Annotated in this window: 43 protein-coding genes, 2 pseudogenes and 1 riboswitch (2 of these 46 only partly in view); of the genes and pseudogenes, 21 read left to right on the top strand and 24 right to left on the bottom strand. The window is 51.0% G+C overall.

Annotated elements, in window-relative coordinates; translation table 11 throughout:
* Positions 1 to 129, bottom strand: partial view of a PepSY domain-containing protein gene (locus BWI97_RS28505; protein ID WP_233207986.1) — the 5' portion only. Its footprint begins 96 nt before the window's first position; only the first 129 of its 225 coding nucleotides appear in the window; it begins with the start codon at positions 127 to 129; its stop codon lies off the left edge, out of view.
* A complete protein-coding gene (locus BWI97_RS23695) occupies positions 126 to 1,130 on the bottom strand; it encodes a PepSY domain-containing protein (protein ID WP_233207985.1) in 1,005 nt (334 codons plus the stop codon). The genes BWI97_RS28505 and BWI97_RS23695 overlap by 4 nt, the downstream gene beginning before the upstream one ends.
* Positions 1,131 to 1,409: 279 nt before the next feature.
* Here BWI97_RS23695 and BWI97_RS23690 point away from each other — a divergent pair, with 279 nt between their 5' ends.
* From BWI97_RS23690 to BWI97_RS23660, 7 genes are all read left to right on the top strand, one after another.
* On the top strand, positions 1,410 to 1,979 hold the full coding sequence (locus BWI97_RS23690) for an RNA polymerase sigma factor (RefSeq protein ID WP_102203074.1): 570 nt from the start codon (positions 1,410 to 1,412) through the stop codon (positions 1,977 to 1,979).
* 140 nt (positions 1,980 to 2,119) lie between these two features.
* Positions 2,120 to 3,115, top strand: a complete 996-nt coding sequence (locus tag BWI97_RS23685) for a FecR family protein (RefSeq protein WP_102203073.1) — start codon at positions 2,120 to 2,122, stop codon at positions 3,113 to 3,115.
* Complete coding sequence (locus BWI97_RS23680; RefSeq protein ID WP_102203072.1) at positions 3,112 to 6,363, top strand: SusC/RagA family TonB-linked outer membrane protein; 3,252 nt, start codon at positions 3,112 to 3,114, stop codon at positions 6,361 to 6,363. The genes BWI97_RS23685 and BWI97_RS23680 overlap by 4 nt, the downstream gene beginning before the upstream one ends.
* A gap of 7 nt (positions 6,364 to 6,370) precedes the next feature.
* On the top strand, positions 6,371 to 7,831 hold the full coding sequence (locus tag BWI97_RS23675) for a RagB/SusD family nutrient uptake outer membrane protein (protein WP_102203071.1): 1,461 nt from the start codon (positions 6,371 to 6,373) through the stop codon (positions 7,829 to 7,831).
* 41 nt (positions 7,832 to 7,872) lie between these two features.
* The gene (locus BWI97_RS23670) at positions 7,873 to 8,487 is read left to right on the top strand and encodes a hypothetical protein (RefSeq protein WP_102203070.1); all 615 of its coding nucleotides are present in this window, start codon (positions 7,873 to 7,875) and stop codon (positions 8,485 to 8,487) included.
* An 88-nt stretch (positions 8,488 to 8,575) separates the two neighbouring features.
* Positions 8,576 to 9,697 carry a cytochrome-c peroxidase gene (locus BWI97_RS23665; RefSeq protein ID WP_094815871.1) on the top strand — a complete coding sequence of 374 codons (1,122 nt, stop codon included), beginning with the start codon at positions 8,576 to 8,578 and terminating at the stop codon, positions 9,695 to 9,697.
* Positions 9,698 to 9,781: 84 nt separating this feature from the next.
* A complete protein-coding gene (locus BWI97_RS23660; protein ID WP_146011007.1) occupies positions 9,782 to 10,204 on the top strand; it encodes a hypothetical protein in 423 nt (140 codons plus the stop codon).
* A 125-nt stretch (positions 10,205 to 10,329) separates the two neighbouring features.
* Here the strand turns inward: BWI97_RS23660 and BWI97_RS23655 are convergent, their stop codons facing one another.
* A complete protein-coding gene (locus BWI97_RS23655) occupies positions 10,330 to 11,667 on the bottom strand; it encodes a Gfo/Idh/MocA family oxidoreductase (protein WP_102203068.1) in 1,338 nt (445 codons plus the stop codon).
* A 255-nt stretch (positions 11,668 to 11,922) separates the two neighbouring features.
* Here BWI97_RS23655 and BWI97_RS23650 point away from each other — a divergent pair, with 255 nt between their 5' ends.
* Positions 11,923 to 13,263 (top strand): MATE family efflux transporter, encoded by a 1,341-nt coding sequence (locus BWI97_RS23650; RefSeq protein WP_102203067.1) that lies wholly within the window; start codon positions 11,923 to 11,925, stop codon positions 13,261 to 13,263.
* Between the two features lie 195 nt (positions 13,264 to 13,458).
* A complete protein-coding gene (locus BWI97_RS23645) occupies positions 13,459 to 14,403 on the top strand; it encodes a glycerophosphodiester phosphodiesterase family protein (RefSeq protein ID WP_233207984.1) in 945 nt (314 codons plus the stop codon).
* A 378-nt stretch (positions 14,404 to 14,781) separates the two neighbouring features.
* Here BWI97_RS23645 and BWI97_RS23640 read toward each other — a convergent pair whose 3' ends face one another.
* The gene (locus tag BWI97_RS23640; protein WP_102203066.1) at positions 14,782 to 15,954 is read right to left on the bottom strand and encodes a low temperature requirement protein A; all 1,173 of its coding nucleotides are present in this window, start codon (positions 15,952 to 15,954) and stop codon (positions 14,782 to 14,784) included.
* A gap of 19 nt (positions 15,955 to 15,973) precedes the next feature.
* On the bottom strand, positions 15,974 to 16,924 hold the full coding sequence (locus BWI97_RS23635) for an LEA type 2 family protein (RefSeq protein ID WP_102203065.1): 951 nt from the start codon (positions 16,922 to 16,924) through the stop codon (positions 15,974 to 15,976).
* A gap of 329 nt (positions 16,925 to 17,253) precedes the next feature.
* Here BWI97_RS23635 and BWI97_RS23630 point away from each other — a divergent pair, with 329 nt between their 5' ends.
* Positions 17,254 to 18,015 (top strand): LuxR C-terminal-related transcriptional regulator, encoded by a 762-nt coding sequence (locus BWI97_RS23630; protein ID WP_094815862.1) that lies wholly within the window; start codon positions 17,254 to 17,256, stop codon positions 18,013 to 18,015.
* A gap of 66 nt (positions 18,016 to 18,081) precedes the next feature.
* Here the strand turns inward: BWI97_RS23630 and pgl are convergent, their stop codons facing one another.
* The 5 genes from pgl to tkt form a co-directional block, all read right to left on the bottom strand.
* Positions 18,082 to 18,810 carry a 6-phosphogluconolactonase gene (gene pgl, locus BWI97_RS23625; RefSeq protein ID WP_102203064.1) on the bottom strand — a complete coding sequence of 243 codons (729 nt, stop codon included), beginning with the start codon at positions 18,808 to 18,810 and terminating at the stop codon, positions 18,082 to 18,084.
* 62 nt (positions 18,811 to 18,872) lie between these two features.
* Positions 18,873 to 20,387: a glucose-6-phosphate dehydrogenase gene (gene zwf / locus BWI97_RS23620; protein ID WP_094815858.1), complete on the bottom strand. Its 1,515-nt coding sequence runs from the start codon at positions 20,385 to 20,387 to the stop codon at positions 18,873 to 18,875.
* A 69-nt stretch (positions 20,388 to 20,456) separates the two neighbouring features.
* Positions 20,457 to 21,890 carry an NADP-dependent phosphogluconate dehydrogenase gene (gndA, locus tag BWI97_RS23615; protein ID WP_102203063.1) on the bottom strand — a complete coding sequence of 478 codons (1,434 nt, stop codon included), beginning with the start codon at positions 21,888 to 21,890 and terminating at the stop codon, positions 20,457 to 20,459.
* Between the two features lie 104 nt (positions 21,891 to 21,994).
* Entirely contained in the window at positions 21,995 to 23,086 is a 1,092-nt protein-coding gene (gene tal, locus BWI97_RS23610) for a transaldolase (RefSeq protein WP_094815854.1), read from the bottom strand.
* 197 nt (positions 23,087 to 23,283) lie between these two features.
* Entirely contained in the window at positions 23,284 to 25,296 is a 2,013-nt protein-coding gene (tkt, locus tag BWI97_RS23605; protein WP_102203062.1) for a transketolase, read from the bottom strand.
* A 251-nt stretch (positions 25,297 to 25,547) separates the two neighbouring features.
* On the opposite strand from tkt, the gene BWI97_RS23600 reads away from it, so the two are divergent.
* Both BWI97_RS23600 and BWI97_RS23595 read left to right on the top strand, forming a co-directional pair.
* Positions 25,548 to 26,495: a cation diffusion facilitator family transporter gene (locus tag BWI97_RS23600; protein WP_102203061.1), complete on the top strand. Its 948-nt coding sequence runs from the start codon at positions 25,548 to 25,550 to the stop codon at positions 26,493 to 26,495.
* Positions 26,496 to 26,610: 115 nt separating this feature from the next.
* Positions 26,611 to 27,480 carry a serine hydrolase gene (locus BWI97_RS23595; RefSeq protein ID WP_094815848.1) on the top strand — a complete coding sequence of 290 codons (870 nt, stop codon included), beginning with the start codon at positions 26,611 to 26,613 and terminating at the stop codon, positions 27,478 to 27,480.
* 56 nt (positions 27,481 to 27,536) lie between these two features.
* Here BWI97_RS23595 and BWI97_RS23590 read toward each other — a convergent pair whose 3' ends face one another.
* Together BWI97_RS23590 and BWI97_RS23585 are read right to left on the bottom strand one after the other, a co-directional pair.
* A complete protein-coding gene (locus tag BWI97_RS23590; RefSeq protein WP_102203060.1) occupies positions 27,537 to 28,145 on the bottom strand; it encodes an HD family hydrolase in 609 nt (202 codons plus the stop codon).
* A 75-nt stretch (positions 28,146 to 28,220) separates the two neighbouring features.
* Positions 28,221 to 28,613: an NUDIX domain-containing protein gene (locus tag BWI97_RS23585; RefSeq protein ID WP_102203143.1), complete on the bottom strand. Its 393-nt coding sequence runs from the start codon at positions 28,611 to 28,613 to the stop codon at positions 28,221 to 28,223.
* Positions 28,614 to 28,810: 197 nt separating this feature from the next.
* On the opposite strand from BWI97_RS23585, the pseudogene BWI97_RS23580 reads away from it, so the two are divergent.
* A pseudogene (locus tag BWI97_RS23580) lies at positions 28,811 to 29,659 on the top strand (ATP-binding protein); the annotation flags it as partial.
* A gap of 23 nt (positions 29,660 to 29,682) precedes the next feature.
* Entirely contained in the window at positions 29,683 to 29,997 is a 315-nt protein-coding gene (locus tag BWI97_RS29315) for a DUF4143 domain-containing protein (RefSeq protein WP_369826656.1), read from the top strand.
* A 131-nt stretch (positions 29,998 to 30,128) separates the two neighbouring features.
* Here the strand turns inward: BWI97_RS29315 and BWI97_RS23575 are convergent, their stop codons facing one another.
* The 3 genes from BWI97_RS23575 to BWI97_RS23565 all read right to left on the bottom strand — a co-directional run bounded on the left by BWI97_RS23575 (position 30,129) and on the right by BWI97_RS23565 (position 32,210).
* On the bottom strand, positions 30,129 to 30,386 hold the full coding sequence (locus tag BWI97_RS23575) for a hypothetical protein (protein WP_094815842.1): 258 nt from the start codon (positions 30,384 to 30,386) through the stop codon (positions 30,129 to 30,131).
* A gap of 57 nt (positions 30,387 to 30,443) precedes the next feature.
* Positions 30,444 to 30,737 carry a hypothetical protein gene (locus tag BWI97_RS23570; RefSeq protein ID WP_094815840.1) on the bottom strand — a complete coding sequence of 98 codons (294 nt, stop codon included), beginning with the start codon at positions 30,735 to 30,737 and terminating at the stop codon, positions 30,444 to 30,446.
* Between the two features lie 342 nt (positions 30,738 to 31,079).
* On the bottom strand, positions 31,080 to 32,210 hold the full coding sequence (locus tag BWI97_RS23565) for a PQQ-binding-like beta-propeller repeat protein (RefSeq protein WP_102203059.1): 1,131 nt from the start codon (positions 32,208 to 32,210) through the stop codon (positions 31,080 to 31,082).
* A 209-nt stretch (positions 32,211 to 32,419) separates the two neighbouring features.
* On the opposite strand from BWI97_RS23565, the gene BWI97_RS28110 reads away from it, so the two are divergent.
* Together BWI97_RS28110 and BWI97_RS23560 are read left to right on the top strand one after the other, a co-directional pair.
* Entirely contained in the window at positions 32,420 to 32,629 is a 210-nt protein-coding gene (locus BWI97_RS28110) for a hypothetical protein (RefSeq protein WP_199182077.1), read from the top strand.
* Positions 32,580 to 34,826: an alpha-L-rhamnosidase C-terminal domain-containing protein gene (locus BWI97_RS23560; RefSeq protein ID WP_199182076.1), complete on the top strand. Its 2,247-nt coding sequence runs from the start codon at positions 32,580 to 32,582 to the stop codon at positions 34,824 to 34,826. The genes BWI97_RS28110 and BWI97_RS23560 overlap by 50 nt, the downstream gene beginning before the upstream one ends.
* A gap of 70 nt (positions 34,827 to 34,896) precedes the next feature.
* Here BWI97_RS23560 and BWI97_RS29310 read toward each other — a convergent pair whose 3' ends face one another.
* The 3 genes from BWI97_RS29310 to BWI97_RS23550 all read right to left on the bottom strand — a co-directional run bounded on the left by BWI97_RS29310 (position 34,897) and on the right by BWI97_RS23550 (position 36,469).
* Positions 34,897 to 35,406: a sugar phosphate isomerase/epimerase family protein gene (locus tag BWI97_RS29310; RefSeq protein ID WP_369826650.1), complete on the bottom strand. Its 510-nt coding sequence runs from the start codon at positions 35,404 to 35,406 to the stop codon at positions 34,897 to 34,899.
* Positions 35,316 to 35,750: a hypothetical protein gene (locus BWI97_RS29305; RefSeq protein ID WP_369826649.1), complete on the bottom strand. Its 435-nt coding sequence runs from the start codon at positions 35,748 to 35,750 to the stop codon at positions 35,316 to 35,318. Before BWI97_RS29305 ends, BWI97_RS29310 begins: the two co-directional genes overlap by 91 nt.
* Positions 35,751 to 36,025: 275 nt before the next feature.
* Positions 36,026 to 36,469 carry an Hsp20/alpha crystallin family protein gene (locus tag BWI97_RS23550; protein WP_233207982.1) on the bottom strand — a complete coding sequence of 148 codons (444 nt, stop codon included), beginning with the start codon at positions 36,467 to 36,469 and terminating at the stop codon, positions 36,026 to 36,028.
* Positions 36,470 to 36,718: 249 nt separating this feature from the next.
* Positions 36,719 to 36,987, top strand: a riboswitch (cobalamin riboswitch).
* A 105-nt stretch (positions 36,988 to 37,092) separates the two neighbouring features.
* Between BWI97_RS23550 and BWI97_RS23545 the strand changes: the two genes are divergently transcribed.
* Together BWI97_RS23545 and cobN are read left to right on the top strand one after the other, a co-directional pair.
* Positions 37,093 to 38,427: a cobyrinate a,c-diamide synthase gene (locus BWI97_RS23545; RefSeq protein WP_102203057.1), complete on the top strand. Its 1,335-nt coding sequence runs from the start codon at positions 37,093 to 37,095 to the stop codon at positions 38,425 to 38,427.
* Positions 38,420 to 42,675, top strand: a pseudogene (cobN, locus tag BWI97_RS23540) (cobaltochelatase subunit CobN). The gene BWI97_RS23545 and the pseudogene cobN overlap by 8 nt, the downstream one beginning before the upstream one ends.
* A gap of 496 nt (positions 42,676 to 43,171) precedes the next feature.
* Here the strand turns inward: cobN and BWI97_RS23535 are convergent.
* The 6 genes from BWI97_RS23535 to BWI97_RS23510 form a co-directional block, all read right to left on the bottom strand.
* Entirely contained in the window at positions 43,172 to 44,821 is a 1,650-nt protein-coding gene (locus tag BWI97_RS23535) for an FAD-dependent oxidoreductase (protein ID WP_102203056.1), read from the bottom strand.
* A 36-nt stretch (positions 44,822 to 44,857) separates the two neighbouring features.
* On the bottom strand, positions 44,858 to 46,840 hold the full coding sequence (locus tag BWI97_RS23530; protein WP_199182087.1) for an FAD-dependent oxidoreductase: 1,983 nt from the start codon (positions 46,838 to 46,840) through the stop codon (positions 44,858 to 44,860).
* 56 nt (positions 46,841 to 46,896) lie between these two features.
* Complete coding sequence (locus BWI97_RS23525) at positions 46,897 to 48,360, bottom strand: RagB/SusD family nutrient uptake outer membrane protein (protein ID WP_102203054.1); 1,464 nt, start codon at positions 48,358 to 48,360, stop codon at positions 46,897 to 46,899.
* 17 nt (positions 48,361 to 48,377) lie between these two features.
* Complete coding sequence (locus BWI97_RS23520) at positions 48,378 to 51,686, bottom strand: TonB-dependent receptor (protein WP_102203053.1); 3,309 nt, start codon at positions 51,684 to 51,686, stop codon at positions 48,378 to 48,380.
* Positions 51,687 to 51,854: 168 nt separating this feature from the next.
* The gene (locus tag BWI97_RS23515; RefSeq protein WP_102203052.1) at positions 51,855 to 52,826 is read right to left on the bottom strand and encodes a FecR family protein; all 972 of its coding nucleotides are present in this window, start codon (positions 52,824 to 52,826) and stop codon (positions 51,855 to 51,857) included.
* A gap of 139 nt (positions 52,827 to 52,965) precedes the next feature.
* Positions 52,966 to 53,550 carry an RNA polymerase sigma factor gene (locus BWI97_RS23510; protein WP_102203051.1) on the bottom strand — a complete coding sequence of 195 codons (585 nt, stop codon included), beginning with the start codon at positions 53,548 to 53,550 and terminating at the stop codon, positions 52,966 to 52,968.
* 254 nt (positions 53,551 to 53,804) lie between these two features.
* Here BWI97_RS23510 and BWI97_RS23505 point away from each other — a divergent pair, with 254 nt between their 5' ends.
* The 3 genes from BWI97_RS23505 to BWI97_RS23495 all read left to right on the top strand — a co-directional run.
* Entirely contained in the window at positions 53,805 to 55,373 is a 1,569-nt protein-coding gene (locus BWI97_RS23505; protein WP_102203050.1) for a serine hydrolase, read from the top strand.
* Positions 55,374 to 55,437: 64 nt separating this feature from the next.
* A complete protein-coding gene (locus BWI97_RS23500) occupies positions 55,438 to 56,526 on the top strand; it encodes a Gfo/Idh/MocA family protein (RefSeq protein ID WP_102203049.1) in 1,089 nt (362 codons plus the stop codon).
* 136 nt (positions 56,527 to 56,662) lie between these two features.
* Positions 56,663 to 57,671, top strand: partial view of a peptide MFS transporter gene (locus tag BWI97_RS23495; protein WP_102203048.1) — the 5' portion only. 338 nt of this gene lie beyond the right edge of the window; the window shows 1,009 of its 1,347 coding nt (coding positions 1–1,009); it begins with the start codon at positions 56,663 to 56,665; its stop codon lies off the right edge, out of view.

The following is a 57,671-nucleotide window of genomic DNA, read 5'->3' as shown; positions in this document are numbered from 1 at the left end:
AAAACCTTTGCGGTTCCACCAGACCAGAAAACCCGTAACCGGCAGGGAAGCTCCAATTAAACTGGCCAGGAAGGCTAGTACTTTTCCCGGAAAGCCCAGTACACTTCCCACGTGAATATCATAGTTCATACGGCGGATTTGAGCCCGGTGGAAGCTTCAGCAAAGGGCTTGCCATAGATTTTATCTTTCGGAAATTCCTTGAGTGTATGTTGATCGAAGGCGTACCCCTGATTATCGTAGAAATGCGTACGGCTCGGGTAAATGGTGATGGAAATCGGAGCTTTGGCGTCTTTAGGACTTGGATAGCTGTAGAAAAATCCTTCCGCTTCGGGATGACGGCTGATGACCGTATTCCAGGCCTTGTCCATCGCCTGATCCACGGTGTAGAATTTTTGGGCTTGTAACGTATCTGAGCTATTCCGGGCAAAAGGCGGCAGATGATCGCCTCCCGAAGTAACCCAGTACAAGCCTTTACTGTACCATTCAATGCCGTATACCATACCCGTCATGGCAATGGCCAGTAAAAATAGTAACGAGTAAAAGCCGAGTACGTTGTGCAGATCAAGGTTAAGGCGTTTGAATGAAGCTCCCCACTTTATTTTGAAGCTCTTATCTATCGTACTTTTATTCCATTTCTTGGGATACCACCAGATCAGTCCCGTAATCAGCAACACCACAAACACGAGGGTACCGTAATTAACAATGGGCCGACCAATGGGATACGGCAGCCACAACGCCCGGTGACCGTTGAGAATGAAGCGGAAGAAGTCCGTTCCATCTTTTTCGAGCACCTTCTTGCCCAGTACTTCACCCGTATAGGGATTCAAACTGACGGTGTGATCACCCCGACGTCCTTCGCCCAGCGAAACCTCGGCAGCCCGACCCATGCGGTAAATGGCGTACACGACGCGTTTACCCGGAAACACGTTTGAGGCGATTTGCTTGAGTTCCGAGGGTTTGAGAACGGGTTTGTTCTGTTTTTCAATGCGACTGTTGGGCTCCAGCAGGGCGGTAATTTCATCGTTAAACACCCAGATACATCCGGTGATACAGACAATGAAGACAATGACACCGGAAATGAGTCCTAACCACAAATGGAGCCAGTTGTTAACTTTTCGAAACAGGGACATTGGTTGTACAAAGAAATTTAAGATGGGTATAAACCGGGCCTTAGAGAATGGGATCGTGCGTCGGGAAACGTGCGTCTGTTTTCTCAACAGCTACAAAACTAGAACGCTATTTGTATTTAGTCCAAATTAAATAACCTTTATTTTACTAATCCTGCCTATATTTAGCCCGGCGGCCACGTAAAAGAGCCGCTTCTCACCAGAAAATCTGCCCGGATCCGGGCAGATCTGTTTTCTATTTATAATGATTATAAATAATTTCACTACTTTTGCGGCCATTCAATGGCTGACACGACTGAACATACCTACTGGAATCAACTCCGAAAAGGCAACCGAGCCGCTTTTCTAAGCCTCTACGAGTCTTATTACCAGGCCTTGTATACGTTCGGTTGCCGGGTTAGTACGGACCGCGAACTCGTGAAAGATGCCATTCACGAATTATTTTGTGAATTGTGGGACCGCCGATTTCACTTGCCGGAAGTAACACAGATCAAGTCCTATCTATTTACCTACCTCAAACGGAAATTGCTGAAAGAGCAATCGTTTTCCTTCGATTCGCTTCAGGTGACGACGCCTCAGCCCAGCGAACGCTCCTACGAAGAGGTGCTCATGGACCAGCAAACCGACGAGGGCAACCGCCTTCGCATGCAGCAGCTGCTAACCAAACTTACCCCCGGCCAGCGGGAAATGATCCGCCTTCGGTTCTACGAACAACTCAGCTACGAGTCGATTGCCGAGCAGCTACAGGTGCAGCCCCGCACCGTATACAATCAGATATCCGAAGCCCTGAAAACGCTTCGCAAACACGTACAGGTTCTGATGAGCCTACTCCTTTTCTTTCTGGTACGGTAAGGCTTGTACTTTTCTTTTCTAAAAATTTACCTATCCAATAGCCTGTTATACAGCACTTTGTCTTGATATTTTAAAAATAATTCAATATCCACCGGTAAAAATGACTGCTTTCCTGCACTGGTTTTCAAACGCAGTCAACCATGGATCATTACCAGGCCGAAGACTTTGCCGCCGACGAATCCTTTCTGGCTTACTATCTGAAAAGCGACCCGGAGGCCGTTGCCTTCTGGGAGCATTGGATACGCACGCACCCGGAGAAGCTCGATGAAGTCGTAGCGGCCGAAAGCCTGCTTGATCTGCTGACCGGACGATTGCCCGCCCTGGAGTTTGAACAGGAAAAAGACCGTTTACAGGCCTACATCGACGAAACCCCGACGGTACAGTTGCCCCAACGAAAACCCTGGCTCATTGCCGCTTCGATTTTGCTGGTAGTAAGTCTGGGAGTGGGTTTTTGGTACGTAAACCGCGAAACCCGTACGAAAACACCGCCTACGGAATGGGTACATTATTCGAACCCGAATGGCAAAAAAACCAAACTGACCTTATCGGACGGCAGTACGGTGATTCTGAACGCCGCCAGTACCATTCATTACCCTAAGGCTTTTGTTTCAAACACCCGCGAAATTCGACTTGAGGGAGAAGCCTACTTTTCCATCCACCATGATGCCCAGAAACCGTTTCTGGTGCGTACCGGCGGGTTAACAACCCGGGTACTCGGAACTGAATTTAACGTGTCAGCTTACCCACAAAAGTCGGAGATTTCGGTGGCTTTACTCAAAGGAAAAGTACAACTGGAAGATACGCTTCATCAACAGCTTCAATTGCTGCCGGGCCAGCAGGCCGTGTACCAGCTAGCCCGGCAGCAGCTCAGGCAAACCAGCTTCGATTCGCTGGCCGTCAGCGGCTGGAAGGACGACTATCTGGTTTTCAGAAATGCTGATTTTAAAACCATTGCGGAAGCCATGGAGCGAACCTACGGCTACCAACTGATTCTCCAACATCCAACCCAACCCTGGCAGTATACGGGCACCTTCCACCGGGAGGACGTTCGCCAGGTCCTTGAAACTATTTGCTTCTCTAAACACCTGACTTATAGCATCCATCAGCGTACGATTTATTTAAGAGCGGAGCAATGATTACACGGGTACCTGGGCTGCTTGTAGCCCTTTGGATTAGTTTTGGCATATGGAATCAGGCGGGAGCCCAGCAGCTTACCCTACGACTCCAGCAAGCCAGCCTGACTACTATTTTTTCAGAAATCGAAAAACAGGCGGGCGTTCAGTTTCACTACGACGCCCAGGATATTCCCCTTAAACGCCGGTTTGATTTCAACAGTACGGGGCCGTTCCCGGTCATTTTACGGGACCTGTCCAGCCTCAGCAATCTGGCTTTTCTGCAAAAAGGCAATCGCATTCTGGTACGGACGCAGGCCCAGCGACGCGTGAGCGGCCGGGTCATGGATCGGTCCGAGAAAATACCCTTACCGGGGGTATCGGTGCGTTCGTCAACGGGACGCGTGCTGGCCGTTACCAATGCGGAAGGCTACTACACGGGTACGATTTCGGCCGTGGACCTGAACCAGGCCCGGCTGGAGTTCCGGATGGTGGGCATGAAGCCGATCCTTTCCCAGCCCCTGGGTTCATCGTCCACGCTGGATATCGAAATGGAACCCGAATCCCGGCAAATGAATGAACTGGTCATCACCAATGCCTATACCAACGGCACACCCAAAGAGGAGGTAATCGGTAGCATTTCGCAGATCAACGCGAAAGAATTACAACCGTATCGACCCATTGAGAGCTTCGACAAAATGCTGGAAGGACTCGCCGCTGGCGTATACGTGGAACCGACGACGCAACTGGGTACACCCGTGAAAATCAACATTCGTGGTCAGGGTACGCTTACACCCGTTGGTGGTACGCGAACGACCTCGACGCAACCGCTGTTTGTCATCGATGGTATCCCCATCATGGAGCAGGAACGCGGCGATGCCGCTCAAATCTTCTCCGGTGAAACGCTGATTAACCCCATCGCGGGTATCAATCCGCAGGATATTGCCTCTATTTCCATTCTTAAGGATGCCTCGGCGACTACCATTTACGGAGCCAATGCGGCCAACGGAGTCATCATCATTACCACCAAAGCAGGCTCAGCGGGCCGGACGGCGGCTCACGTCTCCGTCTCCCGGGGCGTGTCAACGTTCATCAACCGCATGAAGCTGTTGAGTGGTCCGGAGTATTTTACACTCAAACGGGAAGCCTTGCTCAACAGTGGTTTCACGGAATCGCAGGCCGCCGCCCAGGCCGGTAGCTCTACAATTGATACCGACTGGCTGGGCCTTACCACCCGGAATGCTTCCTACACGGCGATCAATGCGGATGTCTCGGGGGGTAAGGAAGGCACGACCTACCGCTTTTCAACGGGCTATCGTTACCAGCAGGCCAGTGCACTGAAGAATGATTTGCAGCAGATCAATCTGAGCTTGAAGGTAAATAGTATCCTGAATCGGAAACTTAAACTAGGCGTAACACTATCACCGACCATTATTAAAAAAAGCGGACTCGATAACTTCAAAAACAACGCGTACCTCCCCCCTAACCTGTCGCCTTACGATGCGGAAGGGAACTTTACGACCTTACTGGGTGTGCCCAACCCCTTAGCCGTGCTGGCTCAAAATGAGGCCGTTACCGATGCACTGGCTTTTAATGGCAACGCCAATCTGCACTACGCGGTTGCCCCGAACTTTACGATTTCGGGAACCATCGGAACTAATTTTTCGCAGAGTAAGGATGTAAGCTACGATTCAGCCAAAAACGCGACGGGTAGTACCAAAGGCGGACAGTTACAGATTTTTGATCGGCAGACCCTGGGCTGGCTGGGCTATCTGCAGGGTACGTATACCCAAACCTTCCAACAGAAGCATTCCGTGCAGGTGATTGCAGGACTGGAAGCCCAGGACCAGCGAACCGTGTTACTGGCCGGATCAGGCACGAACTTTACCTACGATCGCATTCGGGAGATCAGCCAGGCTACCCGCCAGTCCGCTTCTTCTTCCAGACAGGAAAATGCAACTGTTTCGTATTACACTCAGGCTACGTACGATTTTAAGAAAAAGTACCTGTTTACCAGCAGCATCCGGGCGGATCAGTCGTCCATGTTTGGCAGTGATTTCAACCTGGCCCTTAATTCCGCCGTCGGTCTGAGCTGGATTATCAGCAAGGAGCCGTTTTTGCAAAATCATCCGGCATTTACTTTTCTGAAACTTCGAACCAGCTACGGCTCAACGGGCAATTCCCGCATTGGCTCGTATGCCGCCCGGGGTCTGTACAATTTTAGTTATGGCAATTATAACGGCTACGTAGCTGCCGTACCGGAAACTTCTTCCGCTCCCAACCCCAATTTAAGCTGGGAAAAAAACCTGAAACTCAACCTGGGACTGGATCTTACGCTGTTTGACCGGCTTTCAATTACGGCGGAATATTATCAGAATACGATCCACGACCTGATTTCCAACGTAGAAGTTCCGCTGGAAACGGGTTATGGTAGCATTTCCTACAATACCGCTAATATGCGTAATCAGGGTTTTGATATCACGCTGCAAACGCACTTCATTCAGAGCAAGCACTTTAAATGGCGTTCGACGCTGACGACGGGTTTTAACCGCAACCGGATTTTGCAGTACAATCAGGGTTTTACTTCCGTGTACAGCGACCCGGCCTCTACTGCGAGCGAGGCCAACGCCGCCATTCGGGAAGGCTACAGTACCACGGCGATCTGGGGGATTCGCTGGGCGGGCGTGAATCCGGAGACGGGTAATGAGCAATTCTACGCTCCCGATGGCTCTGTCGTGGACCGAACCACCATTCGCACCTATCCCCGTTCGAGTTACGTCGTGCTGGGCGATCGCCTGCCCAAAGCTCAGGGGGGCTGGGTGAACGAACTGAGCTACAAGCAATTCTCTCTGACGCTCAATATTCTATATAACCTGGGCGAAAATCGGATGGAACCCACCCAATTTATGGGCGATGGAAGGAACATACAGCATTCCAACATGAGTGTCAATCTGCTGGATCGCTGGCAGAAACCCGGGGATGTAGCACCCGTCTCGAAGTTGTTAATTGAAAAAGGACTGGTAACCAACTCTTCCCGGTACCTACAGGATCTGACGCACCTGAAGCTTTCCAACGTTACGCTCCATTACAGTCTGACTTCCGCCTTGAGCAGACGGCTTCGGATGCAGGGTGTTTCCGCCTTCCTCAATGTTACCAACGTTGCGTACTGCTACAAGGACAAAAGTCCCACGGGACGTAATGGCGTACGAGAAACCCGCTTTGCCTTTCCCGAAGCCCGTACGCTCAGTGTAGGTTTAAATCTTAGTTTGTAAACGCATCATGTTTTCTTTCATACCATCGTACAAACGCCTCGTGCGAAAACTGGGAGTCCTGGGCTTGCTGGCGGTATTGGGCAGTTGTCAGGCTTTGCTTGATAAAGAGCCTCAAAATAAAATTTCACTGGAAGAAACCTTTCAGGACATTGAGTCGGCTACGGTGGCCCTGAGCGGAGCCTATCGTTCGCTGTTTGAAAGTAATTACCTGAACGGAAACCGGACGTTTTATCCCGACCTCGCAGGGGGCAATCTCAAGTATTCGGCGACCAACCGGCAGATCCTAGGCGACGTGTACAACTTTACGGCCGATCCCGACGCCGGGAGCATGAACAGTACCTACGCCCAGTTGTACGCAATTCTCAACAACTTGAATAACATTATTACCCGGACTCCGCAGATTCCTAATGGCTCCGAACGTACACGAACGCGGCTCGTAGCCGAAGCAATGGCACTGCGGGCAATGATTCATTTCGATCTGGTCCAGTTGTACGCCCAGCCCTATACGTATACAGCAGATGCGTCGCATCCGGGTATCATCCTGAATTTGAAACCCATTTTAGTGACGGAATCGCAGCGTCCCCGAGCCAGTGTGGCGGAATGTTACGCAGCAATCCTTGCGGATTTGGAACAATCGCTGGTACTTTTCGAAAACAGTACGGCGATCTGGAGTTCGGGCAGTACCAAAAACTACATGAACCCCTCCGTAGTACGGGCCCTGCTGGCCCGGGTGTACCTCCACAAAGCCGATTACCAGCAGGCGTATAAGCAGGCCAACGCCGTCATTACCAGTGCGTCCTATCGCCTGTATACAAATCAGAATTACGTGGAATCCTGGTCACAGAAGAATACGTCGGAAGCCATTTTCGAAGTCTCTGTTCCGGCCAATTATACGGGTACGAGCCTGGGCAGTTACTTCGATGCGACCACGGCGGGTGTTTCTACTACCTATTTGCAAATGGCCGCCACCAACGACTTATTGCAACTGTACTCGCCCACCGACGTGCGGGGCAAAGCCCACTTGTACAACACCCTTACCATGGCGGGTAGCGAATATTCTTTCAGTAAAAAGTACGCCCGGGGAGAGGCCAATGCAACGGGTGTAAAAGTCATCCGCTTGTCCGAACTCTACCTGATCCGGGCCGAAGCAGCCGCCCGCCTGGGCCAGTTGAGCCAGGCCTACCAGGATCTGAATACCATCCGGACGCGGGCCGATACGGCTGCGGTACCCTTGCAGGGCACTGATGCCGAGGTGGCTCTAAAGCTGATCTGGCTCGAACGCCGGAAAGAGTTGTGTTTTGAAGGCTTCCTACTGCTAGACCTTTCACGTACGCACCAGCCGCTGCTTCGACAGGATTGCCAGGGTTTGCGGTGTAGTTTGCCGTATCCCTCGCACTTTTACATCCTTCCCCTGCCCGCCCGAACGGTGCTGGTCAACCCGCTCATTTCCCAGAATCCGGGGTATTAATTCGTTCATTTCAATTCCTTACTACAAATCCTACATTCACCATGAAGTTGTTTCGCTTCCTTTCCCTCCTGATGGCCGGCCTTTTATTGTTGAACAGTTGCTCGAAGGATAATTCCATCGAACCCGAAAAACCAGCTGAAGAGCAGGCTTCGAAAGATGTCGTTTCGGTCTTCCATAAAACCGATCAGTATTACCAGCCCTACGTGTATCGCTACGATTCGACCGCAAGAAAATGGACCAACCGGATTGCTTCCCACTTTTCAACGGTTCCGGCTAGTGATCCTACCTACATTGGTTTCACGAACCCCAACGTGGTAGACAGCGGCGTTAATCTTTTTGGAATGGTTACCCTGTACGCGACTCAGATTGGTACCAACAACATCAAGGAAGCAAAAATTAACGCTGAAAAAGTCCTGCAATTTTTTCCGGATGCCGTTGGTGCCACGAAGGGTAAAGTCAAAGTACTAACTCAGGACGTGACCATTTCGCGTAAAGACGGTGCTCCGTTCAAAATTGGTATTAGCGGAGAGGGTACGTATGATACCCAAACCAAAGTGATGGATCTGGTGGTGCATTTCAACGAAACGACCATTGGCGGTGCGGCGAAAGTCTCGCGTACCTACAAAATCAGCGTGGACGCATTAAGTCTCAATTAAGTAGCCTCGTACTGCATTTAACCGTAGCGATTCTTTATTACTTCCCGAAGGCTTTTCATGGGTTTTCGGGAAGTTCAGTAGACTGCCTATGCGATTTTTCTTTTTGCTTTCCGTAGCCTTTTTCATCGGACTTACGGCCTTCCAGCACGAGTATTCGGTGGATGAACTTCGGCACTTGTACAGCAGTGGAGATGTTTCCCGCTGGCCTAAACCGGAGATTGATTCTTCCGTCGTAGGTACGTTTCAGGAAATCGGGGTGCTGGGCAAGGTTAGCCATCCGGCTTCCAACCCGTATTCGGAAGCGAAAGCGAAGTTGGGAAAATTGCTCTTTTTTGATCCGCGACTTTCGCAATCCAAACAAATTGCCTGTGCCTCCTGCCACGATCCGGAGCTGGGCTGGGGCGATGGCCGGCATTTATCGTTCGGTCACAATCGCCAGAACGGCAAACGAAACGCCATGACCATTCTCAATACGGGCCATTACCAGCGGCTATTCTGGGATGGGCGGGCGGCGAGTCTGGAAGAACAGGTGAACTTCCCGGTGCAGGATCCGCTGGAAATGGCTCAGAATCTGAAAACCATGCAGCGAAATATTCGCAAGGTAAAAGGGTACCGGCCGCATTTCGCCGCCGCCTTTGGTACGGAAGAAGTGACGGTCAAACGCATTCAGCAGGCCATTGCCACGTTTGAACGAACGGTTGTCAGTCCGCCGAGCCGTTTTGATCGTTTTGTTCAGGGAAATGCCCGGCTGCTGAACGACGATGAAGTGATGGGCTTGCATTTATTTCGCACGAAAGCCCGCTGTATCAACTGCCACAACTCACCTTTATTTTCAGACAATCAGTTTCACAACGACGGGCAAACCCTGTACGGCTCTTCACAGCAGGACTTTGGAAAGTATCTCCAGACGGGTGATCCTCAGGACGTCGGCAAATTTCGTACGCCTTCGCTGCGGGAAGTGGCTCGTACCGGCCCCTGGATGCACCACGGCAATTTCCCGACGCTCCGGGATGTTATTGAATACTACAACCTGGGCAACCCCTCGCCCATTCAGCGAAGGGTAGTCGTAGACGAACGACTGCGGCCTGTCACCTCACCCCTGCTCCGGAAACTCCATCTCACCCAAACGGAGCAGCTTCAACTGGAAGCGTTTCTGAAAACGATTTCCGTTCCTTCCCAGAAAATCAATCCGTTTGAGTTGCCTCAGTAGCGAACAGGTGGTTCGACTGCCCATTTTTTTTTGCTCTTCCAACGCTTAGGCCGGACAAAGGGTCTTAGAGCAAACGTATCTGCAATGAGACTCCTTTGTATTCCGCTTCTTGTTTTGAGTGCCTTTCTCCTGGGCATGCTCGGCTGCAAAAAAGAGAATGAAGTGACGTGCAAGACCGTCAGCGAAGAGGTGGACAACCAGAAGGCCTCCGAGCCTTTTCACCGCGATTCCTCACGGGTTTTGACGTTCGAGATGTTTTTTAATGACTCCGTATCGATTACCGTGGGAAACCGGGTAGCCATTACCGGACATTTGATTAGTGACCTGACCACCGGAATGGCCCAAAGCTTTTCTATTAAAGCACAACCCGGTGAGCTCATTAGGATTCAAATGACTAATGACTGTGCTTACTTTCCACTAAAAGACGGCTACAAATACCTGTATTTTAACCGTAACAAGGGGAAATGGAAAGTAACCTACTCGAATGTGGGGCGGGGATATTTTTAACCAGAGTTACGGAAGCATGCGTACCGAATGATGCTACGCTCAAAGCCATAAATAGTGCGTAATTTCCAGCATCAAAAAAAGCAGCCCTTCGGAGGCTGCTTTTTTCGTACTTAGCTCGTAAAAAATTAAACGGGTGGTTCCCAGCCTTTTTCGTAGGTGCGGCTCCAGAGCTTCATGGCTTCTTTATCCCGGATGTGACCGTTTTTGGTATCGACTTCGAAGGATTTATTAATGCGGGAAGAAATGTTCGCTAGATGGCAGAGCAGTACACTTTTAGCTCCTTCATCAATGGGTGAATTTTGTTTGGCTTTTCCGCGAATGGCTTCGAAAAAATTAACCATGTGGCCAGTCGTCATGTCACCGCCACCGCCCAGTGCCGTGCCCGCTTCGGAACCTTTGGCCTTGCTGTCTTTCACCAGCTTGCCTTCCCGGCTGAAGAGCTTGTACCCATCCCGATCAACGTATACCGTACCCGTCGAGCCGTAGATTACGGTACCGCGGTCGGTGCCGTAGGTTTTGTAACCCGATCGGCTTTTCCCGTCCCATTGGATGATTTTGTTGCCCGGAAAACGGAACGACGCTTCCATGGTATCGTACATCTCCCAGCCATCGTTGGGAAAATGGCGTTTCGCTGCTTCCACATTCACGTATTCAGGATAATCTACCTGTAAGGCCCAACGGGCGACGTCCAGCTCGTGCGTGGCGTTGTTGCCGCTTTCAGCCGTGCCGTAAGTCCAGCCGTACCAGTGCCAGTTGTAATCCCAGGTATCGTGCGTGTATTCGCGACGGGGAGCAGGACCCTGAAACAAATCCCAGTCCAGCCCCGTGGGTACAGGAGCTTTTTTCGGTACCGGTACTTCGCCTCGGGTAGCCACGTAAAAAGCCACGGCTTTATAAGGCGTGCCGATGGCTCCATTATGAATTTGATGGATAATATCGATGGTTTCCGGCGATGAACGCTGTTGATTTCCCATCTGAATCACCTTGCCGTATTTCTTCTGAATCGCCACCAGAATTTCGCCTTCCCGGGGGTTATGGCTACAGGGTTTCTCCACATACACGTGCTTGCCCGCCTGTACTGCCAGCCAGGTACCCGGAGCATGCCAGTGGTCGGGGGTAGCATTGATGAGTACATCGACATCCTTATCGGCAATGACCTTCCGAATGTCATTTTCAAGCTTAGGCTGGTAATCGATATGTTTCGAGAACTGCTTGAGAGCCGACTCCCGCTGCTTCTGCATTACGTCGCAGAGGTATACCAACTCGACGTTACTGTCTTTCTTCCCAATGGGTTCAAAATAGGCTCCCAACCGCCGACCTAATCCGGCAATGGCTACCTGGAGCCGTTCGTTGGAGCCGATGATTTTAGCGTAACTTTTGGCGGACATCCCGACCCCGCCGAGGGTCAGTCCGGCCGTCGTAAGAGCCGTTTTTTTAAGAAACGATCGTCTGGATTTTTCCATAAGGAATTAGAGGCTTTGATACGCCCGTGCCTCGTCCGAAGCGGACCTGAGCAGACGGGTGGTTGAATCGCTGAAATTACAGGAATTTGTTAAAAATGATATAGTCTTGCGACAAATCCGGCGATTCTGAAGGTTCAAGTGGCCTAAAATGGTCCTTCTGCGGGAAGTGCGTCCGCTAGTTTCGGATTTTTTGCCGACCTGCTCGGGAAGCTTTCGTACCTTTGCGGCTTTCTTAAGTTGCGATACGATTGAGTCATGAAAACGGAAGCCTTCAAAACTATTCGATTAGCTTTACCCATTATTATTGGTGAACTTGCTCAAATGGCCCTGCACATCATTGATACAGCCATGGTGGGGTCCATTAATTACAAACAACTGGCCGCCGTTTCGCTGGTATTCAATGCCATGAATATTCCCTTTGTGATCGGCATCGGCATGACCATTTCCGTTTCCCAGATGGTATCCATGGCCCACGGTCAGAACGACGCCCGTCAGGTTTCCCATTACCTGTACAATGGCTTTTGCATCTGTGCCCTAACGGCCCTGCTGATTTCATTTACCCTGTTTTTCGGGAAAGACCTCCTCTTTCACTTGGGTCAGGACCCGGAAGTTGCTACCCTGGCCGTGCCATTCATGCAGTTGATGGGGATTTCCATTATTCCCATGCTGCTGTTCATGACACTCAAGCAATTCACGGATGGCCTCGAACAAACCCGCACGGCCATGCTGTTTTCGCTGGCGGCCATGCCCATTAACATTTTCATTAACTGGCTGTTGATTTATGGCAACTGGGGCTTCCCGCGACTCGAACTACTGGGAGCCGCCTGGGGTACGCTCATCACCCGTACGCTGATTACCATAGCGTTGGCGGCGGTTATTCTGACCCACCATTCGTATAAAAAGTACATTCAGCTTCGGAAAGAGGAATGGTACCTGCGTCGCTCGACGATTCAGGAATTGCTGCACATCGGGGTACCCAGTAGCCTGCAGGTCGGTATGGAGGCGGGAGCCTTCGCCGTTTCGGGCATCATCATCGGTACGATTGGTGCCGTCGCTCAGGCGTCCCACCAGATTGCCCTGAGTTGTGCGTCGGCTACGTTTATGGTCTCGATGGGACTGGCTCAGGCGGGTTCCATCCGGGTCAGCAATGCCTTTGGTCGTTCGGACTGGCCGTTGATTGCTACCATTGGCAAGAGTACCTTACTTACGGCTCTGGCTTACGGCGTTTGCTGTGCCCTGGGTTTTGTACTACTCAAAGACCATTTACCCCATTTCTTCAACAGCAATGCGGAAGTCGTTTCGCTGGCCAGTATGCTGCTGCTGTTTGCGGCCATTTTCCAGATTTCTGACGCGACGCAAGCCATCGGAGCGGGCCTCTTACGTGGGATCAAGGACGTCCGAACGCCTACCCTGCTCATTGCCGTGGCGTACTGGGTAGTGGGTATTCCAATGGGCTACTGGTTTGCCTTTCACGGCGGCATGGGAGCTTCGGGTATGTGGCTGGGCTTCATCAGTGGTCTGACGTTTGCCTCCATTTTCCTGATTGCTCGTTTTCTGCGAATGTCCAAACGAAACGCCCCGGTACTGGTCAGCTAGTTTTTTAGGGACACCTCTCTGCACCGTTTGTTTTTTCTGTCTGGAAAAGCAAACGGTGCTTTTTTTAACGACGCTTGGTACATGAAGCGATCGTTACGGAAAGCCTTTTTGATTTAATCTAGCCGTAACAGGCTCCCTTGGGAAAGTCTTTACTTTTGGACCCAATTTTATCCGCAGACGGACCTTCCCGTTCGTATGCTCTTTCTTCTCCATTCACTCTATTATTTCCTGACGATGAAACGTCTTTGGTACGCTTTACTTTTCAGTGGACTTGTACTTCCGCGTGTACAAGCCCAACAAACCCTCGATGTACAGGCCCACCGGGGCGGTATGGGCCTGGTCCCGGAAAACACGGTTACATCCATGATCCATGCGGTACGGCTGGGTTGCCGGACGCTGGAGCTGGATTGCGTTATTTCGGCAGACCAGAAGGTGGTGGTTTCCCACGACCCGTATATGTCGTCCGTTTTCATGCGGAAACCTGATGGTAACGACATCACGAAAGAGGAAGAAAAGTCCTACGCTCTCTATCAAATGAAGTACGACAGCATCCGGACCTTCGATGCCGGGAGCAAACCGCACCCGAATTTTCCGCAGCAAAAGAAAATGAAAACGTATAAACCTCTGCTTTCGGAAGTCATCGACAGCGTGGAAACTTACGTTCGCAAGCATCATTTGAAGCCGGTTGCTTACAACATCGAAACCAAGTGTTCCCCGCAGGGTGACGGAAAGTACAATCCTTCACCGGATGTATTCGTACAACTGCTCATGCAGGTCATCCAGAAAAAAGGCATCGCCAACCGCGTAACTATTCAGTCTTTCGACGTGCGTACCCTTCAGGAACTCCACAAAAAGTACCCCAAACAAAGCCTTTCGCTGCTGCTTTATAACAAAGACAGCGTAGCCGATAACCTGGCCAAACTGGGATTCACGCCACAGTACTACAGTCCGCATTACACCCTGGTCACTTCCGAAACTGTGAAAGAAGTACACGAAAAGAAGATGCGAATGTTACCCTGGACAGTAGATGAAGAAAAAGATATGCAACGTATGGCTTCCTACGGCGTCGACGGGATTATCTCAAATTATCCCGAACGGCTGATTGGGTTGTATGGGAGTTATCAGAAGAAACAAGATTGATTTTTTGGTCCGTTTTATTACTCTAGACAGGTCTGCTCAGTAGGACGTACTCTTTCCATCGCGAATAATATCCGTAACCGAAGCTTTACTTTTTTTAGTATTTCGTCATTTACCTAGACTGAGTTTGGTGCTCAGATAGGGCTGTTCGGTAACCCGTAAGCCTCTCCTAGACTAAAAGACCAGCCGTGCCTACGGGAAGAAATACTGCCACTGTGATACTATTTGTTGCTAGAAACTTTTTATAAACATTGTATACCAACTAAAAGCCAACCTTGTCTGCGGAATAAAAAGCCGCCTTGTTACTCTATAATAAACAATCCTATTTCTTCAACACAAAAGCCGGCTCTGATCGCTGGCTTTTGTGTTATACACTGCTTATTACCCAATCTGTAAGGGCTGCTTCGAATCGTCTTCCGTATCACTCAGCTCATCGGGTACTGGTTCGCCCTGATCTTTAATGATCCGATACGCTAATAACAGATACAGGCCATAAATCCCGGTTATCGCTACCAACGTTTCCCAACCCAGCTGAATCAGGTAGGCTGCACTCCACATGAGGGCCAGCGTGATCCCGGTCAGCCCTACGTAGGGGCGGCGACGGGCGGCGTTTATCTTTTTCAGGCTCATCCAGGTCATAGCAGCCAGGTACAGTGTCATTCCCCAAACCAGCATCCACCAGGACGTATCATTGTCATCAATAGCGGCCGTTACGCCGATTGCCATCGTACCCGTACCCAGATAGAGCGGCAAATGCCCAAAGGAATACCGTAACCCATTGCCTTTGAGACGACCATTAAGAAATTCTTCCTGATGAAAGAAATACCACCACCAGAGCAGAATCACCAGTATCAAACCACAGCCGGCCGCAATGAGTCGATACGAATGCCAAAGTCCCTCGCTTAGTGAGGTGGATATACCCATGATGTTCTGCTCGACGACAATGAGCGTAAACATACCCAGTCGTTGGGGGAAATGTTGTTCCGTAGGTCCAATCTTCTCCAGCGATTTTCGGGCCAGCCAGGGGGTTGTCAATTCAATGACCAAACTGACCACCTGCCACACGTGATTCTGGGTAATTCCGCCGACAATCCAGAAAACAAGACCTACACTATAACCTATCAACAAATGGCGGGCGGGCTTTCGGGCCTCTTCGTCTACCCAGATAGTATATACGTACAACCCCACCAAGAGGATACGGGCTGCCGCGTAAAACCAGGTAAATCCTGCCACGTCTCCCTCCAGCGTATCGGGAGCCTTCACAGAAAGTAAAATGATAGGAACCAGACTCAGTAAAAGGAGAGCCTGCTGGAAGCGAGCATTTCGATCAAACCGATCAAAGTACAACGAAAAACCCGTCCATAGCCACCAGGCCGGAATGAAGAGACTGCAAAAATGCAGGTACTCCTTTGCGTAAACGGCTCCCGTAAACACATCGGCTAGCTGACCAATGACGGTACCAATCACTAAGTCATAAAAAGGTTCAATCCAGCGGTCAGCAATGGTTTGCCCCCGTTCGTCATTTCCTCGGGCTAAGTCGTTTTTCTGATTCAAACGTGTGGGTTATGAGAGGTTAATCTTTTTTTGATTTCACTTCGACCGTTTTTTTAAGGCCTTTGATATCTTCCAGATTGCCACGAATAACGGTTTTCATCTGACTATTCTTCAGTATATCGTTACTGGATGCCATTTTACAGTCCATGTGCAGGGCATATGGAAAATCCTTACCTTGAAACAGCATCTGTACGCTGGCTTTCAACATCTTTCCTATCGTTAGCTGTACCGGAATGGTATATACTTTATCACTGCGGGCGGGTACTTTAGTAATCCCCGGCGATTGACCCCGAATCGTATTGCCTTCCTTACCGAGATCAACGGAATAAGTCATGTCTTTGAAGCTGATATCGAAGTCATTTTTATTGATGAAGCGAATCTGAAGATCAAGGTCCGTGTTTTTCAACCGAAATTTTTCCACATCATAACCCACCAGCTGAATTTCCGGCAGATGAAACAAGGGTAGGCGTTTATCGGCTTCCAGTCGCAGCGTATCCTTACCCAGAAAAGGTTTGGCCAAGTGAAGGAGAGCGGCGATGTGATAGGTAGCACTATCCTGCCCGCGGGCCTCACCCTCTTTGGCGATGGACGAAAATGCATCGAGCTTGATTTGGGTAGGCACTGTCACCACACTACTGTCCCGGGCTTTGATTTCAATGGGCTTGGCATAATCACTTTCCGCAATTTTAACTCCGTCCACCCGCACTGTATAGGCAAAATCCTGAATATTCATGCCAACCGGAAGTGGATTGTCAATCAATACGCTCAGGTTTACGTCCATTTTTGAATCCGTAATGGAATGAATTTCTGCAATACTGACTCCCACCCGGGGTTTGAGACCCGATACTGGATTCGCGTTTTTACCTACATACCGCTGGTACAAAAACCAGCCGGCCAGTCCTATGACGACCAGTAACACAACCCAAAGGATCGATTTCTTTTTCATGGCGGAGTTAGCAAGTACGCTCATTATAGAAGGCTATATGCTGAATAAAACTGTGCCCGCCTTCGACTGGTCAATTCTGGCTCCCAACTTTATGTCATGCGTAACCCTACCTAACCCAATCGGTATAAAAAATTTTTAAAAATTTAATTTTTATTCAGACGTCATTTATTTAATCACTTACACCTAAAAAGCACGTAGTTCTTCGTAAGAATAAGTTCTCAAAAAAGGTCTTTTTAAGAAAACTGGATTTTAAAATGGTTCTAAAGTGAACGGTCAGATAACCGATAAGTAAAAGTTAATGCATTGATATTAATATATTTACCTAGCCTTCTCAGCCAATAACCTACACCCCTATGCAAACGCCAATCTACCGTGAAGCCCGGAAAATCTGGGATCGCATTAACCGGGATTTACCCACTGACCGCCTGGAGGTAATGGACTCCATTGAAAACTTTAAGTCGATTCTCGACTTATTTCATTTAGGTCCTTATTACTACTACCTTTTCAATTGTCGTACGGGTCAAATTGAGCATACCAGTAATTCAGTGGCGGAAGTACTCGGCTGCTCACCCGAAGAATTTACTCTGCCCTACGTGCTTGAGCACCTGCATCCCGATGATGTTCCCGTTTTTCTGAATCACGAAAACAGTGTTGTGGAGTTCTTTAACCAGATTCCCCCCGAAAAAGTCTACAAGTACAAAGTGAGCTACGATTACCGCCTACGTAGGAAAAATGGACAATACGCCCGGATTTTACAGCAAATCGTTGTGATTCAATATGGCGAAAATGTACGCACGTTAGGCGTACATACCGACATTTCACATTTGAAAGCAACGGGCCCGTCGATCCTTTCGTTTGTAGGAATCGATGGAGAGCCTTCTTACCTGAATATGCCTATTGAGAAGGTGTTCATTCCCCGCAAAGAAGTACTGAGCCAACGGGAAAAAGAAGTATTACGAGCCATCGTATCCGGCTATGCCAGCAAGCAAATCGCTGATTTACTGTGCATTACTAAAGAAACCGTGGACAGACACCGGAAAAACATGCTCGGCAAAGCGGAAGTACGCAGCTCGGCTGAGCTGGTCGCCAAAGCCGTCCGCGAAGGCTGGATTTAACAAAAAACGTTCGACCCAAGGGGCCGAACGCTTGCAGAAAACCGGAGAAAGCTCCGCCAGGCTTTCTTAGTAATGCATCGACAACTCCGCCGCCGCCGCCCGATCCAGAAACCAGTCCAGATAGCCGTTAACGGGAATAATGAGTTGAGCAGGGAATTGCTCAATATCGATTGGATCTTCAATTACGTGGCGAACCGCCTCCGCCTTTCCAGCTCCATAAACCAGAAAAGCCGTACGATCTGCCTGATTGATCAGCGGAGCCGTGAACGAAATCCGGTATATGCCCTGATCATTCAGAAACACTTCTTTTACGGATTGTGAATCGTCCGCCAGAATGCTGGTGTAAGGAAACAGGGAAGCCGTATGCGAATTATCACCCAATCCGAGCAGGATCAGATCAAAACTTAGCTTCTCGCCGTGAAAGAACTTTAGAATGGTCTCCGTATACGCCTCAGCCGCCTGCCTGGGTTCCAGGCTGGTATCGACCGCATATACCTGCAGAGGATTAATAAAAAGCGGATCGAACAGCGTCTGCTTCGCCATCAGGTAGTTACTGTCCGGATCCGTATGGGGTACGTACCGCTCATCACCGAAAAAGAAATGTACTTTTTTCCAGTCCAGATCATGGGCGTGCTGGGCTACCAGTAACTCATACAACTTCTTGGGCGAACTTCCCCCCGACAGAGCTATTGAAAAGCGGCCTTTTTCCTGAATATTCCGCTGGGCCGTTTCTACAAAAAATACCGCCAGATTTTGCAGCGTTTCATCGACAGTATCCGCAATTGTAATTTTCATAATCGTTTCATAATCAAGTGAGCAAAGGGAGGCGATAATCCGCCCCCCTTTTTTTGAATAGCCTAATGCTTCACATTACTCTTTAGCGGTAATGAAAACCAGTGGAAGCCATCGCGGGCAATCAGGGCCTCTGCCGACTCCGGTCCCCAGGAATCTGCGGCGTAGTTGGGGAAGCTCAGACTGGGTTTCGCCGCCCAGGTATCCAGTACGGGCATGAGTAAATCCCAGGCTGCTTCGACCTGATCACCCCGCATAAACAGGGTCTGATCGCCCAGCATCGTATCCAGTAATAGCGTCTCGTATGCTTCGGGAGCCTGATTGGTATACGTACCTTTGTAATCGAAAACCATATCGACCGTGTTGAGAATCATATCCAGTCCCGGACGTTTCGCCTGTACTTGCAGGCGAATGCTCATTTCGGGCTGAATACTGATAATCAGACGATTTTGGGGCAGACTGTCTTTCGTACCAGAGGGGAAAATATCGTGAGGAACCTCCCGGAACTGAATGGAGATCACCGAAGCCGACTGGTGCATCCGCTTACCCGTCCGTACGTAGAAGGGTACGCCCTGCCAACGCCAGTTGTCCACGAAAAACTTCACGGCTGCAAAGGTTTCCGTATTGGATTGTGGGTCTACTTTGGCCTCTTCGCGGTAGCCAGGTACCTGTTTGCCTTCCATCCAGCCACTGCCGTACTGACCGCGTACGGCCGACAGACGTACATCTTCGGCCGTAAAACGACGCATGGCTTTGAGGACGTCCACCTTGCGGTTGCGTACTTCGTCGGCACTGAAGCTAACGGGGGGTTCCATCGCCACCAGACACAGTAATTGCAGCAGGTGGTTCTGAATCATATCCCGCAGGGCACCGGCTCCGTCGTAGTAGTCGCCGCGTTCGCCCATGCCCAGCTGTTCGGTTACTGAAATCTGTACATGTTCAATGTAGTTGCGATTCCATAGAGGTTCCAGAATGGCATTGGCAAAACGGAACGCCATGATATTCTGTACCGTTTCTTTGCCCAGGTAGTGGTCAATGCGGTAAATCTGGCGTTCGTCGAAGATATGAGCCAGCAGCGAGTTCAGCTTCTTGGCCGATTCCAGGTCGTGACCGATCGGTTTTTCAATCACGATCCGTACGCGTTCGGTATCCGAAGCCAGTCCTGCTTTAGAAATATTTTCGGCAATAATGGGGAAGAAATTGGGGGAAACCGCCAGGTAATACACAACGTTGGCTTTCTCACCCCACTCCTGCGTATATTGATCGATACGGTTACCAAACTCTTTGTAGGTTTCCGCATCTTTCAAATCCGAAGGTTGGTACGCAACGTGCTTGGCAAACGTTTCCCATTTGTCGGATTCTGCCTTCCCGCGACGGGAAAACGAGTTGATCCCTTCGAGTAAACGTTCGGCAAAAACCTCGTCCGTCAGCTCCGTACGTCCCGTGCCAATGATGGCAAATTTTTCGGGCAGGTAGCCGTCCAGAAACAAATTATATAAGGCGGGTGCCAGTTTACGGGAATTCAAATCGCCCGTACCGCCGAAAATGATAAATATAGTTGGCGTTGTTGTTGAATTCATGGGGAATGTTGTTGAAGTTGATTAGTAACAAGTCCCTGTTTCTTCAGGTAAGGGAGCCGCTAAGCGGTCTTACTCTAAATCAACTTCTTCTTTGGGTACCCATTCGGTATGGAAAACGCCTTCTTTACCAATAACTTCGTACAAGTGGGCTCCGAAATAATCCCGCTGAGCCTGGATCAGGTTCAGGGCAGAACGACCCGTACGGAAGGCATCAAAATAACTCAGGGAAGTGGCATAGGCCGGAGCCGCAATACCCGACTGAACGGCACTCGTAACCACCGTACGCAGGCCCGGTAAGGCCGCAGTCAACTGCGTTTTTACTCCTTCATCCAGCAACAGGTGCTCGAGTTGAGGATTCTTCTCGTAAGCCTGGTAAATACTGTTGAGGAACTTCGAACGAATGATACAGCCACCCCGCCAGATTTTAGCGATTTCGGTGAGCTGAAGTTCGTAGCCAAATTCCCGGGAAGCCTTCAGCAACATGTGCATACCCTGAGCATAGGTAATAATCATGCTGGCGAAGAACGCTTCTTCCAATGCCTTTAAATACTCCTGTTTTACGGCATCAATTCCCCGGCCTTCACCGCTGTATAATTCAGCGGCCTGTTCGCGAAGCTTTTTGTACTTGGACAAATCCCGCTGCGAAACGGCAACATCAATCGTTGGAATGGGCGTTTCCAGATCCATGGCGGCCTGTGAGGTCCACTTGCCCGTACCTTTGGCCTTCGCTTCATCTTTGATGTCGTCGAGCAGCTCGTGGTCGGCTCCGGGTTCACGGTAGTGGAAAATATCCTTGGTAATGTTAATCAGGAAGGATTGCAGACGGCCCTGGTCCCACTGGTCAAATACATCACCAATGGCGGTATTGTCCATTTTCAAACCATTTTTCAGCAAAGAATACGTCTCGGCAATCAATTGCATCAGACCGTATTCAATGCCATTGTGTACCATTTTCACAAAGTGTCCCGATGCTCCGGGACCGATGTAGGTTACACAGGGATCCCCATCTACTTTCGCCGCAATGGCTTCAAAGACGGGTTTCATTACTTCGTAGGCGTGTTTGTCACCGCCGGGCATCATACTCGGTCCGCGACGAGCCCCCGCTTCACCACCCGAAATCCCCATTCCGAAGAAGTGGATGCCTTTGCTTTGCAGTTCAGCTACGCGGCGATTGGTATCCGTAAAGTGTGAATTTCCGGAATCAATCAGAATATCGCCCTCACTTAAAAGTGGTTCCAGATTGGCAATGACGCTATCTACCACTTTGCCCGCCGGTACCAGCATGATGATGGTACGAGGACTGGTCAGGCTTTCAATGAAATCGGGTAAAGAGACAAAACCCTTTACGCGTTTACCTTGCCCTTCCGTTTCGAGTAATTCAGCTTTGGAGGCGTCCGTATCGTAGCCGGCTACGGCCACGTCGTGATCGGCCATATTCAGCAGGAGGTTTCGGCCCATGGTTCCCAGGCCGATCATTCCTATGGTGTACTGTTGAGCACTCATTAGGGATAGGATGGTTTATTTGAAGGTGGGGCGGTTGAAGCCCGTAGACCCCAACCGCCGAACCGAAGAATACAAGTAGCTAGACGTAACGTCTGCTAAAAAGATTAAAGACCTGCCGTTTTTTCGTGAATGGCTTTCAGCAGTTTCTGGTAGGGCTGGATGAATTTCTCGATGCCTTCTTCTTCAAGTTTCGTCGTTACTTCATCCAGATTAATGCCTAATTCCTTGAGTGTTTCCAGCGTTTGAGTGGCTTCGTCCATCCCTTCTTCCAGACGGTTGGCGGCATTCCCGTGATCACGGAACGCGACCAACGTTTCCATCGGAACGGTATCTACCGTATCCGGACCGATGAGTGCTTCCACGTAGTACGTATCCGCAATGGCGGGATCTTTACTACTCGTACTGGCCCACAACAAACGTTGGGGCTTGGCACCTTCCGCTTCCAGCTTTTTGAAACGTTCGCTGCTGAATACCCGCTTGTAGATTTCGTACGCTTTCTTCGCTGAAGCAACGGCCACTTTAGCCTTCAGGTCCGTGTTACCGGCTTTTTCCAGCAAGGGATCCACGGCCACGTCGATACGGCTCAGGAAGAAACTGGCTACGGAAGAAATCCGGTTGATGGGCTGACCAGCGGCCAGACGATCTTCCAAACCTGAAATGTATGCGTCCGTTACGGCTTCGTAGCGATCCAGGCTAAACAGCAGGGTTACGTTGATGTTCAGGCCTTCGCTGATGGCTTTACGAATCGCGGGCAGACCTTCTGCCGTACCCGGAATTTTGATCATTACGTTTTTGCGATCTACTCGCTCCCACAAATCCAGGGCCTGATCAATCGTTCCCTGCGTATCACGGGCCAGTTCAGGAGACACTTCCAGACTTACATAGCCATCGGCTCCTTCTACTTCTTCGTCGTATACTTTTTTAAATAAATCGGCGGCATCCTGGATGTCGGTGATGGCCAGATTATAAAATACGTCCTCGTCAGACTGGCTGACCAGGTCTTTCAATTGCTCGTCGTATTCAGTACTGCCACTGATCGCTTTTTCGAAAATAGCTGGATTGGAAGTAATCCCCCGAACGCCATCTTCATCGATCAGTTTTTGTAATTCGCCTGACCGAATGAATTTACGCTCGATGAAATCCAGCCAGATACTCTGACCATGCTCATGAATTGCCTTTACGCGATTGGTTGCCATAACTGAAGTAATTTGAGGTTGTTTCTACAGAGTGAACTTTTTGAAGATTAGGATAGTGCCTGTGAACCGGAGAAATTTGAAATTTCAAGTCAGGCTACCCGTAAAGGGTTGACCCTATTCCGGCCATACGGCCCCCAAACTTAGTATTTATTTTGTGGAATGAGCGGATTTAGAAATGATCCGCTCGGATTAAGCTCTCATTTCTGGAGTAATGCTTTCGTCCGACTGACTACGTTCTCAACCGTAAAGCCAAATTCCTTAAATAAGTCCTTGGCCGGAGCGGATTCGCCAAAGGTGGTCATACCAATGACATCCCCTTCGTCGGTCACGTATTTATGCCAGCCAAAAACGGAAGCAGCCTCTACGGCCAGGCGTTTTTTGATTCGTTTGGGCAGTACGCTTTCCTTGTACGCTTCATCCTGTACTTCAAAAAACTCCCAGCAGGGCATGCTCACCACGCGGGCCTGAATGGATTCTTCGGCAAGCTTTTGCTGAGCTTCCAGAATGAGGGGTACTTCCGAACCCGTCGCAATGAGAATAACGTCTGGCTCGCCTTCAGTGTCGGAAAGGATATAGGCTCCCTTGTGCAAATTCGTCGCCGGGGCGTATTTTTCCTGATCCAGAATGGGCAAATCCTGACGGGTCAATACCAGCAGTACGGGTCCAGTGGTATGCTGCAAAGCCGCTTTCCAGGCCTGAGCGGTTTCGTTGGCATCCGCTGGCCGGATCACCACGATATTGGGCATGGCCCGTAAGGCCATCAATTGCTCGACGGGTTGGTGCGTAGTCCCATCTTCACCCAGACCAATGCTGTCGTGCGTGAACACCAGTACGACCCGAATTTTCATAATAGCAGCCATCCGGATCGGTGGCCGCATGTATTCGGAGAAAATCAGGAAGGTAGCTCCGTAGGGAATAATACCCTTGGTCAGGGCCATGCCATTGAGGGCGGCTCCCATCGCGTGCTCGCGAATACCAAAGTGGAAATTGCGGCCTAGCCGATCTTCCGCCGTGAATGATCCGTAATCCTTCAGCAGCGTATCCGTTGAGGGAGCCAAATCCGCCGCTCCACCCATCAGACTCGGCAGTACGGAAGCCAGAGCGTTCAGAACCTTACCAGAGGCTTTCCGCGTGGCCATTTTACCCTCTTCGGCCTTGAATACGGGCAATTTTTCCTCCCAGCCTTCGGGCAGTTTCAGACTACGTTCCTGTTCGTACTGAGCGGCTAGTTCGGGGTATTCTTTGCTATAAGCTTCGAACAAGTCGCCCCACTCCTGCTCTAGTTGCGTTCCTTTTTCACCGATTTCCCGGTAATAGTTCAGTACTTCTTCGGGTACGACAAAGGACTGTTCGGGATCAAAACCAAAGTTCTTTTTCACCAGTTTCACTTCTTCTTCCCCCAGGGGTGAGCCATGTGAACCTGCCGTATTAACCTTGTTTGGACTACCGTAGGCAATTTGCGTTCGTACCTTAATCAGCGAAGGGCGAGTCGTTTCCTGCTTGGCCTTTTCCACGGCCGCCGAAATGGCCTCGATGTCGTTGCCATCTTCCACCACTTGTACGTGCCAGCCGTAAGCCTCAAAGCGTTTGGCTACGTCCTCATCAAAGGCCAGATTGGTGTTTCCTTCGATAGAAATGTGATTATCGTCGTAGAGGTAAATCAGGTTTCCCAGCTTGAGATGACCCGCCAGGGAAGCCGCCTCGGAGGTAACCCCCTCCATCATATCGCCATCACTGCAAATGGCGTAAATTTTATAATCGAAAAGATCAAAGCCGGGCTTGTTATAGCGGGCGGCCAGATGCTGCTGGGCAATGGCAAAGCCAATCCCGTTGGCAAAGCCCTGACCCAGCGGTCCCGTCGTAATGTCGATGCCGTCGAGCATACCGTACTCGGGGTGGCCCGCCGTTTTGCTGTGCAACTGACGGAATTGTTTAATATCCTCAATCGTCAGATTATAGCCCGTCAAATACAGAAAACTATACTGCAACATACTCCCGTGACCCGCCGACAGCAGGAAGCGGTCGCGGTTGGGCCATTCGGGATTTTTCGGGTTGTAATGCATGTGGTGAGCCCACAGTACGTGCCCCATCGGAGCGGCCCCCATGGGCATACCGGGGTGTCCGGAGTTTGCTTTCTGTACGGCATCAATGGACAACACCCGTACGGTGTTGATGCCTAACTGTTCAAGGTCGGAATTTGTAGAAGCCATTGGTCACGTTTGAAAAGAAAGGAAACGATCCTTTCGGGTTTCACACTTCAGAATACAAGGGTGTAGTTATTAGAAACTATCGTGAAGCTGGTGAGTGAGGCAAAAAAATTATTCCTTTCCGGGTGTTTTTCAGACACTTCCAACAAATACTTTCTGGCACGTACTTTTTTGCTTGCCCTCCGATTTCTTTAAACGTTCCCTTAGCTTTAGTGGCCTAGACCTTATTTTTGCTTCAACCGTTTCGTGATTTTATGCCTTCTACCAAACTTGCCATCTATACGGCTTTAGGAGCTAATTTGCTGATTGCCGTGACCAAATTTGTTGCGGCCAGCATTAGTGGCAGTTCCGCGATGGTTTCTGAAGGAATTCACTCGCTGGTCGATACGCTCAATGAAGTTTTGTTACTGGTGGGTCTACGGAAAAGCCAGCAACCCGCCGACCAGCGACGCCCCTTTGGGTACGGCAAAGAGATTTACTTTTATTCCTACCTGGTTTCCATTCTGATTTTTGCCGTAGGGGGTGGTGTATCCTTTTACGAAGGTGTTACGCACATTCTCGATCCGCACGTCATCGAAGACCCGTTTTGGAATTACATTGTACTGGGCATTGCTTTTGCTCTGGATGGCTTCTCTTTAATCACGGCAACCAGGGCCTTCAATGCCCAGCGGGGCGAGCAGGCCTTCTGGTCGGCGGTACGCGAAAGCAAAGACCCCTCTTCTTTTGTCGTGCTTTTTGAAGACGCAGCCGATGTGCTGGGGTTAATGATTGCGTTCCTGGGCGTTTTTTTAGGTCATACGCTGCAAAATCCGTACTTCGATGGAGCCGCTTCCATTCTGATCGGACTGATCCTCACAGCTGTTTCGCTGGTATTGGCCCGGGAAAGCCGGAGCTTGCTGATGGGTGAAGGTGCCGGATTCGCCATTGAGGCCCAGATTACGGAGGTTACGAAGGCTCATCCATCCGTCGAAACCGTTGTTCAAACCTTGACGTTTCAGGTAGGTCCCGAGCAGATTGTATTGGTACAGCGGGTGCGGTTTTTATCTCATTTAACCGCCATTCAGCTTACGCAAAGCATTGAGCAGATTCATCAGCAGTTACAGGAAGCGATTCCAACCCTGACGCACGTTTTCATTGAGCCGCAATCCGGTAACAGTTTATCGCAGCAATCCCCCGCTGCTCTCTCTACCGGGCACGCCTAATCAGAAATCAGCTTACGTATGATGTTAAGAGTATTGTAAACGTTAAGGTCAGAGCTAATCTGCCGGATTTTAGCATTTTGGCTGTATCTTACCGACTCACGCTTCCTTGCTTCCTATGAAATGGTTATTCCTGCTGTTGCTTCCCGGACTGGTTCAGGCCCAGTCTACTTCCCTCAAAGAACAAATTCAGCATTATTTATCCGGTAGAAAAGGCACCTACGCCGTCGCTTACAAGAATCTGGCCACGGGCGAGCACGTCTACATCAATGAAAACGACTCCTTTCACGCGGCCAGTACCATGAAAACCCCCGTCATGCTGGAAGTATACCGGCAGGCGTACAAGGGAAAATTTTCGGTTCTAGATTCGATTGTGGTAAAGAATGAATTCAAGAGTATTGTGGATGGAAGTCCGTATTCGCTGGTAGCGACGGACGATAGTGAGCCAAAACTTTACGAGAAAGTGGGCCAGAAACGGACTATCTACGATCTGATGTACGAAATGATTATTTACAGCAGTAATCTGGCGACGAACATCATCATTGATCTGGTAGATGCCCGGAATGTCACCAAAACACTCTGTAAAATGGGAGCGAAACATACGCAGGTACTCCGGGGGGTCGAAGACAAAAAAGCGTTCGCTCAGGGACTGAATAATAAGGTTTCCGCGTATGATTTAGCCCTGCTGTTTGAGAAAATTGCGAAAGGAAAAGCCGTTAGCCCGGAGGCTTCGCAAGCGATGATCAGTATCCTGCTGGATCAGAAATTCAATTCCGTCATTCCGGCCAAACTACCGAAAAGCGTTAAAGTCGCTCATAAAACTGGCTCGATCGTAAGTATTATGCACGATTCGGGCATTGTGTATTTGCCCGATGGCCGGAAATACGTCCTGGTTTTGCTTTCCAAAAACTGGCAGGAGCCGGATCGCGAAGCGGCTGTTGAAACGATGGCTACGGTTTCAGAAATGATCTACCAGTCGATTCAATAAATGCCGGTTGCTTACGACGTCGAAAGGCTTTCGACGCGTAAGCAACCGAGCCCGTATTATTCCTGCGGAAGTTCCGGTTTATGGATGTAACCCTTTTCCAGACTATCGTCGATCATCGTTTTGGCGAAGTCCCAGATGTGACTCGAACCTTTGTCAATCACGCCGACTTTCTTGATGACTTTTTCGTAATCCACGTTAAATTCCTTCCAGCTTCCGCCCTGATTGGACACGTTTTGCAGTACGGGCTCAAAGCGGTCGATGGCGTGAGCAAACCGGGACTCGGGCGTTTCGCGGGCCTCAAATTCTTCCCAGATTGTCAGGAATTCTTTGCTTTGTTCTTCGGGAAGTAAACCAAAAATGCGAAGGGCGGCTTTGTGTTCAGCCGTTGCATCATCGTGATTGAGCAGGGTATCGAACAGAAACACGTCTCCTGAATCAATTTCGACGATGTCGTGAATCAAAAGCATTTTAACGACTTTCGACACATCGACGGGTTCGTTGGCGTGCTCGGCCAGTACCATCGCCATGAGGGCCAGATGCCAGCTATGTTCAGCGTCGTTTTCGTGCCGATCGCTGTTAAACAGACGGGTTTTCCGCTTGATGTACTTGAGTTTGTCGATTTCCTGAATGAAGGAAAGTTGTTGAAGCAATTTGTCAAATGACATAGTCTAGATGATTGAAGGATGGTTAAAACCGCAAAAGTACGCGGATTTTTAGACGAGCCAAAGCCTGTTCGTACCCTATCGTAACAGACCACTTTCGAAAAGAGAATCAAACAGTAACTGGGCCGCCACGGAAACGTTCGCCCGATCTGCGTAAGACAGGTATACCATTTCTTCAATTTCTGAGTCTGGTTGCAGCATTCCTTCGTACGCGGCGGTGTAGCAGCTCAGTCGTACCCGTACGCCTGCAGCCTGCCCGTGGGCCTGGGCTTCGAAGGTTCCAATCCAGGTTATTGTTTCGAACTGAAGTTGTACGCTGAGTTCTTCCTGAATTTCCCGTATCAAAGCCTCGGCATCCGTTTCGCCAGCTTCGCGTTTGCCACCGGGAATGTAATACACGTCTTTGTTACGACTGCGGGCGACCAGAATCCGGTGATTTTCCAGGTGTACCCAGGCCAATTTATCGATCATAGGGAAGTAAATGATGAGCTGATAGCTAAAAATGAATAGCGTTGTAAAAGTTCCTAGGCTTACGTTTGTATTACCGAGACGTACAGAAGCAGGCGTTGTTGAAAATGCCAGGTATTCCATTTCGTAACGCTTCAGCTCTGCAATCAAGCACGGATTTCATCCTTGCAAATCGAAAATAAAGTATTAGATTTACAAGGATGATTAATCGAGAAGCACAAGCTGAAATTATTCGTTTGCTGGAAGAATATCCGGCGGTAGGCGTGTTAGGCCCGCGGCAGGTGGGCAAAACGACGCTGGCGGAAGAGATTGCCGCCAGGATTAGTCCTGACCCCCTCTACCTGGATCTGGAAAGTCCGAGCGACCTGGCTAAACTTAGTCAGCCGGAAGCCTATTTTCAATTGCACGAGGGTAAACTTATCATTCTGGATGAAATACAGCGGGTTCCCGAGCTGTTCTCCATTCTTCGCGGCGTCATCGACCGGCGGCGGCGGCAAGGCTACAAAACGTCACAGTTTTTGATTCTGGGCTCGGCTTCGCTGGATTTGCTTAAGCAGTCCTCCGAATCGCTGGCCGGACGAATTGCCTACGTGGAACTACCCGGTCTGAATGCACTCGAAATTTTACAGGCAAGTCCGGCCATTCAGGACCAGCTTTGGTTACGGGGAGGTTTTCCCGATAGCTATCTGGCCCGGACACATACCGCCAGTTTGCGGTGGCGAATGAATTTCATTAGTACCTATCTGGAGCGGGACGTACCGCAACTGGGCCCGCGTATTCCCGCCGTTACGCTACGGCGACTTTGGACCATGCTGGCTCATCAACAGGGAGCTCAGGTAAATCTGGCTCAACTGGGGGCCAGTCTGGATCTAACGGCTCCTACTATTAAACGTTACCTGGAACTGCTCGAAGATTTACTACTGATTCGTACGCTTCGGCCCTGGTCAGGCAACGTGGGGAAACGGCTCGTCAAAACGCCTAAAGTGTATATACGTGACAGCGGCCTTACGCACGCCCTCTTACAATTAACCACCCTGGACGACGTGTTAAGCCACCCCATAGTGGGAGCCAGTTGGGAAGGTTTTGTGGTGGAAAATATTCTATCGGTACTACCCGTGGCTGGACGCCCTGGTTTTACCGTACTTCCGCCGGGGCTGAAATTGATCTGGTGCTGGAACGAAATACCCGGGAGATCTACGCCATTGAAATCAAGCGTTCGCTTACCCCAACGGTCTCGAAAGGGTTTTATCTGGGGTGTGAAGACGTCAGGGCTACGCGTCGCTTGGTGGTGTACGCGGGAAAGGAACGCTTTCCGCTTTCCAGTGAAGTCACCGCTCTTTCGCTCACGGACCTCATGCAGGAGTTGCAGCAATTCAGGGAAGAATAAAGGGGGTAGTCTACAGGAAATAAATCCTTTCATGACGCAGAAAGGGAGTACGGTACTGCTTCCATCAATAAATTTCTGACCTATCGTAAGAAGATAATCTTCTGCCGTAACTCCATTTCTGCCAAATCGGATTAGGTGGCTTTTAACAACGTGCTTTGTTCACAAACGCCATTCATGTAATCGATGGTAAGCAGAGCAATGGCCCGACCCTGCCGGCTTTTCATACTCGGAATGGAAGCATACGTGGTTCGTCCGTCCAGCAGAATGGACAATGCTTCCTGAATACCTTCCTCCAGAGGGGATTCCTCAGTAGTGCGGCCCTGTAGAGAGAGTAGTTTTTTATCGAGTAACGTAATGGTACGCTGGATCTGATTTTCGGATGGTTTCATGCGTGGATGGTAAGAATAAAAAATGAAGTTTCGTCTATCGACGAAAGCGTGCTGTATTTAATCCAGCACTTGTATCCAGAGAATTTTAGGGTCAAACTTGGTGTCGACCTCCTTGATTTCAAAGGAATGCGTTTTTAACCACTGCAACAGTAATTGCACGTGGCGGTCCTGCGTAAAGGACGAATCCTGGAACAGGTATGAGCGTTTATGCCGGATGCCCGAGCCCGAAAGCGTATCGCCAATTTTAGGAACTGAGCTTACTGCGGTGGTCAACATAACCCCTTCTCGCAAAGGCGTCAATACGGTTAAACGAGTATTTTCTACGGTAAATTTAACGATCATCGTTTCCATAGGTTCAGCGATAAATGGTAAATACCCGCGGGTTAAGGCAGATACGATTTACAGAAAAATCATTTTTTCCTGTGAAAGAGAAGTACTGGAAAGCTAAAGAATGATCGGGGATCGAGAAGTAGCTACTCAGCGAACACAAAGGAGCGAGGGATTCCGAGCGTGTCTATTCCTATCAACGATAGTTAACGGTATTTGTTTAACAAGGTAGTACTATAAATTGAAAAACCCTAATAATAAGGCCTTTATGTGATCTAAAGTTGACATAACTCAACGCATCTGTAAGGTTTGTAACTAAAAAAGGAGACTCCTCAACGAAGTCTCCTCTCTCTGGAACGAATACCCTTACTGTACCTCTTGCATACCCGATTGGGCGGAATAATGGTTTTTCTGATTGGAGTCTGTAACGATCAGCGTAGAAACCCCGTAAAACTGACCAGGCGTCTCTGCCGAGGACCAGAGTTCTACGCCGTTTTGCGGGTTGATGGCCCTTAGTTTCTGGCCGAGCGTGTACAGAACACCGTTGGCTACCACGATGGAAAAATTACCCGCTGAAGACCCCTGATCCGTGGAATGCCACTTGAGCGTTCCAGTCTGAGCATCAAAAGCATACAGAGTATTTTCGAAGCCTCCTACGTAAATCAGATTGTTCGCATAGTAAGCATTAGAACTCACGCTGATTTTAGGCGTAGCCTGATTCCAGCGGATTTGTCCCGTCTTGGCATCCAGTGCACAAAAGCGGCCGGTTTTTTCACTTCCAATAAATAGCAGTCCATCATGAGCCGTCAGCGTAGTTCCGGTATCTACCTCAGAGCTTTCCCACTTTTTAATCCCCGTAGCCGCATCAAAAGCGAATAACTTCCCTACCGGATAATGCGAAGTAGCCAGGTAAACCATTCCCTGGTAGTAAAAGGGTTTACGGGTATGTTGTGCCAGCTGATCCACCTGCCAGCGAATGGCTCCTGTTTCGGAGTTAACGGCGTATAGCTTGGACATTGCTGCATAGTAAAGGGTGTTGCCTACCAGCACGGGGTCTTCGGTTACGGAATTCCAGCCGTATCGCAATTGCCATTTACTCTGTCCGGTACGGATGTTGTAGGCCAGTATACTTTCGTACTTACCACCAATGTATAAGGTTTCGTGGGCTAAAAGAAAACCATCCCCCGGTACATTCAGTACATAATCAGTGATGAGCTGAATTTCGTTTTTTCTAATGCCTGTTTTGGCATCAAACTGTATGAGCTTCCCGTCCATGTTAAAGACAGACACCTGCCCATTGTTTACCACCGGATTGGTAGCCACTGACTTTTGAGTAGCCGATTGCCATACTTCCCTTCCATTAGCCGCGTTAAAGGCGTGGACTTCCCGGTCGCTAAGGGTTACGTAAATCCATTCATTTTGAATAGGTTTAGGGTCTTTTCTTTTGCATGAAATCAATAAACTGAGGGCAATCAGAAAGGTAAAAAGGGGCTTCATTTGCTAATGTTTGGGTGATAACGTTTTAAAAATACGCGATAAGCTGAGGTTAACAGAAATATACTTTTCACTGTATGCATTCCGGCGGTTTTAAATGTCCTGGATTACGCAGGTCTAACGCTAAATTTAATACTTTATAAACGACGCATTCTCTTCAAACTGCTACCTTTAACGTCTCCTCTATCCTGGTTGTATTTAATTCTTTACTCATGCGTGGATTGCTTCGAACCGTTATTCTTCCGCTTACGCTCTACTGCCTTATGATTCTTCCCGTACCGGCTCAAATCCGTTTAACGGGTTACCAGCAGGCCCACATCAATCCCGAATTATTCCAGCGAGCCTGGGCGGCCCGCTGGATTTCGGTACCCAATGCCTCCGACAACGCCTACGGCGTGTATCATTTCCGAGAAAAGCTTTGAACTGACGGCCCGTCCTGAACACTTCTACGTACACGTTTCCGCGGATAATCGCTATAAGCTTTTTGTGAATGGGAAGCTCGTAAGTCTGGGACCAGCCCGCAGCGATCCGTATAACTGGAATTTTGAAACCGTCGATCTGGGTCCTCATTTGAAAAAAGGGAAGAATGTACTCGCCGCCATAGTTTGGAATTTTGCCGAGTACAAACCCGTAGCTCAAATGAGTTTTAATCGGACTGAGTTTTTGCTACAGGGTGATACGGAGGCTGAACAACTGGTCAACACCGATACCAGCTGGCGGTGCCTGCGTAATCCGGCCTATACGCCCTGGCAAAAACCCGTTTACGGCTATTACGTGGCCGGTCCGGGCGATAACCTGAATGCCCAGCCCTACCCCTGGGGCTGGCAGCAACCCTCCTTTAACGACCAGGCCTGGGTACCCGCCCGACAGGGTATGCCGGCGGCGACCAAGGGCCACCGCGACTATCCAAACCGCCTGCTGGTACCGAGTCCGATTCCACCCATGGAAATGGCTACTGAACGGCTGGCCCGCATCCGGCTTTCCGAAGGAATGGAGAAACCTGCGTCCGGTTTTTTGAAAGGAACCAGGTCCCTGACCATTCCCGCTCATTCGAAGGTGCGGCTGCTACTCGACAATGAACAGCTAACGACGGGCTATCTGTCACTTCAATTCAGTCGCGGGAAAAACGCGGAAATTCGAATTGGTTACAGCGAAGCCCTGTACAGTGATTCCCTGACGCACGCCAAAGGCCATCGCGATCAGATGGAAGGAAAGTTTTTTGTTGGATACGAAGATCGGATTCAGGCTGACGGCGGTTCAAATCGTGACTTTACCTCACTGTGGTGGCGAACGTATCGTTACCTCAATTTGCTCGTTACGACGGCCGACGAACCGCTCGTACTAGAAGATTTATTTGGAACGTCTTCGCGGTATCCTTTAAAACAGGAGACGACTTTTTCGGTACCGGAGCGTAAAGATTTGCAGCAAATGCTCGACATCGGCTGGCGTACGGCCCGACTATGTGCCAACGAAACGTACATGGATTGTCCGTACTACGAACAGTTGCAGTATTTCGGCGATACCCGCATTCAGGCTTTGATTACCCTCTACAACACCCGCGACCCCTGGCTGGTGAAAAATGCCCTGGAGCAGGGACGGCAATCGATGGTAGCCGATGGACTGACCATGAGCCGCTATCCTTCCAATCTACATCAGTTTATTTCTTCCTTTTCGCTGCTCTGGATTGGCATGGGTTATGATTACTACCGCTACCGGGACGATGCGAATTATCTGAAAACGCTGCTTCCCGCCCACCGGCAGATTTTATCCTGGTACGAACAATGGCTCAAGCCCGATTACAGTTTAGGCTACGTTCCGAACTGGTTTTTTGCCGACTGGGCAGACAGCTTCGATTACGGCGAACCGCCCCGTGAAAAAGACGGCGACTCGGCTTTTCAGGATTTGCTGTATCTGATGTCCCTGCAAATGGCCGCTGAACTCGAACAAAACCTGGGCCTGCCCGCTTTGGCACAGCATTACCAAACGCTACAAACGAACCTGAAGAAAGCCATTTATCAGCATTACTGGAACCCGGAAAAAGGGCTACTGGCCGATACGAAAACACAGCGTTCGTACTCCCAGCACGTCAATGCCTTGGCGGTACTCGCGGACGTAGTCGAAGCAGATCAGGCGAAACAGGTGATGCAAACGGTACTTTCGGATCGTAGTCTGACGCAAACCACCATTTACTTTCGCTACTACGTGAATCAGGCCCTGAGTAAAGCCGGACTAGGCGATCTTCTGCTGAATCATCTGCAACTCTGGCAGGATCAGATGGGACTGGGCCTGACGACCTGGGCCGAAATGCCCGAACCGTCCCGGTCGGACTGCCACGCCTGGGGTTCGAGTCCGAATATTGAGTTTTACCGCATCGTACTCGGCATTGATTCCGAGGCGGCTGGTTTTAAGAAAATCCGGATTGCTCCGGCCCTGGGTACCCTGAAAGAAGCTTCAGGGAGTATACCGCACCCCGCAGGGACGATCAAAACCCAGTATACCTTGAACGCACAAGGCAAGCTAACCGCCCGCATCACCTTACCTCCGGCGACGAGCGGAACGTTCCATTGGAAAGGCAAAGTCTATCCCCTTCAGGAAGGATCTCAGGTACTGGCCTTGTAAGGTATGTATACAAAAAAGCCCCCGCTTACAAAGCTGATTTGTAAGCGGGGGCTTTTTGTCTAAAGGTAGTTTATTCTTTTAATCCTTTCAGGTACGCAATGCTTTGGGGCACCTGCTGAGCAATACTGGGACTTTCATCTTCAATGAAGTAATGCCGAATGCCCAGTCGTTTGGCTTCTCTAATAACGCCGGGAATGTCGATCTGGCCCGTTCCTAAGGCTACGTCGTTTTCCAGCGGAGTTGATCCCGTAAAGTCTCCTTTTACTCCTTTCTTAAGGTCTTTCAGGTGAATCAACTGAAACCGTTTGCCGTATTTTTTGAGCAAAGCCACGGGGTCGGCCCCGCCGTGTTGAGCCCAAAGCACATCCAGCTCAAAGGAAACATCCGCCGGATTGGTGTTTTTGACGATGTAGTCAAACAAAGTTCCTTGTTCATAAGGACTAAACTCGTAACCGTGATTGTGGTAACAGAAGGTCAGACCCGCGGCTTTTAGTGCTTTTCCCGCTTTGTTAAAATCGTCAACGGCTTTTTTCGCATGATCGATGGTAAATGCTCCCTGATGCGGGATCCAGGCAACCATGACGTACCGGGAGCCCAGGCTTTTGCCTGTTTGATAACGCTCTGAGGGTCACTGACCAGCTCCTCGTACGAAGCTCCCGTAGCGGGTATGGTAAGCTTCCGCTTCTGAAGCATCTGCTTGTACGCTTCCGGAGTCAGGCCTTTCGGCGTATTCCCCTCGATTTCCGTAATGCCCAGCGAGGCAATCAGATCCAATGTTTTCTCCACGTCTTTCGCAAACTCATTGCGATAGGTATACGCCTGAACGCCAATGGGAAAGGTGTATAAAGGTTTGTTACTTTGGGCAAAGGTGACCTCCAGCCCCAGCAGAGCTACCAAAAGCGTGCGGACAAGGAATGCTTTCATACAAAGGTTTAGATACGTTTTGTATTCAAAGATACACTCCTTGTGGATCGAGTGGTTTTCGTTTGGGTAGGAAAGTTCGTTGCTGGTTTGTCTGCTCCGGGAGTAATCCTTTTGTATCTAGGAACTGTCGCAAAGCTTTGCCTTGTAGAACGTATTGACAAGCGTCACAGACGCTCGTCAAACCACAATAAAAAAGCTCCCTACCCCTCAATAGCCCCTATATACAAAAGGACTGCTTTAGAAGCAGTCCTTTCAAAAGTGAAGTATCGCAGTAATTACTGAATACTAATCAACCGGGGAGCTTTCTGTTTTACCTCTTCCCGTTTCGGAATCGTCAGATGCAGCAGTCCATTTTCGTAGCGGGCCTGGATGCCTTCTTCATTGACCACATCTTTCGGCAGTACAAAGGTCCGCTCGAAAGACTGGTAGCTAAACTCCCGGCGGGAGTAGTGTTCTTCTTTTTTGTCTTCCGTTACCGATTGCTTTTGAGAGGAAATCTTCAGCGTATTTCCGTCAAGCTGGATGTGAAAATCTTCTTTTCTCATCCCCGGGGAAGCCATTTCGACTTCAAACGCATCGGCCGTTTCGCGAATATTCACCGCCGGAACGGTCGTACCCGTCGATGAAAAATGCGACTGATTCCAGTTAAAAAGATCGCGACCTAGAAAATCATCAAAAAAGCTGGGGAAGCTGGGAAACAGCTCATCCTTTTTTCTCATGAGTGACATAGTTACCTCCTTTTTAAAAGTTGATCAAACGAATGCGATGAAGACGTTTCTTCATCACTTCCGCTCTTTTAAACGGGCGTGCCAAAATTCTTTCTCTTACCTTTTGTCAGCGAAAACTGTCAAATTTTCATTAGATAATCTTTCCTTTTGACAGTTAACGGAGTCGCTAATCTTACTACTATCTCAACCCTTGCGGACGAATCCCAGGGTTTATCCTACTGAAAGGCAAGCAAAGCAACGTATCTTCGTCCCCGAAAAGGTTCTGCTTAACCGCGGATGAATAGGGAATCGTGCGGACCGCCGATGCGGTTTAAATCACGAGCTGTCGTGCAACTGTATGTTTTAGAAGGTTTTGAGTTGTGAATTTGGGGTTTTGAGTACCTGCCCTTGCACCACACTAAACTCAAAACTCTACACACTTTCCAACAATCATGCCACTGTACCTCGCGTATGGGAAGGCATTGGAAAGGAAACGAGCCAGGAGACCTGCCTTTTTGTATCGGTTACACGCTTTCACGGACTAAGGCGGAAATCAGAAGTAGGTTTGCTGGAGGGGTGTACACGTCTCCGATTCTTCTTTTTTGTCTTTTTCAGGAAGGCCAGCTTATTCTTTCATGGCCAGTCATTTTCTCATTGCGGCTCCGCACAGTGGTTCGGGCAAGACGACGCTTACGCTGGGTCTGTTGCGGGCTTTGCGACACCGGGGATTAACGGTTCAGCCCTTCAAGTGCGGGCCGGATTACATTGATAGTCAGCACCATCGCACGGCCGCCGGACGAGCCAGTATCAATCTGGATCTGTTTATGGCCTCCCCCGAACACCTGAAAACGCTGTATCAAACGTACTGTTCCGGGGTAGATGTGGCCGTTACCGAAGGCGTGATGGGCCTGTTCGACGGAGCCGACCGCATGCAGGCGAGTACGGCCTCGCTGGCCGAATGCCTGGGTATACCCATCATCCTGGTGGTACAGGCCAAGGCAATGGCGTACTCGGCAGCACCACTCCTGTACGGCTTCAGGCATTTTTACGCGGGCATACAAATCGCCGGCGTCCTTTTCAATGGTGTACAGACGGCCTCGCATTTCCGTTTTCTGGAAGAAGCCTGTCAGGATGTAGGGTTGCCCTGTGTGGGCTATTTCCCTACCCATCCCGATTTTACCATTCCATCGCGGCACCTCGGGTTACGTACGTCTTCAGAGATCGACTACGAGCGAATCATCGAAGCCATCGCTCAAAAGATTCCGCAGAGCATTGACCTGGATCGGCTCTTAGCCCTTACTAAAACCAATGAAGAGGGTCCCCTAGCTCAAGCCTTGTCCCATCGTACGGCCTGTAAGGTGACTATCGCCCGGGATGAAGCGTTTTCATTTCAGTATCACCAAAATCTAGCGGTGCTGGAAGCCCTGGCGGAAGTACAGTACGTAAGTCCGCTACGGGATAGCGAGCTGCCCGAAACGGATCTCTTGTACCTGCCCGGTGGCTATCCTGAATTGCACGCTCAGGCCCTGAGTGCCAATACGTCCTTTCGGGAAAGCGTGCGAGCGTATTGCCAGAACGGCGGATACGCCTACGCGGAATGTGGCGGGTTGATGTACCTGGGCCGGCAGTTAACCGATGCGGAAGGTCACAGCTATCCAATGGCGGGGGTGTTTCCCTTTTCAACGAGTCTGCAACACGCGAAGCTAACCCTGGGTTATCGACAAATTCAGTTTCAAAATACCTTACTGAAAGGTCACGAGTTTCATTATTCTACCTTACAGGAAGCGGAAGAACTATTCTCCCTGGCTCCGGTCCGCAATGCCCGGGGTCTGGAAGTCGGGACTAAAATCTACCGCGTACAAAATACCCTGGCTTCGTACGTACACTTATACTGGGGCGATGGCCCAACGTGGCTAACGGATCTGCTTCGTACGCTTTCTACTTCCCTTTCCACGCATCAACATGGCTGAAATCAAACGGCAACGGGTCATGCGACCCGACGGAAAAGCCATTAATCTGGTCCAGCGGCGGGGACATTTGTCCTACTGCTATAATGCCTGCTGCTGCGGGCGAACCGACCGCGGGTACGCCCCGGTACTGGTTGACGTCTACAAAAACGAATGGCTCCGCCGAAAAATGCGGAATCAGGTTCACCTGACCAAAGGCGGCTGCCTGGGCCCCTGCACGCTGGCGAACGTGGCTACGTTGCTTTTCGACGGGCATTCGGTCTGGTTTCATTCGGTCAATAGCGAATGGCACATCAAAGCCATTTTCGATTACATTGACCGCATGCTGGCCGCCGACTGCTTCCTGAGTCCGCCCGCCGAACTGGCCGAATTTGTCTTTCAGTATTACACCTGGAAAGGCTCGGAAACGGCCACCCTACGCGGGGAAACGCCCTCGCCCACCGATGGAATCGTGTTTCTGACGCACGCCGATACGGATTTGCTGACCCTCAGCCGGATCAGTCTACCGGACGATTTTCCCAAAGTACTGGGCCTAAGCTTACTGGCAATCAAGACCGAAGCCCACATGGCTCAGTTGCTGGAACGGGAGATTGGAGCGGCTCAGGTGATTATTCTGCGAATTCACGGACGGCCCAGTAGCGTACCGGGTTTTCATGAACTGGTGAAGCGGGCCCAGCAGAATCAGCAGCATTTGATTGTCATCAGCGGTACGGGCGAACTAAACCCCGAATTTGCGGCGGTTTCTACGGTATCTCCAGCCATTCAGCAGGATGCCTTGTCCTACGTGCAGGCGGGCGGAGCGGGGAATTTTACGTCGCTGCTGTACTACCTTTCCGATCACCTGTTGCTGACGGGGTACGGAGCCGACCTGCCCCAGACGCTGCCCGAACACGGCCTTTACCATCCCGACTTACCCGAAAATGCGGAGTTGAGCGACTGGCAAAAGCACTACGATCCCCGGCAACCGACGGTCGGAATTACCTTTTACCGTTCGCACTGGATCAGTGGGAACACGGCTTTCGTGGATGCCTTGATTCGTTCGCTGGAAGATCGTCAGATCAATGCCCTGGCAGTGTATACTTCTTCTTTGAAAGCGATTCATCCCGAAACGGGCTGCCCGCAGGCCTTTCAGTTTTTTGATCGAACGACAGGCGTGGCCATTGATACGCTGATCAATACGGTTTCCTATGCCATGACGGATGCCGATCAGCAGGGTTCGTCCGGGGCTTTACGTCAGCTCGATGTACCGATTTTACAGGCCATCACGAGTGGAATGAGTCGTGTGCCCTGGGAATTATCGAGTCGCGGCCTGACACCCCTGGATACGGCCATGAACGTCGCCATTCCCGAATTTGACGGGCGTATCATCACCGTTCCCATTTCTTTCAAGGAAAAAAACGGCGATACCACAGCGTATGAGCCTGTCCCCGACCGCATCGAGCGGGTAACCGGAATCGCTCAGCGACTGGCCCGCCTTCGGCATACGCCGAACGCTCAGAAACGGGTCGCTTTCATTTTTACCAATTCCAACGCCAAAGCTTCCCAGATTGGGAATGCCGTCGGACTCGACGCTCCGGCTTCCCTCTTGGCGATGTTACAGGCCATGCAGGATGAAGGGTATTCGCTGGAGAATCTGCCGGCCACGGGCACGGAACTGATTCACCAGCTCATTGACCGCTGTTCGTACGATGAAACGTATTTGACACCCGAGCAACTTGCACAGGCAGTAGGACGCGTATCTAATTCGCAATACACACAGTGGTTGAAGGAGTTACCTGAACCCCTCCAGCAGAAAATGCTCAAGCAATGGGGACCGCCGCCGGGCGAAACCTATGTACACGAAGGAAAAATTTCATTCGCGGGTATCGAGCTGGGAAATGCCATCGTACTGCTTCAGCCTCCCCGGGGGTATGGCATGGACCCCGATGCCATTTATCACCAGCCGGACCTGGCTCCGACGCACCATTACTACGCCGTTTACCGCTGGCTCCGGGATGTCTGGAAAGCCGATGCTCTGGTGCACGTGGGCAAGCACGGTACGCTGGAATGGCTGCCGGGCAAGGGGATGGGCTTGTCGGAAAACTGTTTTCCCGATGCGATTCTGGGTGATTTACCCCTGTTTTATCCCTTCATTATCAACGATCCCGGCGAAGGGTCGCAGGCCAAACGCCGGGGCCACGCCGTTGTTGTTGACCACCTGACGCCGCCCATGACTACCGCCGATCAGTACGGTGAACTGGCTCAGCTCACGCAACTGGTGGATGAATATTATCAGGTGGAAATGCTAGATCCGGCTAAACTCCCCCTACTCCAGCGGCAGATCTGGGAGTTGATTCAGCGGACGAATCTGGATACGGATTTGTCGGCCCTGCTGAGTCGCGACCATGGCGATCACAAACATGACTGGGACGATGAACTGACGCCCGAAGGCGTACCCGTAACGCTGACGGAGATGGCAGGCAAGGACATTGCTCACTTGATTGAAGACATTGACGGCTACCTCTGCGAACTGGGAGCGGCTCAGATTCGCAATGGCTTGCACACCCTGGGGCAAGTACCCGAAGGCGACGCTCTGGTTGATTTATTACAGGCCATGACTCGCCTGCCCAATCAGGATTTCGCCAGCTTACCGGAGACGATTGCGGGCCTGTTCAACCTTGATTTTTCACGTTTACAGGAACACAAAGGACAGAAACTGCCGCAGGTTGACCCGCATTTTCAGGAATGGGCGGGCCGTCCCCTCATTACGGCGGCGGATGCTCTGGAAGTGATCGATGAGATGAGTAATCACCTGTTTCGGGTATTGCTACAACATCGGTTCCAGCCGTCGCGACTGGATGAAGTACTCTTTGAAACCTTCCAGCTTCCTCCGGCCCAGCTGGATCAGTTGCGACCCGTATTACAGTACGTGTGCAAACAGCTGGTACCAAACCTGACCCGAACGGACGAGGAGATTTCCAACCTTTTACACGGTCTTTCGGGTGGGTATGTACCCGCCGGTCCGAGTGGGGCTCCTACCCGGGGTATGGCTCATATCCTCCCGACCGGACGCAATTTTTACGCCGTCGATCCCCGTGCCCTACCCTCACAGGCGGCCTGGGAAGTGGGTCAGCAACTGGCCCGCGAGGTACTCGAACGACATAAGCGGGAATCTGGAACTTACCCCGAAAGTGTAGGCATCAGCATCTGGGGAACGAGTGCCATGCGAACGCACGGCGATGACGTGGCCGAAATTCTGGCCCTGCTGGGCGTGCAACCCGTTTGGCAAACCGAAAGCCGGCGAATTACGGGCGTTGAAATCATTCCGCTGACGGACTTGGGAAGACCCCGAATCGACGTCACGACCCGGATCAGTGGGTTCTTCCGCGATGCCTTCCCGCATTTGATTGATTTACTGGATGAAGCCGTACAGCTGGTCATCGCCTTGGACGAACCCGAGGATCAGAATTTTGTCCGCAAGCATTACTTAAAGGATTTAAGTCAACTACAGGATTTGCCGCTGGAAGAGGCGGAGGAACGGGCGGCGTACCGCATTTTTGGAGCGGCACCAGGCAGTTACGGAGCAGGGATTTTGCCCCTGATTAACGAAAAAAACTGGCAGAATGAAGCGGATTTCGCTCAAGCTTATCTGAATTGGGGTGGATACGCCTACGGCAAACAGGCGGCGGGGTAGATGCCCGACAGGAATTTCAGCAGCGGCTTTCGGGCGTAGAAGTGGCCCTGCACAACCAGGATAACCGCGAACACGACATTTTCGATAGTGATGATTACCTGCAATTCCACGGCGGCATGATCGCAACCATTCGTAGTCTGACCGGACAACAGCCCAAGCATTACTTCGGCGACTCGCAAAACCCCGCCCGACCCGTGGTGCGGGATTTGAAGGAAGAGGCTCTGCGGGTATTCCGTTCGCGGGTGGTGAATCCGAAATGGCTGGAAAGTATGCAACGCCACGGCTACAAGGGCGGTCTGGAACTGACGGCCACGGTCGATTACCTCTTCGGGTACGACGCCACGGCCCAGGTTCTTGAAGACTGGATGTATGAAAAAGTAGCCCAAACCTACGCCCTCGACCCGCAACTCCAGGATTTCCTGCGGGAAAGCAATCCGTGGGCCTTGCAGGCTATTACCGAACGTCTGCTCGAAGCCGCCCAACGAAATTTGTGGGAGGAACCTTCGCCGGAAACGGTACAGGCCTTGCAACAACTGTATGCGTTAAGTGAGGGGGTATTGGAAGGGCGAAACGAATAAAGGTAACCGTGACGTTAAAACGTTCCATGGATTGTACCCATGGCTATTCATATTGAACCCCTTCGGGATTAGGAGTACCTGAGTCCGAAGGGGTTCCAACTGGTGCAGGTTTCTTAACCTGTACCTATACCCTGGCAGGTTCCTACCTGCCTTCATTGGGTCAATAATGGCCAGCATACGGTAGTTGGAAGCTGCCAGATAGTGGGTACAGGTTTGGAAACCTGCATCAGTCCCTCCCCCCTTCAAACAAAGATCATAACCCTGAAGGGGTTAAATTTCAATAGCCCCGTATAAAATGCGGGGAAAAATACCCCTGTGCCAATTCCTTCGCCATTCTTGGTCTTTAGCATAGCGTTATCAATAACCCATGGGTTGCACCCATGGCTATTCGTATTGAACCCCTTCGGGGTTAAGAATACCTGAACCCGAAGGGGTTGAATCTCAATAGCCCCGTATGCAATACGGGAAGAGAGATGTCCTTTTCTATTTCTCGCTCTTACAACGTCAATCGCTGTCCATTCTTCAGCAAAACCGCTTTCAACTCCCCGTACGGCAATCGTTGTGGACTGATATTCTTATCGATCGAAAGCACCGCCGCCGTCGCCGCCGATTCACCCAAAATCATGAATACTGGTTCCATCCGAATGGAGCCGTAGGCGATGTGCGAACTGGATACGCAGACGGGCACCAGCAAATTTGAACATTCCTTCTCTTTGGGTAAGATCGAGCCGTAGGCAATGGAATACGGCTGTTTGGGATGCACGCCAATGTCGCCTTCGTTTTGTACGTACCCTTCGGGCGTGACATACCGCTGGGCGTTGTGGGCATCCAGCGAGTACGAGCCCATGCCAATCGGGTTCGGTACGGTCGTTTCGCCCAGAGCATCTGCTTCCTTCATCACGTACTCGCCTAGCATCCGGCGGGCTTCGCGAACGTAAATTTGATGCGGCCAGTGATTGTTATCGGTAAACTCATCTTTCGCCAGTCCCCACTGACTCATTTCCTGACGTACGTCTTCCGGAACGCGGGGATCATTGGCCATAAAGTACAGCAAACCCTGCTGATACCGTTGATGGTCCTGAATGATCTGTCGCCGCCGCTCGTACGTGGCTTCGGGGTAATCGTAATTTTTACCGATATAGTCACTGCTGAATGGTCCGTGATTGTTAGTATCCGTTTTACGGTTGGGAATGGGATCAAACTTCTGGAACGTCTCCCGCCAGCCGCTGTCAAATACCCGGCCCAGCAACTCGTACTGGGCGGGATCGTAGCCTTCGGGTTTGGGAAAGGGTACGCGGTTATCGGGATGGTTACTCATGCACATCCGGAAGCAATACGCCTGAATTTTAGAATCCCCCTCACCCTTCTGCCCCGGCCCTTCGGCAGCAATTTCCGGTAACAAGCCACTCTTCGGATCACCGGGTACTTTGTACGGACTCACCTTCGCTTTGAAGTAATGGCCGTGTTGAAATACGTTGGGCTGCACGCCATTCCAGGTTTCACCGTACACCCGGTTGGCTTCGCGGCCCACGTGATACTTCACGCCCGCCGCCGCCATCAGGTCGCCTTCATACGTAGCATCGATGAAGCGTTTGCCCTCGTATACCTGTCCACTGAGCGTCCGAAAAGACTGGATTGCTCCGCCTTTTTTTGTAAGACCTTTGGTCGAACGGTCCAGCCACTCTTCGCGATACACCGTAATACGATGTTCCCGAATCAGATCCTCAAAAATTTGTTCGGCGGCGTGGGGTTCGAAAATCCACATGGTCCGGGCGTTGCCATCAATGGCGGGGGTCCCCTGCCCTTTGTTGCCGTAGGCTTCGCGTTTTTGCCATTTCCAGGCGGAATCCTGCTGGTAATGCTGGTAAAGTCGCTGGTAAAACTGCCGTGACAATCCACCAATCACCTCTTTATTTCCCGTATCGGTGAAACCCAGTCCACCCGAGGACAAGCCGCCCAAATGCTTGTCGGGCGAAACGACCAGTACCGTTTTGCCCATTTTCTTTACCTGTACGGCAGCCATGACGGCCGCCGACGTTCCCCCGTAAATAATCACATCGGCCCGGCGTACCGACGATTGGGCGTAGGTTAAAAGGGCGGGCGACAGGCATAAACTGGCTAAAAAAGCTCGACGCTTCAGTTGCATACTTCAACTAGTTTTAGGTTTAGAAGGAACGGATACTTATCGCTTCCGTTCCGGCACGAGTAATACGTCATCGGCAATGACGTTGCCTTTTCCACTGATTTCTACGTAGGCCGTTGTTCCGGCGGGTAAGGGGTAACTGCCCAGCGAGACCCATTCCCCGGACGTCTGACCGGCCACCTGTACCTCCGCACTACGGATCATTTGCTGCTTTTTCTGCTTTCCGTCAAAGACTTCGATACTGGCTTCGGACGAGCGGTTCTTTACTTTCGGTACGTAGGTGTAAATCGTATACGTTCCCGCTTTCGGAATCGTAGGTTTGAAGCGGACGGACTTTTCCTGATTCGTAGTATCCATCAAAAACGAAGGACCGAAACCACCGTAGGTCTGTACCATCCAGGAACCCTTACGAGTCGTCTGGGTTTCGTGGTCGCTGGTAACGAGGATGTCCGGCTGACTGCCATCGGCGTAGGGATTACTGGCTAATTGTTTCTGTAACTGCTTGATGTCTACGGCCTGAATGGGTTGTTTGGCATCAATCGCCATTCCTGCGGCCACCGCCGCCGATTGCCCGAGTACCATGAATACGGGCTCCATTCGGATCGAACCATAAGCAATGTGCGTAGCCGACAAACAAACCGGGACCAGCAAATTGGCCGCTTCTTTTTGCTGGGGAACGATGGCCCGGTACGAAACCGGATAAGGACCGAAGCCGCCTTCCTCCACGTTACCTTCATTTTTCACAAACCCGTCAATAATCAAGCGGTCGCAATTGTGCGAGTCCATGGTATAGGCGGCCATCCCTACCCCATCCGATACCACTTCCCGCCCCTGGCAGTGGTGCTGGGTCATGACCAGTTCACCCACCATGCGGCGAGCTTCCCGAATGTAGAGCTGATGGCTCCAGTTTTCATTATCCGTATACTCGTCTTTGGGATAACCCCACTGCTGCATTTCCTGCCGGACGCTCGCAGGAACCCGAGGGTCATTTCCCACGAAATACAACAGCCCTTTGGTATAGCTCACGTGGTCATTCCAGATCTTCGTCCGGGTCGCGTAATCGCCGTCCGGATAGTCCCAGTTCATTCCGATCATATCCGTCGAAAACCCGTTTCGATTGTTGATATCGGTTTTACCATTGGGCATCCGGCTCCAGATGAACATATCGTTGAGGGCTTTCCAGGACCGCTTTTCGATGATGCGTAAGAGCAATTCGTACCGTTTGGGATCGTAATCAGCGGGTTTGGTAATGGCAATCCGGTTTTCCGGCTGGTTCGTCAAACAAATGCGGAAGTTATAGGCCTGTACTTTTTTGTCCCCCGAACCAATCGGGGCCAACTGCGTAGTATTAATCCCCCAAAGCAATCCACTTTTCGGATCGCCGGGCACCACGTAGGGGTCCATTTTTTCGGGCATTTGATGGCCGTTCATCACCTGTACGCCGTTAAACGTTTCGTTGTACCGACTATTGGCCTCCCGTCCAACCACGTACGAAACGCCCGCCTTGGCCATCAGATCGCCTTCGTAGGAACAATCGATGAACATTTTAGCCTGAATCGTTCGGTTGGTCGCCGCGGAAGGCTGGTTCGTTTTTTCCAGCGTAATATGATTAATCACGTTATTCGTCTTTTTGACGCTGGCGAGTCGGTGTTCGTATAACACCGGAACGTCGCCCCGTTTACAGTACGCTTTGAATAAATTTTCGGCCACGCTGGGTTCGAAAATCCACTGTTCAAATTTTCCGTAGTGCTGACCGATGCGACGGTAAAAGTCATTCGCCAGTCCCGTAATGGCGTACTTATTCCCAATATCCGTATAGCCCAGACCGCCTGAACTCATGCCCCCCAAATGGCGACCCGGCTCGATGAGCACCACCGTTTTACCCATTTTTTTGGCCGTATACGCCGCAATGACTCCCGCGGAAGTACCCCCGTAAATACAAATGTCATAGGAAGCATTTTGGGCAAGGGCCAGTCGGCTCATCGTCAGCAGGAAGAAGGCCCATCCAATCGTTTTTTTCATCATAGCTTCAAGCAAATTCAAAGACCCGGAGCTTATCTCCGGGTCAGAAGTCTACATTAATACCCCGGATTTTGGTCTTCGGCGTTAATCGCCCCGTTGTTGTCGAGTTCAGCTTTTGGAATGGGCCACAGCACGTGACTATCTTTCATCGTCTTGCCCTTGGCTTTCTGGACGAGGGCCTTCACCTGATCGACGCCCAGTCGTTTCATATCATTCCACCGCTTGCCTTCAATCATAAATTCGTAGGCCCGTTCCTGCAATACAGCCTCCCGAAAGGCCTGAGCACTCAGTCCGGCGTAATCGACGGCAGCGTTGGCCGTGGTGATGTCCGCTCCGTAGGCCCGGCGACGCACCTGATTAACCGCCTGATAGGCCTCGGGTGTGGGACCGCCAGCGGCCTGACTCGCCGCTTCGGCGTAAATCAGTAAGACATCGGCATACCGGAACAGGGGTAAATCATTACCGCTGGCATTGGCCGCTACCGAGGCCGGATCTTTGAATTTCCGGAACTGGTAGGGTTCATTGGCGGGTAAGGTTACGATCTGACCCGTGGTTCGGTTGACGTACTGACCGTAAATATTGAACTCTTTTCGTAAATCTTTCGCATCCCAGTTGGCAATCAGCGGAAAGGTCTGACGGGCGTAGATCGTGCGGAAGCCCGGTGGGGAGTACTGGGTATTTTCCGCGTGGATGTACAGCAGGTACTGAAAACCCTGACCACCCGTGGAGGAATACTTCAGCGAAAAAATGTCCTCCGAACTCGTCGTGGCCGTCGCTCCGTAGATCTTCTCGAAATCAGCTACCGTCGTCACCGGCACCAGCGAGTAGGCCTTGCCGTCCATCACTTCCTTGGCTTTATCCCGGGCCTGGGTCCAGCTCTGACGCGTCAGGTACACATCGGCTAACAGCGTTTTCGCCGCCCAGCTCGTGGCCCGTCCCGCCACGGCGGGCGTAGCTGGCAGGTCGGTTTCGGCAGCGGCCAGATCCTCCAGAATGAGTTTATATACCTCATCAACCGACGAACGGGGTACGTCATTAGAAGCCGTAGTTGAGGTACGAATCGGTACCCCACCCCAGTTCCGAACCAGATCGTAATACACCAATGCCCGCAGGAACCGGGCTTCGGCGAGCAGACCTTTTTTCTCGGTTTCATCCATGGCAATGGCGGGAATGCGTTCCAGAGCAATGTTGGACCGAAGAATGGCCCGGTACGCCTGCGACCACACCCCTTCTACCCGACCAATGTTGGTACCATCCAGTCCCTGATACTCACTGATGAACGCATACGAGCCGCGACCATTGGCGTAGTCCGTGTTCGCTTCCTGTTCCAGCAGATAGACCATTCCGTAATACCCAACTCCCCGCAAGGCATCGTAAATGGAATAGACCGCAGAACGGGCATCCGTGGGGGTTTGGTAGAAATTTTCTTCAGTCAGGCGATCGACCGGCACTTCCTGTAAGGTCTTCTGGCAGGAACTCAGGGCTGTTAGAGCCGCTATTACGCAAAGTATTTTTTTCATAGCAGTTGGGCTTAGCATTAAAAGGCAAGGCTTACGCCGCAGGTATAGGTTTTGGCAACGGGATAACTGGTCTGATCGATACCGACCGTAATGGAGGCCGCTCCTCCCCGGCTACTCACTTCGGGATCGTACCAGGAGTACTTGGTGAAGGTCAGCAGGTTTTGCCCACTCACGTAAATCTGGGCGGATTTCAACCAGTTGACGCTCCACTTCGTCAGCGGCAGGGTGTAGGCCAGACGAATGTTTTTCAACCGTAAGAACGACCCATCCTCCACAAAGCGGTTAGATTCCCGGAACGTAGAGCCAATGCTGACTTTCGGGTTTTTCGCCGCCGGATTGGGGTTTTCCGTCGTCCAGCGATCCAGCGAGCTTCGTACCTGATTTTCGCCGAAATTGAAGGCATTCGCCTGATTTGACAGGTTGAAGTTGAAAATATCCGCTCCCTGAATGCCCTGCAAAAACACGTTCAGCGTGAAGTTTTTGTAGGAAAAATTATTGGTGAAACCGTAAATGAAATCGGGATTGGGATTGCCGATGATGGTCCGGTCCAGGTTATTGAGGGTACCGTTGCCGTCGAGATCCTTGTAGCGAATCGCTCCCGTTTCCGTCAGTCCATCTTCCACGTAGCCAAAGAAAACACCTACGGGTTCGCCCTCGCGGATCAGGTTTACCGAAACGTTCAGCGGAATATCGAGTGAATTTCCGAACACATCACTACCCCCGGCCAGTTTGATTACTTTGTTACGGTTGGCAGCAAAATTCAGGCTCGCATCCCACTTAAAATTACCCGTCAGGATGTTTCCACCCAGATCCAGCTCCACGCCCTGGTTGCGAATGGTACCCAGGTTTTGTACTTGTTCGGTATAACCCGAGGAGCTTGGCAAGGGCACGCGGGCCAACAAATCGTTGGTATTTTTGCGGTAGTAATCCACGGATAAGCGAAGGCGTTCCTGGAAAAACCCGAAGTCCAGCCCCAGGTTAGTTTGCGTCGTGGTTTCCCATTTCAAATTCGGGTTCGGTTTGGTCGCCCCCGGAGCAAAACCAGCGTACAAATCGTTGCCGTATATGACTTGCATGGACTGAAGCGTATTCAGCGTCTGGTAGGGATTAATAGCGGTACTACCCGTCTGACCCCAACTGGCCCGTAGCTTCAGATTGGAAACAAAAGTCAGGGGTTTGATGAATTCCTCTTCACTAATTCGCCAGCCCAGGGCCGCCGAGGGGAAATAGCCCCATTTGTTGGAAGCCCCAAATCGGGACGAGCCATCGGCCCGAATACTGGCCGTCAGCAGGTAGCGATCCCGGTAGGAATAGTTGGCCCGGGCGAGTCCCGAAAGCAGTTTCCAGTCTGAAATCGAAGCCGTAGGTGTAGCAATCACACTACCGGACTGGGGATTATTGTTTTCCAGTACATCGCTGGTAAAGCCACTAGCCCCAAGTCCGTTATTATTGATTAGCTCGCTCTGATACGTAAAGCCCCCCGTAAAGGATAGAGCATGAGCCTCCTGAATGGTTTTGCTGTACGTTAGAATGTTCTCATTCAGAAAGTTAGTACGCGTATAATAATTGGTACTACCCGATCCCGAAGGGGATGCCTTAAAAAGGCGAGGCGAGTAAATATCGGTACGCGAGTTCGCGTAATCGACCCCCGCCGACACGCGAAGGCTAAGTCCCGGAATGAATTCGTAAGTCAAGCCCAGGTTGGTCAGAATGCCACTCCCCGTCGTTTCGTTTTTACGTTCCAAAGCTAGAGCCACGGCATTTTCGGCGGCGTTCGGACTAAACGAATAGGGTACTACGTTCGAATAATTGCCATTGGCATCGTAGGGAGCAATCATCGGTGGGGCAGTTAACGCGGCTGATACCACCCCATTGCCCCGCGAACTGTTGTCGCTGGAGATAGCCTGCGTTCCCGTACGGCTCAGTACGCTGGTATACGTAAGCCGTAATTTATCGTTGATTTTCTGATTCAAATTGGCCCGAACCGAGTACCGCTTGTACCCCGAGCCGATCACAATTCCCTGCTGATCGAATAAGCTGGCTGAGACGGAGTACTGCGTTTTTTCGCTACCGCCGGAAAACGTAACCACGTGGTTTTGGATGGGAGCCGTCCGGAAAATGGCATCCTGCCAGTCGGTACCCTGACCAAACGAGGCGACCTGATCGGAGGTGAAATACGGTTGCAAGCCATCGTTGCGGGCCCGTTCGTTGGCGATTTCCGCAAATTCACGGGCATTGAGCAGGTCAAGTTTTTTACGTACCGTCTGAAATCCGACGTAACTATCGATGTTGACCCGGTTACTGCCGCTTTTCCCCGCCCGGGTGGTAATCAGCACCACGCCGTTGGCTCCCCGTGACCCGTAAATGGCCGTAGCCGAGGCATCTTTCAGGATTTCCATCGACTCAATATCGGCGGGGTTCAGTGTAGTCGGGCTTCCGGACAAGGCAAAACCATCCACCACATACAGCGGTTCGTTATTACCGAGCAATGAATTACCACCCCGTACCCGAATGCTGATGTTGGCTCCCGGTGCTCCCGAGTTTTGTACCACCTGCACGCCCGCCGCCCGGCCCGCCAGACCTTGTACGGCATTGACCACGGGCAGTTCATTCAACTCTTTGGAACTGACCGACGCCAGGGAGCCCGTCACGTCACTTCGTTTCTGCGTACCGTAACCAATGACTACGACTTCAGAAAGCGATTTTGTATCGGTTTCCAGTTTGACATCAATCGCACTTCGTCCGCCGATGGCCACTTCCTGCGTTACGTAACCCACATACGAGAAAACCAGCGTGGCGGCATCGTCGGGTACATTCAGGGTATACCGCCCATTGGCGTCGGTAGCCGAACCCGTCGTGGTGCCTTTCAGGACTACGCTTACACCGGTTAAGGTTTGACCCTGATTATCGGTAACAGTCCCCGTTACTGTTAATTTTGGGGCGGTCAGCAGCATCGTTTCCTGACTTTTGGAAAGCACAATGCGTCCCGACACGAGTCGATACTGGATGGCTAAAGGGCCTAGTAAGGCTTTCAGTACTTCTTCCAGTTTGGTATGCATGGCCTTGACCGATACCTGCTGATCAGACTGAATGACTTTGCGACTGTACACAAACTTGACGGAAGCCTGGTTCTCAATCTGACTTAAGGCCTGCTCCAGACTCACCTTCCCGGCGGGTAAGGTTACGGTACGCTCCAGCACATCCTGAACCGTATGAATGGGTTCAGCGTAACTAAAGAGCGGTACGGTTAGCAGTAGCGGCAGAAAAGAACGATGGAGCAACCAGCCCGCCAGAGCGTAAGGTTTGAAGTAACGTGTTTTTTTCATAGGTCTTATTCATTTTAACAGGCACAAAACGTCCCCGCACGCCTTCCGAACGAAGGTGCGTAAGGGTTTACAAGGGGTAGACTGGACTACCGAAACAAGGAATTTAGATTACATGATTAGCGTTACGCATGGCAATCAGTTTTAGAGGAGGTAAGTAGGATAAGTCATTTATCGGCAGCCCGCACCCTGTAGCAGGATTTGAGTACCGTCGGATTGGTAGGTAGCATTCAGAGCCTGGCAAATCATACCCAGCTGCTCATAGAGGCCCAGTCCCGTGAGATCTCCGGTGAAGGGACACTGACGCAAGGCCGATTGCTTGATGAGCAGGCTAATCCCATAGCGTTTTTCGAGGCGTTCAACCACGCGAAGCAGCGGTACGTCTTTGAATCGCATCGAAACGGAGGCATCCACCACCAGGGGATTTTGAACGAGGCCCGTTTGCAGCCAGGGTTTCTCCCGCGAATACGTAACGAGCTGATTCGGTACCAGGATTACCTGATTTTGATCCTTCTGTACGGAAACTTTACCCGTAACGACCTGCACCTGTACGTAGCTTTGTTTCGGCTGATGCCTCACCCAGAAGCTCGTCCCTAAGACCTTCGTCTCCAGCGAGCCGGTGTGTACCAGAAAAGGCTTTTCAGGATTTTTGGTAATTTGAAAGAAGGCGGTTCCCTGCAAATCTACTTCCCGAAGCTTTCCCGTAAACGTTGACGAATACCGCAGGCTACTTCCTTCCAGTAACGTTACCTGACTCTGGTCGGAAAGGGTGAGCGTTTGCGGTCCACGAGCGGTAAGCAGCGGAGCCGCCGTATGAACCGCCAGTTGTCCCGAATTCACGGACGACTGCGTCCAGAACCACAGACCAAGGGATAGTACCAGCAGTACCGATGCCGCCACCCCTACGTACCATCCGGCTTTGCGGAGGGGTCGGATCTGAATCTCCGGCTCAGGTTCATCAATACGCTCACGAATCGTCGACCACAGCTTGGCTTGCAACGGCGGACGTTCCGTTGGGGGAAGTTCTTCCTGCGAATCGGCGGCCAGCCGGTCGTACCAGGCGTGGATACGCTGCTGTTCTTCGGCGGTGGCTTCGTTACGCTGGTAGCGTAGCAAAAGCTCCTGAAATTCTTCCGGGGTCATACAAGCAGTAGAGAGCCTTGAGTGCCGCTCCTATCTAACAAGTCGGATGTGCGAGGATTTGACCTAAATCGTTTTAAAATTTCTACGAAAGTTTATATAAAAAGGCTTGATACCCACTGAAATTCTTGCCTTCGTTCAATTACCGGTTAGTGAGAATGAGATAAATCAGCGTGCCCAGTAAATGATCCTGGTAGTGCGTACGGAGAAATTTGACGGCTTTAGTAAGATGATACTCTACGGCTTTTTCAGAAAGCTGAATGTGGTGGGCAATTTGGGTGACGGACCAGTTCTCAAAATAACTCAGGGTAAACACCTGGCGGGACTTTTCGGGCAGGGTTTGCAGCGAATCTTCCAGAGCCGAACGTAAATCATTCAGGATAATGGCCTCTTCCGTGGACGAATCCTCCGTTGATAAGAAGGACTGGTAATAGCTTAGATACTGTTCCCGCGTGACCCGGGCTCTGATCTGATCGATCACGGCGTACCGAACCGCCGAGAACAGGTAATAACTCAGCCGATTGATGGAGACACTCGCCTTTCGTTCCCAGAGCTTTACGAAAATATCCTGTACCATTTCTTCGGCTACTTCACGATCGTTCAGTTTACGGTACGCCACCAGAAACATCGGATACCAGTACTGGGAATAGATGGCCTCAAAAGCTGTCAAACTCCCCTGCTGGAGTTCGGAAATCAACTTTTGTTCATCGATCATTCCTGTTTGCATGGCGTGAATAGTAAGTTAACCAATCCCCCGAAACCCCGATCAGAGCGTTTTGAATGGTTAAAATTATATATAATGTTCGTATGTTTATACGTAAAAAGAGTATTAAATGTATCAACCCTACGCGGACAGTCTGATAACTACAGTTTCCTTTCTAATTTTAAACGAACCTGCCTACCAGCTCGTCTTTCTGCGGACGTATGCAATCCTTTGAAGTTATATCTTACCTTTAAGACCTTCTTTACCTCAAACCAACGATGACACTATCTCGACGTACCTTTTTGCAGCAGTTGGGCATGCACTCGGCTCAACTGGGTTTGCTTTCTACGCTTCCAGCCTGGCTGCCAGCCCCTGGAAACGCCCTTTCCCGTAGTACGCCCGAAGCTCAGGGCGTTGCTTCACAGGGCATCCTGGATTTCATTGCAACCGTTGAAAAGGAAAAACTCAACGTACATAGCCTGATGGTGTTGCGGCACGGGCAGGTCATCGCCGAAGGCTGGTGGGCTCCGTACGCGGCTGATCTCAAGCACACGCTCTACTCGCTCAGTAAGAGCTTTACTTCTACGGCCGTTGGACTGGCGGTAGCCGAAAACCGTCTACGGGTGGAAGATCCGGTCATCAAGTTTTTTCCCGAAGATCTTCCCGCAACGGTCAGTCCAAATCTGGCCGCCATGCGAATCAAGGATTTGCTGACCATGTCTACCGGACACGCGAAAGATACGACGGGTCCCATGGCCGAAAGTCCGAATTGGGTGAAGGGGTTTCTGGCTCAGCCCGTTGAGCATCAGCCGGGTACGCACTTCGTCTACAACAGCGGAGCTACGTATATGCTTTCCGCCGTTGTGCAGAAGCTGACCGGACAAACTTTACTTGATTACCTCACGCCCCGGCTTTTCAAACCCTTAGCCATTGAAGGGGCCGACTGGGAAGTTAGTCCGCAGGGCATCAACACGGGTGGCTGGGGCTTGCGGGTTAAGACGGAAGACATTGCCAAATTTGGTCAGTTGTATCTGCAAAAAGGCGTCTGGAAGGGCAAGCGGCTGATTACCGAAGCCTGGATCGATGAGGCTACGCGTTTTCAGGTACAGTCCTCGGGCGGCAGTCGCCCCAAAGAAACCAACGACTGGTTACAGGGCTACGGCTATCAATTCTGGCGGTGCCGCCACGAGGGGTACCGGGGGGATGGGGCCTTTGGCCAGTACTGTCTGGTGATGCCCAAGCTCGACCTCGTCATTGCCATGACCAGCGAAACCAGTAACATGCAGGGCATTATGGATGCCGCCTGGAACCATATTCTGCCAGCCGTAGGCAAGTCTAGTCCGGCCTCCGCCCAATCGGCTTTGAAAAAACGGCTGGCTTCTCTACGACTACCGCTAGCGGAGGGGACGTTTAGCTCCCCCCTGAGTGAACAAATCAACGGGAAAACCTTTCAGATTCAGGAAAATTCGCTGGGTATTCAATCCGTACGGATGGACGTGAAGAAGGATTCCGCTCAATTGATTCTCAAGGATACGCAGGGCGAAGACCGCATCGAAGCGGGTTTGGGTCGCTGGAAATTCGGTCGCACGGATCTATCTACGACTCCGCTCAAACTTACCCAGACGCCCGTTCCCGGTGAAACGGTCACGCCCATTGCCACGAGCGGAGCCTGGCGAAACGAGAATACCTTTGATTTCCTGGTTCGATTCATCGAAACCGCCCATTACGAAATCATTTCCCTGCACTTTGAAACGGGGAAGGTACAGGTCAAATTCCAGCGAAGTCTTTCCATCCTCGATGGTAAACCCGACCGCCGGCCTACTTTGGAGGGAAGACTCACGGCTTAATTGATCAAACCCGAGGGCAGGCTGCGAAAGCGTTTGCCCTTTTTGCTTCTGACTTTATTACCGAATGAAAACTGTATTCTTCGTTTGTTTTTTTCTGCTGGGTATGCTGAACCTTCAGGCCCAAAAACCCGTCCGACTGGCCGTAGCTGGTATCACCCACGGCCACGTCCCCTGGATTCTGGGCCGAAAACCGCTGGGCGACATTGAACTGGTGGGTATTGCCGAATCCAATGCGGACCTTTCGAAACGCTACGCCGAACGGTATCACCTGGATTCCAAACTTTTTTACCGCGATCTGGTACAAATGCTGGATGCCGTCAAACCCGAAGCCGTCGTAGCCTTTGGATCGATTTACGAGCACAAAGCCGTCGTGGAAGCCTGTGCTCCCCGGGGCATTCACGTCATGGTGGAAAAACCGTTGTCTACCAACTTAGCGGATGCAGAACAAATGGCCTCTTTAGCCCGGAAGCACCAAACGCTGGTACTGACCAATTACGAAACGTCCTGGTACCCCAGCATTGAAAAAGCCTATCAACTCGTGACCGATAGCAGTACCGTGGGGGCGTTTAAGAAAATGGTGGTACACACCGGACACGAAGGTCCGAAGGAGATTGGTGTCAATGCCGAATTCTTTAACTGGCTGACGGACCCCGTACAAAACGGCGGTGGTGCCCTGATTGATTTCGGCTGCTACGGAGCCAACCTGATGACGTATTTCATGAAGAATGAAACGCCGCTATCGGTCACGGCGGTTACCCGGCAGTTCAAACCCCAGATTTATCCCAAGGTGGACGATGAGGCCACGATTGTGATCGAGTACCCCTCGGCTCAGTGCATTGTACAGGCTTCCTGGAACTGGCCTTTCAGCCGAAAAGATATGGAAGTCTACGGCGATGCGGGCTACGTCATTACGGAAAATACGACGGATTATAAAGTCCGTACCCGCTCCCAAAAAGAACAAAAACGACGCATTACCAAGCAGGAGCTGCCCGTTTACGACGATCCTTTTGCTTATTTTGCCGATTTGATCCGGGGAAAAATCAAACCTCATCCGCTGTACTCGCTGGAAAACAACGTGCAGGTGGTGCGTATTCTCGAAGCCGCCCGGGAGTCGGCCCGTACGGGAAAGACGGTGCAACTCCGAAAAAAATAAGTACGTGTTTTCCTGAAAATTCAGCCTGAGGCGAGGAAGTGGCTTTTCACCGAATGGAGCAAGCCCGGTCCTCCCCAAAGTCCTGTCATCAGGAGCCATCCCCTTTCTATATCGTATTATTTCTGTTTGTTCACTCATGACTTCTTCCCCCGAAAAACAGTGGTTAGGTCACCCGAAAGGCCTGTTTGTGTTGTTTATGACCGAGCTGTGGGAACGCTTTAGTTTCTACGGCATGCGGGCCATTCTGGTACTGTACCTGACGGCTTCCGTGACGGGGCTGAATCCCGGTCTGGGCTGGACCAACGCCGAAGCCCTGACCTTTTATGGCTGGTACGGCTTCAGTGTGTACATGGCCAGCTTGCCCGGTGGTTACCTCGCCGACCGCTTTCTGGGCCAGAAGAAAACCGTACTGATCGGAGCTCTGCTTCTGGCGATTGGTCATTTGATTCTGGCGATTCAGACCATGTGGGCTTTTTACCTGGGTATCTTTCTAATTGTACTCGGCGTTGGACTTTTGAAACCTAACATCTCGACGATGGTGGGGGGACTGTACGCCCAGCACGATCCTCGCCGGGATAAAGGCTTCACCATTTTTTACATCGGGATCAATCTGGGAGCGGCTTTTGCTCCCATCATGGTGGGCTGGGTTGCCTATCAGTACGGCTGGCATTATGGCTTTGCCCTGGCCGGCATCGGCATGCTGTTGAGCTTGATTCTGTACATTCAGGGCCAAAAACACCTGGCAGAAGTCGGTAATTTTCTCGGCAAAAGTTCTGATCTGGAGGATCGCACAAAACTTAATCAACCCCTGACCCGCGTAGAAAAAGACCGGGTCTGGGTACTGATGCTGTCGTTTTTGATTGTGATCACCTTCTGGGGAGCGTACGAGCAGGCCGGCGGTTTGATGAATTTGTACGCCGAACAAAAAACCAACCGGCAGTTTATGGGTATGGAGATTCCGGCGTCCTGGTTTCAGTCCCTCTCCGGTATCTTTGTCATTACGCTCGGTACAGCCGTGGCCAATTTCTGGGCCCGTAATGCTCGCAAGGGTCGGGAAAGCTCTTCCCTGGCGAAAATGGCCATTGGTACCATGATCATGGGTTCGGGCTTTTTCTTCATGACGGCCGCTGCTTTGCAGGCTCAGC

Source organism: Siphonobacter sp. BAB-5405, assembly GCF_002872335.1.
In the GTDB taxonomy this organism is placed as follows: Bacteria; Bacteroidota; Bacteroidia; order Cytophagales; family Spirosomataceae; genus Siphonobacter.
The sequence above is the reverse complement of the archived record's forward strand: the minus strand, read 5'-3'. Positions and strand labels throughout refer to the sequence as shown.

Bases quoted from the DNA above. Each gene is read 5' to 3' on its own strand.
- BWI97_RS23695 (WP_233207985.1), bottom strand. From the start codon at position 1,130: ATGTCCCTGTTTCGAAAAGTTAACAACTGGCTCCATTTGTGGTTAGGA.
- BWI97_RS23690 (WP_102203074.1), top strand. From the start codon at position 1,410: ATGGCTGACACGACTGAACATACCTACTGGAATCAACTCCGAAAAGGC.
- BWI97_RS23685 (WP_102203073.1), top strand. From the start codon at position 2,120: ATGGATCATTACCAGGCCGAAGACTTTGCCGCCGACGAATCCTTTCTG.
- BWI97_RS23680 (WP_102203072.1), top strand. From the start codon at position 3,112: ATGATTACACGGGTACCTGGGCTGCTTGTAGCCCTTTGGATTAGTTTT.
- BWI97_RS23675 (WP_102203071.1), top strand. From the start codon at position 6,371: ATGTTTTCTTTCATACCATCGTACAAACGCCTCGTGCGAAAACTGGGA.
- BWI97_RS23670 (WP_102203070.1), top strand. From the start codon at position 7,873: ATGAAGTTGTTTCGCTTCCTTTCCCTCCTGATGGCCGGCCTTTTATTG.
- BWI97_RS23665 (WP_094815871.1), top strand. From the start codon at position 8,576: ATGCGATTTTTCTTTTTGCTTTCCGTAGCCTTTTTCATCGGACTTACG.
- BWI97_RS23660 (WP_146011007.1), top strand. From the start codon at position 9,782: ATGAGACTCCTTTGTATTCCGCTTCTTGTTTTGAGTGCCTTTCTCCTG.
- BWI97_RS23655 (WP_102203068.1), bottom strand. From the start codon at position 11,667: ATGGAAAAATCCAGACGATCGTTTCTTAAAAAAACGGCTCTTACGACG.
- BWI97_RS23650 (WP_102203067.1), top strand. From the start codon at position 11,923: ATGAAAACGGAAGCCTTCAAAACTATTCGATTAGCTTTACCCATTATT.
- BWI97_RS23645 (WP_233207984.1), top strand. From the start codon at position 13,459: ATGCTCTTTCTTCTCCATTCACTCTATTATTTCCTGACGATGAAACGT.
- BWI97_RS23635 (WP_102203065.1), bottom strand. From the start codon at position 16,924: ATGAGCGTACTTGCTAACTCCGCCATGAAAAAGAAATCGATCCTTTGG.
- BWI97_RS23630 (WP_094815862.1), top strand. From the start codon at position 17,254: ATGCAAACGCCAATCTACCGTGAAGCCCGGAAAATCTGGGATCGCATT.
- pgl (WP_102203064.1), bottom strand. From the start codon at position 18,810: ATGAAAATTACAATTGCGGATACTGTCGATGAAACGCTGCAAAATCTG.
- zwf (WP_094815858.1), bottom strand. From the start codon at position 20,387: ATGAATTCAACAACAACGCCAACTATATTTATCATTTTCGGCGGTACG.
- gndA (WP_102203063.1), bottom strand. From the start codon at position 21,890: ATGAGTGCTCAACAGTACACCATAGGAATGATCGGCCTGGGAACCATG.
- tal (WP_094815854.1), bottom strand. From the start codon at position 23,086: ATGGCAACCAATCGCGTAAAGGCAATTCATGAGCATGGTCAGAGTATC.
- tkt (WP_102203062.1), bottom strand. From the start codon at position 25,296: ATGGCTTCTACAAATTCCGACCTTGAACAGTTAGGCATCAACACCGTA.
- BWI97_RS23600 (WP_102203061.1), top strand. From the start codon at position 25,548: ATGCCTTCTACCAAACTTGCCATCTATACGGCTTTAGGAGCTAATTTG.
- BWI97_RS23595 (WP_094815848.1), top strand. From the start codon at position 26,611: ATGAAATGGTTATTCCTGCTGTTGCTTCCCGGACTGGTTCAGGCCCAG.
- BWI97_RS23590 (WP_102203060.1), bottom strand. From the start codon at position 28,145: ATGTCATTTGACAAATTGCTTCAACAACTTTCCTTCATTCAGGAAATC.
- BWI97_RS23585 (WP_102203143.1), bottom strand. From the start codon at position 28,613: ATGATCGATAAATTGGCCTGGGTACACCTGGAAAATCACCGGATTCTG.
- BWI97_RS23575 (WP_094815842.1), bottom strand. From the start codon at position 30,386: ATGAAACCATCCGAAAATCAGATCCAGCGTACCATTACGTTACTCGAT.
- BWI97_RS23570 (WP_094815840.1), bottom strand. From the start codon at position 30,737: ATGGAAACGATGATCGTTAAATTTACCGTAGAAAATACTCGTTTAACC.
- BWI97_RS23565 (WP_102203059.1), bottom strand. From the start codon at position 32,210: ATGAAGCCCCTTTTTACCTTTCTGATTGCCCTCAGTTTATTGATTTCA.
- BWI97_RS28110 (WP_199182077.1), top strand. From the start codon at position 32,420: ATGCGTGGATTGCTTCGAACCGTTATTCTTCCGCTTACGCTCTACTGC.
- BWI97_RS23560 (WP_199182076.1), top strand. From the start codon at position 32,580: ATGCCTCCGACAACGCCTACGGCGTGTATCATTTCCGAGAAAAGCTTT.
- BWI97_RS29310 (WP_369826650.1), bottom strand. From the start codon at position 35,406: ATGGTTGCCTGGATCCCGCATCAGGGAGCATTTACCATCGATCATGCG.
- BWI97_RS29305 (WP_369826649.1), bottom strand. From the start codon at position 35,750: ATGAAAGCATTCCTTGTCCGCACGCTTTTGGTAGCTCTGCTGGGGCTG.
- BWI97_RS23550 (WP_233207982.1), bottom strand. From the start codon at position 36,469: ATGAGAAAAAAGGATGAGCTGTTTCCCAGCTTCCCCAGCTTTTTTGAT.
- BWI97_RS23545 (WP_102203057.1), top strand. From the start codon at position 37,093: ATGGCCAGTCATTTTCTCATTGCGGCTCCGCACAGTGGTTCGGGCAAG.
- BWI97_RS23535 (WP_102203056.1), bottom strand. From the start codon at position 44,821: ATGCAACTGAAGCGTCGAGCTTTTTTAGCCAGTTTATGCCTGTCGCCC.
- BWI97_RS23530 (WP_199182087.1), bottom strand. From the start codon at position 46,840: ATGAAAAAAACGATTGGATGGGCCTTCTTCCTGCTGACGATGAGCCGA.
- BWI97_RS23525 (WP_102203054.1), bottom strand. From the start codon at position 48,360: ATGAAAAAAATACTTTGCGTAATAGCGGCTCTAACAGCCCTGAGTTCC.
- BWI97_RS23520 (WP_102203053.1), bottom strand. From the start codon at position 51,686: ATGAAAAAAACACGTTACTTCAAACCTTACGCTCTGGCGGGCTGGTTG.
- BWI97_RS23515 (WP_102203052.1), bottom strand. From the start codon at position 52,826: ATGACCCCGGAAGAATTTCAGGAGCTTTTGCTACGCTACCAGCGTAAC.
- BWI97_RS23510 (WP_102203051.1), bottom strand. From the start codon at position 53,550: ATGCAAACAGGAATGATCGATGAACAAAAGTTGATTTCCGAACTCCAG.
- BWI97_RS23505 (WP_102203050.1), top strand. From the start codon at position 53,805: ATGACACTATCTCGACGTACCTTTTTGCAGCAGTTGGGCATGCACTCG.
- BWI97_RS23500 (WP_102203049.1), top strand. From the start codon at position 55,438: ATGAAAACTGTATTCTTCGTTTGTTTTTTTCTGCTGGGTATGCTGAAC.